The sequence below is a fragment of the Blastopirellula marina genome, assembly GCF_002967765.1.
Lineage (GTDB): Bacteria > Planctomycetota > Planctomycetia > Pirellulales > Pirellulaceae > Bremerella > Bremerella marina_A.
The window spans coordinates 173,015-230,685 of sequence record NZ_PUHY01000016.1 but is presented as its reverse complement, the minus strand read 5'-3'; the positions used below and the strand labels follow the sequence as shown (position 1 = coordinate 230,685).

Here is a 57,671-nt window from a genome sequence, read left to right as displayed (position 1 = left end):
AGTGCTGCCGCAGCGCGCTTCATGGTGTCGTCGTAAGGATGCGTCTTAGTAGCTTTATCGAAAGCTCCTGGTTCCCAGCTTGCGATGGGTGAGCCTCCTACGGCACATGGAATCAGGCCGATGGTGATTTCTGGATTGTCTTTGGCGATTTCCAGTCCGAATGTGCGTCCTAAGCCGACGCCCGCGATCTTGGGCTTATCAAAGTGAAGCGGATCGACGGCGGGAACCCATTGGCCTTCTTGATCGAACATTAGCACATGCGGGTTCTTGGTTTGGTCTTCCGGTGTCACCTTCCCGCGGCCAGCCATGTTCGATTGGCCGACTAAAAGGTAGAGATGGAATTTCTCTTTAGGGGGGAGGGAAGGGGAGGAAGAATTCTCACGATCGGTCTGACCAAACGTCAGACTAACGCAAGCCATCCACACGGTCAGACAGCCCATTACAGTGGGGAATTTCATGCAGGCAGATCTCGCTGGGAAAGGAGGGCGAAAACGAGGTTGTCTGCATTATAAAGAGATTGCGGCAGCTTTTAACTACTATTTTGATACCGCGAAATATCTAGGGCAAAAATTGCTTTCCTGTGATGATATCGGCCGCATTTTCGGAAAGGACCTTCAACCGCTGGCGTAGCTCGGAAAGTAACGCCGGGGCCTCGTCGAGTGTGCCGGAAGTCGCGGCCTGTTCTAGCTTTCGGACAACCTCGTTGGCAGGTGTGGGCCCTAAAATGCGTAGCGAGCCGGTGATCGTATGGGCGGTCCGATACGTCGCATCGCAATCCTCGATCGCGATAGTTTCGTCTAGGCGGTTCAGCAAAAGGGGGGTCTCGTCGAGAAAAATCTGCAGTAGATCTTTGAGCAAGTCGGTGTCCCCATCACAAGATTGAAGGGCGTGAGTCCAATCAACACGACCATCTTCGGAGATAATGGACTCTTGTGCTTCAGCCGGGGCAGGCGGCTTTTCCCCGAAGAAACCTGCAATGGTGTCGTAAAGCTCGTGGATTCGTAGTGGCTTGGAAGTGTAGCCGTCCATGCCTGCTTCAAGGCATTTCTCACGGTCGCCGGTCAGAGCATGTGCCGTCATCGCCACGATAGGAATGTGCCCGCCACGAATTCGTTCCAGATTACGAATCCGACGCGTTGCCTCAAGACCATCCATCTCGGGCATTTGTACATCCATGATCACCAAGTCGAACGCGCCGTTCCGCCAAGTTTCGACGCCTTCTTTCCCATTCACTGCCAAGGTAACACTGTGTCCCCACTTTTGCAGCAGGGCGATCGCCAGACGTTGATTGGCCAGGTTGTCTTCGGCAAGAAGGATTTTAAGAGGACGGATCTTCTCGTGGTCTTCGAGATGCCGATCATGCGCTTCATGCTCCGGAATTTCGACGCCCAAGGCAACGACGATTGCGTCGAACAATTCCGACTGTTTAACCGGCTTCATCAGGAAACCGCTTACATCGAGGGCATCGCACTGCGAACGGGTCGTGGGACGCTCGGACGAACTGAGCACCGTGATCAGTGTATCGCGAAGATCTGGGATGTCTCGGATTGCCTGGATCAGTTCTAAGCCGTTCTTGCCCGGCATCTCAAAATCAGTGAGAAGCAAGGTGAATGGGTCACCTGCCGCTTGAGCTTCTTGCATCAACATCAACCCTTCGTCGGCATCGGCCGCCAACAAAGGACGCATGCCCCAACTGCGGACGATCTCGTCGAGAATGATGCGATTGGTGGCGTTATCATCCACAATCAGCACGCGTGTTCCTTGAACCCGATTGGTCCCCTCCGGCCGAGCCGATAAGTTGCTTTCCTTGATCGGGAAGCGACCGGTGAAATGGAACGTGCTGCCTTGGCCGAGCGTGCTTTCGACCCAGATGTGGCCATCCATTAGGTCAACTAAGCGAGCGCAAATGGCGAGTCCAAGGCCGGTGCCGCCGTACTGCCGCGTTGAACCGCTATCAGCTTGCTCGAATGCCTCAAAGATCTTTTGCAGCTTGCCTTCAGGGATCCCGATACCGGTGTCGCGAACCTGAAAGTGGAGAATCGCTTCGTTGTCGGGCGTGATTGAATCAACGGAGACATCAAAGTCGATTTCCCCGACTTCGGTAAACTTGATCGCGTTGCCTACCAGGTTAACCACAATTTGTCGGAGTCGATGTGCGTCACCTTCGACGACAGCTGGAACGGCCGAGTCGAAGTGGCATGTAAGCTCCAGATGATTGGTCCCAGCACGCACACCGAGCGGCTTCATCATGTCCCCCACCGTTTCGCGAATGTCGAACGGTTTGGCGATGAGATCAAGCTTGCCCGCTTCGATCTTGGAGAAGTCGAGGATGTCGTTAATGACCGAGAGAAGTGATTCGCCTGACTCGAGGATCATCTTCAGATAATCACGCTGCGTCGAAGTGAGCTTGGTATCGAGCAGCAGTTCGGCCATTCCAATCACGGCATTTAGCGGAGTGCGGATCTCGTGGCTCATATTGGCCAGAAATTCGCTCTTGGCCCGACTGGCATCTTCCGCGGCTTCCTTGGCTCGGGTCAGCGCCTCGACGGCCATCTGACGCTCGGTCACGTCCCAGAAAATTGCTTGGGTGCCAACGATGTTGCCATGGGCATCCCGGATGGGCGATTTGATCACTTCGACCCACGCGGTCTTGCCGTCAGTCGTGTTGACTTCGACGGTGCGAAAAAGCTTGCCGGACTTGACCACACGATGGTCGTCGTCCCGAAACTTCTGGGCGACATCGTTCGGGGAAAGATCGAAGTCGGTCTTGCCGAGAATGTCGTCGACGTTGTGCCCAGTGAAATCGCTATACGCTTGATTAGCGAAGATGAAGCGTCCGTCCATATCTTTCTGAAGGACGCAAACGGGCAATGAGTTTACCAAGCCGCGGTATCGAGCTTCCGAGTTTTCGAGAGTCGATTCGACACGCTGTCGATGCGTTCGTTCGATGGCATAACGGACGCTGCGATTCAGCGAATCGGCATCGATATTAGCCTTCGGAAGGCAATCCTGGGCTCCTTCTTGAATCACATTCGCAGCGAGCTCGCGACTGGAAACACTTGTGAGCACAACCAGCGGAAGAAGGGGAAAGTCGGCGTGGATTGCCATGATCGTGCCTAGCCCCTCGCTATCGGGGAGATCCAGATCAAGCAGCACAACGTCTGCCGAAGTGGCACGCAGCTTCTCTAGTCCGTCCGACAGAGTCTCGGCATGTTCGACCGTGAAGGCCTCTTCGGTTTCGGTCAAATAATGACGAACCAAGTCAGCATCTTCCAGCGTGTCTTCAATCAGCAGGATGCGAATCGACTGGGGCATAGGTGTTCGCGTCCTTTTCGACGACACGCGTGACCTACGATGGATGGGAAAGCGTTATCCTCATCCTACACCCTTTCCGAATCGGCTGCGAGGTTCGTGCCGATGGTTCGATATGGGAAATCGCGTATCACGGGGCAACCCCTGCCGATTATGCAAGCCACATCGATCATCACGAGAAACCGACGCAGACAAGGGCCGGTACAGCGCTAATCGAGCATTCCAACGAGGGAATTCTCGATCTGCGGCGCACCGGACCTGTGAGAGCTGGTTAGATTAGCCCGACGAAGCGGGTGTTGGGCTGGCGTCCGGCTGATTGTGCCCCGGCGAGTTCCCATTGCGACGCGTCGCCAGGGAATCAAGAATCGGCGAGATCAACGCGGTCCAGCCTGTTTGGTGGCTTGCTCCGAGTCCCTTGCCGGTTTCGGCATCGAAATACTCGTAGAACAAGACCAAGTCAGACCAATTCGGGTCGTTCAAAAGCACATCCGAGCGGCAGTAACTGGGGCGACCACCCTCGGCCTTGGTCAAGAACAACTTCGACAAGCGTTTCCGAATCTCGTCCGCCACTTGCTGAAGGTCCATGTACTTGCCAGAGCGGGTCGGGCATTCGACACGCAGCGACTTGCCGTAGAACAAGTGGTAGCGTTCGAGGGCCTCGATGATCAGGTAATTCAAGGGGAACCAGATCGGGCCGCGCCAGTTCGAGTTGCCCCCGAACAAGCCGCTGTCCGACTCGGCCGGTAGATACTTCACGCACAAGCGTTCGCCGTTGAGTTCGTACTCGAATGGATGCTCTTCGTGATACTTCGAGAGCGAACGAATCCCGTAATCCGATAAGAATTCGTCTTCGTCCAATAAGTAGCGCAGTAACCGCAACAATCGATCACGTGTCGGAATCGACAACAGCCGGTTACCAGCATCTTCGCCGTCAGCATCCCCCTCCATGTAGGTCATGAAGTTGGTCAACTCAGGGCGGAACTTGAGGAACCAATCCATGCGTTTGCGGAACGCCGGAAGCTTCGCGATCGTACGATCGAACAGCACATCGACGGTAAGCAGCGGGATCAGGCCTACAATTGAACGAATCCGCAATGGAATACTTTGCCCATTGAGGTGCAGATGGTCGTAATAGAAACCGTCGGTTTCGTCCCACAAACCGGTCCCATCCAGCGAATTCATCGCTTCGGCGATGGAGACGTAGTGTTCGAAGAACTTTGAGGCCATGTCTTCGTAGGCAGGGTTGCCATCGGCTAACTCGAAGGCGATCGAAAGCATACTGGAACAGAAGAACGCCATCCAAGCGGTTCCGTCAGCTTGCTCTAAGTGCCCGCCGGTTGGCAGTGGCTTCGAGCGATCGAAAACCCCGATATTGTCGAGGCCAAGGAAGCCACCACTGAAGACGTGTTTGCCTCGAATATCCTTGCGGTTGACCCACCAGGTGAAGTTCAACAACAGCTTCTGGAAGACCCGCTCGAGAAAGACGCGATCACGGTTCCCGTTGGCGGCGGTCATCTGGTAAACGCGCCAGCAAGCCCACGCATGTACCGGTGGGTTCACATCACTGAAGTTCCACTCGTAGGCTGGCAACTGGCCATTGGGATGCATGTACCATTCTCTTAAGAAGAGAATGGCCTGATCTTTGGCGAAGTGTGGGTCGATCTTAGAAAACGGGATCAAATGGAATGCCGAATCCCACGCTGCGTACCAGGGGTACTCCCACTTATCAGGCATCGAAATGATGTTGCGATTGTAGAGATGTCCCCAGTCGCGATTACGCGTTCCCGCTTCGCCTGGCTGTGGCTCGCCTTCTTTCTTGCCAGAAGTACCGTTATTCTCGAGCCAGCGCGGAATCACGTAATGATAGAACTGCTTAGTCCAAAGTAGCCCCGCATCGGCTTGGCGCAGGATCATCTGCTCTTCGGTCGACAACCCTGGTGCGACAAGTGAATTGGCATACTGATCGGCTTCGTCGATCCGCTGTTCGAACACATCTTGGAAAGAGGCACCGAACGTCTCAACCGGAAGCTCCTCTTTCGACGACATGCGGAAGCGAAGTTCGATCGATTCGCCTGCCGGCACGACACATTGATAATGCGCTGCCGACTTGGTTCCAGATTGGCTTGGATTGGTGACACCTGAGACCTTCTCAACAACGGCTAAGTGGAAGGCGTCTTTGCACGATGGACGTCGGCTGCTGGGGTCTTCAAATCGCCACGTGTTGGTTTCGTTGTCAGTGAACATCCACTGAGGCAACTTGCCATCGGGACCCTTGTCGACGGTGATCTGATACTTGCCGAGCGTTTCGTGCATGGCTACCGTCGTTTCGTCGTCGACCTGGCTGAGCGACGGCTTCTTGTCCGGCTTCTCCATGGTCGGCCCCCAGGCCCATGTATTGCGATACCACCAAGTAGGTAGGATATGAATCGGAGCGTCTTCGGGACCGCGGTTGAAGATCGTGATACGGATCAGAATGTCTTCCGGTGACGCCTTGGCGTATTCGGCTTGGACATCGAAGTACCGCTTTTCATCGAAAACGCCGGTATCCGTGAGTTCAAATTCCGGATCATGGCGCGTTCGCGCGGCGTTTTCGCTACGCAGCTGCTCGTAGGGGAAGCGGGCCTGAGGATACTTGTACAGCGCTTTCAGGTACGAGTGCGTGGGGGTTGAATCAAGATAGTAATACGCCTCTTTAACGTCTTCCCCATGGTTGCCTTCCGGTCCTGTGAGCCCGAAGAGACGTTCTTTGAGGATGGGATCTTGCTCGTTCCAAAGCGCCAAACCGAAGCACAACCGGCACTGGCGGTCGCAAATACCCAGCAGACCGTCTTCGCCCCAGCGGTAGGTTCGCCAGATGGCCTCTTCATGGGTGAAATGAAGCCACGGATCACCCTCGGCGGTACTTTCTCGCACGGTTCCCCATTGGCGCTCTGCCAGATAAGGCCCCCAGCGTTTCCAGTTTGCCCCAGTTTCCTGACGAGACTCCGCTGTTAACCGATCCCATTCCGCTTCTGGCATAAATCCCTATTCTCTTCCAAGATTCGGCAGACTCCGCTGCCTACAAAAGATGCGAATCATGCGCGCAAACCGAGCGTCTTACCGCACTGCGTACCGTAAAAAACTGACTTAGATTCGTTTTCTGACCTATGCGAATCGTAGACCATTTGAAGACTCAGATACGGCCAGCCGCATGGTATGGTTTGCTGCATGGGCAAATTTAGCCCACGCTACGTGCAACTGGCGAAAAAATCAGAAACCATCTGGGGGTGAGATCCCTTCAAAATGGTATCCCATTGAGTGCCTGGATGCTGGCATAGATCGAAAGGCATCGGCTAACCGCAGGCGACGCACTATACACGGTGCGTGTTCTGACGACTAGTCAACGTAAAGGAACTCGTTGGCGTTGAAGAGCGCCAAGCCCAAATGGGTGAGTGGATCGGATAGATTCGCGTCGTTGGCATGTGCTTGCCAAAATTCGCGAACCTGATCGAGTTCGTCGGACGTCGGTGCACGGCCAAGTGTGCGAAGAAATGCCAGTTCGATCTGGGCGTCTTGGTCTTTCGCTACTTCCCGAATGTGATCCGCCATTTTCGTCGCCATATCGAGCGAGAATCGCGAGTTCAACAACTGAAGCGACTGCGGTGCGGTGGTCGACTGATTTCGGGATGGGCAACTGACATTCGCGCTGGGGCGATCCAGGGCCGCAAATGTCGGGAAGATCAGATTTCGTCGGGCAAACACATAAATACTGCGCCGCGAATGTTCAGCCGTGTCTTCGGTGACATTCCATTGATTCTTCAGCAGCGTGCCGACCAGTTCCTGTGGAAGCGGTGGGCGAATCCCGGGGCCACCCTGTTTGAGGTTCAGAGTGCCGCTCGCCGACAGCAGGGCGTCCCGAACCGCTTCTCCTTCGAGACGCTGCCTGGGAAATCGCGAGAGAAGACGTGCATTCGGATCTTGCTGCAACGCCGATTCCCAATTCGATCGCTCCGTTTCGCTCGCATCTGCGGGCAGGAAGCTTTGCTGACGATAGGTCGCTGACATCACGATTTGGCGATGAAGTGTCTTGAGGCTCCATCCTTGCTCGATGAACGATTTGGCCAGCCAGTCGAGCAGGGCCTGGTTGGTCGGCGCCGCCCCCATGACACCGAAGTCACTGGGCGACTTCACCAGACCGCGACCGAAATGGTGTTGCCAGACACGGTTCACCATTACCCGCGCCGTCAAGGGATTGTTCGGATCAACCATCCACTCTGCTAAAGCAGTTCGAATGCCGGCTGTGTTAGAAGTTGCTTCCGGTTCAAACGAAAAATCCTCAGACGAAGCGACGCGCAAGACTCCCGGGGATAGATCGAGCCCCTCGCGGCGGAAGTCGCCACGGATCATCAAGTGACTTGTTCGCTCGTAGGGAAGTTGCTCCTGCAAGGTGGTCAGGGAAAAGTTTTTCTTTAATTGCAGCGAAGGCTCGAAGATCGCTCGCAGGCGATAAAAATCGGCTTGGCTAATCGCGTCGTACTTGTGATCGTGGCACTGGGCACATCCAATCTGCAGGCCGAGGAATACCTCACCCACAGTCGACGTCATTTCATTGAGAACCGTATGGCGTCGTTCGTCCAACAGGTTGATATCAGGCATATCGGGGCCTGAGGTGCAGAAACCGGTAGCGATACGGGCCGACTCTTCACCAGGGTAGATTTCGTCCCCGGCAATTTGCTGGCGGACAAATTCATCGTATGGCATATCGTCGTTCAAAGCTTCGATTACCCAATCGCGATACTGCCAAGCATTGGCCCGCAGTTTGTCATGCTCGAAGCCGTCTGTTTCGGCGAACCGCGCCAGGTCGAGCCAATGTTGCGCCCAGCGCTGTCCATAGTGGGGCGAGGCCAGCAACCGTTCGACTAACGCTTCATACGCGGAATCACTCGGATCGTTTACGAACGCATCAATCTCTGCGGGGGCTGGCGGTAAGCCCGTCAAGTTGAAACTCAAGCGGCGGATCAGGGTAACTCGCGATGCCGACGATTGGGGCAAGAGGCCGTCACGTGAAAGCCGATCCGCGATAAACGCATCGATCTCATTGTTGCCCCATTTCGAATCTGGTACCGCAACCGGCACCAGCGGCCGGTAGGCCCAGTGCGCGCGATCCGAATCTGAAATGGCTGGTTCTTCGTAAGTCGAACTATGTTCTTCTTCTGCCAAAACGGAGGCCAGGGGCACAATGCCCAGCAGAATTATCAGCAGCGTGGGAAGAACTCGAGAAATCACCCAACTCACAAAATTCATGCGTCGCTCCTTCATCCGATTAAATCGTGAACGACGTTGGCCTCGTCTGGCCCGGTCAGCCGTTTGTCGAGTCCATTGTGGTAGTAGGTCAATTGATAATGATCGAGCCCGAGTAAGTGGAGAAGGGTGGCATGAAAATCATGGACATGAACTTTGTCAGTTGCCGCACGCAGACCGATTTCGTCGGTCGAACCGTAAGCTCGGCCACCTTGGATGCCGGCACCTGCCAGCCAAACGCTATAGCCCCAAGGATTATGATCCCGTCCTTTACCTTGCTCGCTCATCGGCATGCGGCCAAACTCACCACCCCAAATCACCAAGGTATCGTCGAGTAGACCGCGTTGTTTCAAATCTTTGAGGAGGCCAGCGATTGGCTTGTCGGTCTTCTGGCAGTATTCCGAATGATTTTGATTTACGTCGGCATGGGCATCCCAGCCGTTGGTATCGCCGGAGTAAAGCTGCACGAAGCGGACATCGCGTTCAATCATCCGCCGCGCCAGCAAGCAGCGCTGTCCGAATTCGCGCGTTTCCTTTTGATCGATGCCGTACATCGAAAGCGTGTGGGGTGTCTCATCCTTCAAGTCCACTAGCTCCGGCGCTTCGGTCTGCATTCGGAACGCCATTTCGTAGGCCCGAATCCTGGCAGAAAGTTGGTCGTCGCCGTCGCGTATTTCGAGGTGACGTTGATTCAATTGATCGATCAAAGCCAGATCGCGCTTCTGCTGCGCGATGGTCACGCCGGGTTGGGGTTTCAGGTTGAGGATTGGCGAACTGCCCGATCGCATCGTCACCCCTTGGTAAGCAGCGGAAAGGTAACCACTGCCCCAAGCTGGCGGACCTCCCTTCAAGCCACCACCAGGATCAGGAAGAACGACAAACGCAGGCATGTTGTCGTTTAGCGACCCCAGCCCATAAGCGACCCAGCTTCCCACACTGGGGTTGCCCATCAGGATGCTGCCGGTATTCATCTGATAAACGGACTGCGGATGATTGACGCTATCTCCGTGCATCGAACGAATAACGCACAAGTCGTCGGCATGTTCGGCCGTGTGAGGAAGGAAGTCGCTGATCTCGAGACCAGACTCGCCGCGGGGCTTAAACGGGCGAAGGGGAGCCAAAAGCGGATTCTTCTTCACATTGCGGCGCGTCATGACGTTGCCGAAACTATCCGGCAGTGGCTGTCCCGCGTACTTTGTGAGCGTCGGCTTGGGGTCGAACAAGTCAACGTGACTTGGCCCGCCGTGCATGAACAGCCAGATCACCCGTTTAGCACGAGGCCTGAAGTGCGTGGTACTGCCAGCTTGAACAGAATCTAGCGAAGCCATCGCAAGCATTCCGGCACCCGCCCCAGCTTGAACCAGGAAATCGCGTCGTGAAGTGATGCTTCGACTGGGCATGGACTGCTCGCTTGGACGGAACGAGGAATCGTCGGCGGAAGTGCTGTGGGGGCAGGAAGGAGCGAACCCGCGCGGTTGTGGTGTTCACGGACGAGGGGAGCGTTGCAGGCTCGATTGTCCCCCATGTCAAAAGAATTATCAATAGAATTTTGATTTTGCCGACTCAGGGATTCCAACCGCGCATAAAAAATCCGCGGCCCCACACGACGAGGAGCCGCGGACTGGGCACACACTCCCTCACATTCGCGCGTCTCGCGCTGTGGCTAATCGCTGGCGAATTTCTGCCAGTTGCGGTTCGACCTCGTCTTCTTGCTGGCCCAGACGCTGAGCAATCTCGCGGCTGACGCAGCCTTCGAGACGTAGAAACAAGACATTTCGCAGACGATCGTCCAAGCTCAAGCGAATTGTTTGCTCCAATTCTTGGGCGAAACGAATGCAAAGTTGAGCCGATGGGGCTTCGCCGAGAACTTCGGTTAGGGAAAGTTGAACGGTTTCCGACTGCTCGCTCTGCTGAATCTCGCGTGCTGCCCTAGCGAGGAGAATCTTCCACAAGTCGCTCGATCGTTCACCCGGATCGAGTTCCTGCTTCTCGGTGGCATCGAACATTGCATTGGCGGTTCGAAAGGCGAGATTATCTTGGTCACGTCCCCCCATGCTTTGACTAATCAAATAGGCCCGTGCTTTTACACGGAGCCGACGAACATACCGTCCCCAAATAACATGGGACGATTCGTGTTGTGCGAGCTGGCGCTCTTGGATCCAAGCCTCGAGTTCCGCTTCGGCTGCCTTAACCTCCGCCGGTGAAGGCGAAGTGTACGAGGTTCGCGATATCGAATCGAAAAGTTTTGCGCACATAGCCTCTGCCTGCTTCTAGTGATCCTTACGACTGGATGCATGCCCCTGCCAGAGTTGCGTTGTGCCTAGCGAATCGTTCGAGCTAACCACCTGCAATTGAAATGGCGTTGATAACAACGCGGAATACTCTGGCGGACAGGACAATGTATTAGTCGCGGATGTCTGTCACGGTTGTTTGCTGTCACTGAATGCGTCGCGTTTCTCGCGCGCAGCGTCGAGGGCTCCTCTTGGTAAGACGAAGTCGTGGGGAAATAGCTTTGAAGATTTAGGATTTGCCGTTCTATCGAGTCGAGGCCAAACCGCGCGAGGCGATCGATCGATAGGCAGGAAAACGTTAGGAGGGTAGTGACTCCATCGAGTTCCCATGTGCTGGGAGTCGATCCGAGGGAATCTTCTGAACAGGGGTTCGTCGGGGTGAGCGCAAGCTTGGAAAGAAACTCCTACAAAAGAGGAAGAAATTAAATCGCGGAAGGTGTCCCCCCGTGGGCAGGGAAATCGTGACTCGAAAAAGACCGCCGATGCCTATCTATATCTACTAAGCGTTTTTCGGTCGACTTGTGCGTCAAAAAATTTGTTGGAGATCGTAAATCTCGACATTTACTCCTGGGGAGTAGTGAGCAAACGACGGAGTTTGCGCGTAATCGTCTATTCCTGCCGCTGCTAGAAGCGAGTCCTCGATTTCCAATAACTCTGCGGTGTGGGCAGGGTAAGGGGTGTGATGGACCTGGCCTGAGAAGAGTTTTCCTTTTCGTTCGACGAACAGGAGGTAACGCTCGAGGAAAAAGAACTCCAGCGAGTCTGGATCAGACGGCGGAAGCGCTTCGCCGATCCGATATCGAACACGATGCTTGGCCCCACCTTGCCGACGAACCGTTTGATAGCGAACTTCGTCGGAAGACGCTTCGAGGCTCATCTTGGCATGGAAGTACGGCAAACCCCAGAACTGGCGAGCGGCCCATACGGCTAACCCGTTTGCCGCGTCGAGCGAAAAGAAATAGACCCCCGGTTTCCCGTCTCGCACGACATAAGTTCGGACATTGGTTTCCAGGAAGTTGAACGCCCAGGCCTCCGGCCACCAGCCGGGGCGAACGCCAAACATCGAGAAGGGAACCACTCCGATGTAGGCCACACCGTCGTAAGTATCGATCTCGAGCGAGTCGGGAACCAAACGGCGAAGCGTAGCGACCGGTACTGGCCAGTGCAAAAACAAGAGGGAACGCCACTGCTGGTAGCCACGAATGCGGCCGGACGGCCGTCTTGTCGGTACGATGCGGTCAATCATGTAAGGCAGTTCAGCAGTTTCGTAGCGAGCGAATAGATTCCGACTTCGCTACGATAACCGCTTGTTGCTAGTTCATGTAACCGCAATCTGGCTCGGCCGCTCTCGAAGAACTACTCGTACGTTAGCTGGCCGGTCATCTTGCCGGGCGCAGACGAAGTAAGACGGACCCAATAAGCTTGAAAGTCATCAGCGAATGCAATCTTCTGATTCTTGCCGGCCGAGAGATCGACCACGTCGTATGTTTGCCAGTTGCCTGTGCCGGTGATGTCGACTTCAATGGTGATCTTGGTATCAGCATCGCTGGCAAGCATGAGCGTCTTGGAATCGAAGCCGGTCATCAAGTACGGATCGGACGGTACGTTGGCTGCGACGGTGGTTGCTTTCCAAGGGCCACCAACGCCGGTCGGCTTGCCTAGTTTCCACAGGTCGTCGATTACCCCGGCCCAGACGGCGACGCGACCATCGTCCGAACGGATGATGTGTTCACCCTTCGCGTCGGCATCGATCCCGCTTACGATCATTAACCCGCGATAGCTACAGTAATCGTGAATCGCAAACGGGTGACTGGCAATCGGACGTACTTTGGCCATGCCCCCAGCATTACCCGCTGGCAGTTCGTAGAATATGCCTCCACAGTTGAACAAGTCGCGCTCCGTCGCGACTTCGCGTGAGATTCGCAACGGACCAAATTGATCTTCCATCATCTTCGCACCACGTGTGCGTGGCAGACGCCAGCGGTTGCCGTCGTCGTCGATGTACAGAATTGAAGCGTCATCCGAGTCCATTACTCCTTCCGGAATCGCGGCGTGATCGTTCGTCCATTGGAAAGCGGCTTGGTCCTGTTTGTCGGTTAGGCGAAGATCACCATCCAATTCGTAGAACGCCTGATGCACGACCTTGCCATCTTCGATTTGCACGGCCGAAAATGCCATCGTTTGAAGTTTGTCGCCTCGGACTCGGACGATACCTTGCGAGTAATCGGTCGATTTCTCCGTGCGAATGCCTGCGAACATCTTGTTCGGTTCATCGCTACGTTCATCTCGATTGGCGTATTGAAACTGTGCGGTTACCTTCTCGCAGGTCTGGTCGAGCGAAACGCGAATCCAGGCACCTTGTTCCGATTCCGCAAACGCGTGCCAGACTGCCTTGCCGGCCGGAACCGTGACTTCCCCCAGCGATGTCCATTGGTCGTTCCCTTGGCGATCGACCTCGAAGGTGAAAGTGATCGGGGTCTTTCCGCCGTGCGTTAGGCAGACATTTCGCTTTGTGAAGCCAGAAAATAAATAAGGTTCCGACGGCTGATTGGCGGCGACTTGATCTTCGATCCATAAAGCTCCACGACCAATCGGCGTGCCCAGTTCATCGAGAATCTCAGGCGAAGTGAACCACAAGTTCGAATGCGACTGACCCGGCCCGGCGACTTCCCCCTTCGCTTTACGTTTGTTGAGGAATTCGCTTTGTGCGGCGTCGTCGCAACCGAAAACGAGTTGATCGTTCCAGCGGCAGTAGTCGCCAATCACTTTCAAGTAAGTTGAACGGGGAGCGATGCCGGCGGAGTTGGCTCGCGTGAATGTTTGCGGGAAGTGCCAGAACATGCCATGCATGGTCATGTTGAAATCGGCGAGTCCGATGTCGTGAATTCGGGGCCACTCGGTATTCCAGCCGTGCGCGCCATCGTAACAGTGCGAAGCCTTCGGTAGGCGATAGCTGGTCCACTCACCTTCGTCCAATAACATCAAGATGAGCGAGCGATGGTCCCAGCCGATCGCCCAGATCGGATCAGTGTCGGGGTTCGGATTTCCCAGCAAGTCGCCAGGTCCGCGAACATCGCAAAACTGGTTACGACGGATGATGTTCCACGTTTCGCTTTTTCCATCCCACTCGGCCAAACAACCGGAAGGGACGTCGGGACGAACGAGCGCTTCGCGAGCGTTGTCACCGTTGTTTGCGTAGATCAAACGACCTTGACCGGAATAAAGCCCTTTGCCGTGGTAGCCTGGCAAATTGGCCAAGGGAGCTGTGCCTTCGTCGGGCTTCTTCCCGCGGAGCTGTCCTTGGCTATCTTGAAACAACGTGGTGACATCCAGCGAGTTCAAGTCGACCTCGTAGAAACCTTCTTCCATTGTCGCGTAGTACGCCTTATTGGCAGGGTCGAACAAATGGCGCGCGTTGCCGGTCAAGCGGCCAGGCATAGCATCAGGGGTGATCACGCGAACGTTACCTTCGTGATTGACCACGTAAGGGCCGATGAGCAGTTGGTTGGATTCCTTGTGGATCATTCGGTTCGCCGGAGTTCCCCCGACGCTGCCAGCGAACGGCGTGATGGCGAGGTCAGTGCTGATCGAGTAGAGCTTGTCGGTCGAACCGTTGGGAAAGTGCGGACCGTACGTGATCACCCACAGCTTGTTCGCCCACGGTACAACCGCCCCGGTGCCACATTCACCGTGATTGTTCCAGTACGCCAAATGGGGATAGATACCGCTAATCTGGCGTGGTGAATCGTGCTCGGCAGCTGAGAGCGGGTTGGCCGCGAACGCCACAAACATGAGGCAAATTACAACGAGCGACGATTGTGAGTGGCGATGCATAGAGTGACCGAGTAGTAAGGGGAAGGGGGAAGAGAACGTGGCTGGGGCAACCATTACTCTTGATGAATGAGGCGTAACGTCGGGGCAGGGAGCGTGGCGTGACTGCCGCTGGCAAAACCGTGCACCAGGGCACCCGCTTGGACTTCACGTGTCTCGGGAACGACAACGAGAGTCAACAATTGGTTGGCGTCGGAACGAATCGCGTCGACGAGTGCGTCCGACGAAACCGAGAACAATCCTTGCTTTTGACCATGGGGAATCTGAAACGTACCGATCGGCTTGGAAAGTGATGTATCCAACTGATCGCCCGCGGTAGTGTTCGCAGGGGCAGTTTCCCAAGATAAGAAATCAGGCTGCCAATTGTCGAGTTGATCGTCGGTCAAAGCGTAAACGGTAAACATTGTATCAGGCATGCGTGAGGAATAGCCCAAATCAGTCGGGCTGGCGGTTAGCGTTAACTTTGCTTCGGTGAGCGAGTCTAGATCAACTTCACGCAGATCGAACTTCAAATAGATTTTGCGATCGTAGCCGGAGAAGCGTTCGTCCGACAGCTTAATCATCAATAAATCGGCTGGGCCGTCGCGAAACTGCGGATCGCGAATGACGTAATGATCGGCCCCGACACCCATGGCGGTGGTGATTTGACTTTGCCGTCGCGCGCCTGGCGATGTTCGATTCGACGAACTGCCGGATGGCTCGTTCGGCTGCATCAGCTTGGTGATGCGAGTGGGAGAAATCTCGACCGCTTGCGACTCTTCGACCGCAAGCTCTTCGCCCGTCTGGTGATGAGTTACCTCGACCAGACCATCGAAAACCTGCAACGTCGATCGGCCGTCCGGGGCAACGCTTACACCGAAGCTGGTTCCTTGATCAACCAACAATGCCTCTGGTGTTTGCACGGCGAATCCCTTCGAGTTGGGGCTCATCGTGGCAACCAGCTTGCCGGAATGAAGACGGCAGTGCAGGGGATCGGTAATCTCGAAATCAGCCGGCCCTTCCAGTTCAACGGTGGCTCCGTTGTCGAATGTCAGCGTGGCGATGCCTTCGGCCAGACGAATTCGGCCAGCGCCAAAGCGAGCTTGGTCGACGGTCGGGATAGTCGACGACTCCCATTTCGTGCCGGGCAGGGAAGTGATCTTCGCGAAGTGGTTAGGGTGCGAGTCGCCGTTAACCAGCAGAAAAGCGACCAACAGCGACAATGCCAAACCCAGCGTGACAAGGCTTCCCCACATAACAACCGTCCGTGAGCTTGGCTTGTGCGCGGAGAGTTCGCTTGTGGGAGCCGGGATCGTCGAGGCTTCCTGCTCGGCAATCGTTTGCCAACCAGAGTGACGACCGATGGTCGCGAGCGAGGCGTTGAGGTGGGCCAATACGATGTATTGCTGACGCAGTTCGGCCGATGAGAAGAATAACGCTTCCAAACGGGCAACTTGCTCGGGCGTGGCCTGTTGTTCGACGACCGCTTCGCACAGCGTTTGGAATTCCGCGTGTTGCTCAGGCGTGGTCATTGGGCATCCTCCGCGGCGAGCTTGCGGCTCACACATTCGTGCAGCGTTTTGCGAATTCGGCTGAGCAAGCGATAAACTGCATCGATGCTGCGCTGGGTCTGCTGAGCAATTTGATCGATCGCATGCCCAGCCGTGTAGCGATACGCTACGAGTTGGCGATGATGCTGCGGCAACTGGGCAAGGCAATCACTGAGTAGCGTATGCCGCTGATCGAGCACGTCGGCCTGGGCATCGAGTTCCTCGGCAACGGCGGCCAGGAATTCATCGGAGAACTGCAAGCGATCGCGTTGTTGTCGCTTCCGCCAGGCGCGCACTTGGTTGAAAGCGACGGTGCAAGCCCAAGCCATAAAGTTCGTTCCAGGTTGGTAGTTATGGAACTCACGCCAGAGGACCAGCATGGTTTCTTGAAAGACGTCGTCGGCAATGTTCGCATCGCTGACCAGGCTCATCAGGTAGAGGTAAATCCGCTGCTGATTCTGGCTGAACAGTCGCACGAATTCCGCATCGAGTTCGGCAGACGCGATGTCCGGAGGGCTGCTTTGGTCGGGCGATTGTTCTGGCTCAGGATTAGGCATGAAGGGTCTCCACCTTAGTAAGAGCCATTAGCGTACGTTTTGGACACGAAATCTGAAAAAGCTTTTTCAATGGCAACTTCGTGGAATAATGCTGCTCGTTCGAAATGCACATGCCCACCGGGTGGGTGGGCATGGCGTCGTTTCGTAACACATTCGCGGACGGTTATCGGCCGCGATAGCGTCGGTCGTTCGGGTTGCCAGACGACATCAGGTAGTTCACCAGATCGCGGATTTCACTAGGGTTCAGCGGGTTGAGCAAATCCTTGGGCATCTGCGAGACAGGCGAAGCTTGGACCTCTTCGATTTCGCCCTTGGTTACCTTGACCGGATCGGCATTGGGTTCAATCGGATAGATGGTGACTTCTTCTTCGTCTCCTTCCACCACAAGGCCGGTAATCACTTTGCCGCTGTCTAGCAGGACGATGGAACTGCCGTACTGATCGGAAATGTGAGCACTTGGATTGACGATCGCATCCACCACGTAACGTTCGTCGAACTTGTGAGGAATGCTGGTCAAGTCAGGCCCGATATTACCGCCCAGCGTACCCAAACGATGGCACTTACCACACGTGGCACTGAAGTAAAGCGAGCGACCTCGTTCGAAGTCAGGCTTCCCGCCACGCAGTGCCGCCATGGCTTGTTCCACGGTATACGCCTTACCGGGACCTTCAATCGCGGCGATCTCGAAGTCTGGTACCGGGTTGAAGTCTTCGCCGGTGATGTCTTGCAGCGCCTTTCGTTCGGCGTCGCTGCAATTGCCAAGGGCTTCGTCACGAATCCGTGTCAGGTAGCCAGGATAGCTTGACCCGCCGGACTTCTTCGCGGCTTCGTTCAGGAAGGTGAAGTAAGCGCGACGTTCTTCGAGCGTCCAGCCGCTGCGCATGTTTCGCAGGATGAATGCGTACCCCAGTTCACGCGTCGGTGGGTGGTTGGTCAGCAGGGCGTTGACCGTGCCACCGTAACGGGCGTTGCGGGAAGCGAGCTCCGACCAATCCGGAATCTCGGGAGTACTACGCTGCTCGATCAGGGCCATCGTCTTCGAGACAACATCCTTCGCTTGCAAGTAGGTCAACACGCGAATCAACTCGGTGTTGATATCGGCATCGTCCGCTGGCAGCAGAGGATCGATCTGAGCGATTACCTCGTTGCGTTCGATTTCAGTCGGCTTGCCAAGGCGAATGAAGATCAACGCGTAAGCACGCAGCAGACCCAACTTTTGCCCCTTGGTCAGCGTCTCGATGTCCATCGCGGTGAGGTTGGCCAACAGCGGTTCGCGATAGTTTTCGGAACCGGTTCGAGCCAAAGCGACTGCCGCGGTGATTTGTGCTTGCGGATTCGTTTCGTCCAAGGCTTTTTGGGCCCACGTTTCGACGGGTTGGCTTTCGATCGCCACACGAGCCGCATTCCGCAGGAAGCGATCTTCACTGGAAAGGTAAGGCCAAGCGGCAGCAACCGCAGCGGCATCCTTCACGCCGTGGAATTTCTCGAGCGAGCGGCGCGTCTCGCGAGCCGCAGCTCCTTTCGGTTCGACTTCGGAAGGGGCATCGAGTGATTCATCACCGATGTAGCGAACCCGGAACATGGCCGATTGGGCGCCGCGACCACCGACGGTGAAGTACAACGCACCATCTTGGCCGACAATCGCATCGGTCACCGGGAGGGGCGAGCCGTACGTGAACGGTTCGGCCTTGCCCACGTAGCTGGAACCTTCCGGCGTCATGTGAATGGCGTAGATCGTGCCGAACGTCCAGTCGAGGGCGTAGATGGCATCCTGGTAGCGCGTTGGGAACTTGGTACCAATGCCGGAAGCAACACCGGTTGGCGAGCCAGGCCCGATGTCGACCACCGGAGGAACACTGTCTTCGTAATAAGCAGGCCACTTGCCCGAACCACTGCGCCAACCGTAGTCAGCACCACTGGCCACGTGGCAAATGCGGGTTGGACGGTACCATGGCGAACCAAGGTCCCATTCCATATCGGCATCGAAGGTGAACATATCGCCGAAACGGTTCAGGGCGATGTCGTACTCGTTACGGAAACCGATCGTGTAGACGGTTTGGTTGTACGTCTCAACGTCGACTTCCGTCACCCAACCGCCAGGCGCGAGCTTGCCTCGGGCGTGACCATTGGCGTCCCACATGCGTGGCAATAGCAAGTCTTCATCCCAGCTGACAACTCGGGAACGCTCGAACTTGCCCAGCGGGGCGTGATTGCCGCCATCAAGGTAAAGGTTCTTGCCATCTTCGGTGACGATCACGGCGTGGTTGCCATGTTCGCCTCCGCCGGTGCCGCCAGGAATTTCTTCGACCTTGTCGAGCATGTCGTCGCCGTTGGTGTCGGTCAGACGATAGAGGTGACCACCGTTACGATGAACCCACAAACTATCGAATGCCCAGACCATTCCTTGAGCGGCGGAAATTTCTTTCAACTCGCCGACGGAAACCTTTTCGACGATTGGTGGCTTGGGATCTTGGACGGTAATACGGTAGAGCCCGGCGCCCCCTTGGTCGCAAGCGTAGAAGCGGCCTTTCGGATCGGTCGTCAGCGAAACCCAGCTTCCTTCCGATTTCGGAACGGTGTAGATGTGGTCGACGGTGAAACCAGGGGCGGTCAGAATATTCTTCGGATCGAGCGGGTCTTTCGCCTCGGAGGCAGCCGGAGCCGACGTGTAGTTAGGAATGCCCCAAGGGCTATCCCCTAGTTTGCCCTTGATGGTCGGCGACTCCCATTTCGCGTCGTCATAGGCAACCGTTTGCCAACCCTTGGTCGGCTTATCGCTGATCTTCCAACTAGGATCGGTCGCGATCGTCAGCTGCGAGCCATCTTCAAGCGTGGCGACAAGCTTCAGCACGAATGCGGCCACGCCACCTTCGTTTTGGCCAGCCACCGCCAAGACGTTTTCACCATTTTGCAAGGCACCAGTCACGTCTAGCTCGGCCGGCTTTTCCCAGGCACCGCTGCCGCCGATCTTCTTGCCGTTAAGAAACAACGTGAACTTATTGTCGCAGGTCGCGTACAAGCGAGCCGATTTGACCTTTTGGTTGATGTTGAATTTGCGGCGCAGCGAAAGCTTGTGCCCATCAGGGGAATCGTTCGACCAGATCCACTGCGGCAGGGGAGCCGAAGTTAACCATTTATCAGAAGAGTCAGGAGCAACGGCGGTGGGCTCGCCGCTGGTCGTCGTTGTTTTAGGCTGGCCATCTTCAATCGCTTGAGTCAAGGTCGCCTTGGCATCTTCGCCGCTCAACTTTCGCAGCAGTACGTTGCGGAACTCGACTTTCATCGGCGGGCCGGCGTGCAATTGCAGACCGAGCTTTCCCTTGGTCAAAGCGTCTGGGCTGTTATCGGTGATATCGACGGTGGTGATGCCGTTCACTTGGTGGATCAAACGATTGCCGACGGCAACAATCCGCACGTCATTCCACTCGTCATCCACCAGTTGGGCACCGTCACCCACTTTGCCATCAACCTTCTTCTTGCCATCGGCGCCGATCACGAGCTTCTGGCCGCGTGTGGCAATGATGCCGCGACCGGTCTTCTCGCCATAGAGCATGCCGAAGTAGTCTTGGTTGGGATGCAGATCGCACTGATAACCTTTCAGCACGACGCCATCTGCGTCGACCGCTTCGCTACGGTACTGAACGCCAGAGTTGTTGCCTTGGAACCGGACTTTGCCACGGAACTCGAAGTCACCAACTTCGCCCCCTTGCCACACCAGGAACGTGTTGCCTTTGGTGGGATTCTCGGTGGTCGTCTCGCCAATGATCGAACCGTTCTCGACGCTCCAGAAACCATCGGCACCTTTCCAACCGGAAAGATCTTGGCCGTTGAACAAGATCTCGAAGCGAGTTTCATCGGCAAAAGCGGGCAAACTGCACGCCAGAATGAGGCACGAGGCCATGAATGTGCGAAGCATATCGGTAAGGGGGAAGGAGGGAAGACTGGGTGGGCCAAATACAGAAACAAGGGCTACTCACGGATTCCCGCGAATAGCCCTTCCAATCTTACCCTAGATTTTGGTCCGTTGCCGATAGGTAGGGAACCGAATTTTTAAGACGACTTAATGTGGTGGAATCGTCCCTTAGTCGAGGATTTCCAACTTCAAGTTGCGGAAGCGAACCTCGGTTGGGCCGCCGGAATGTAGTTGGAGGGCGAAAATACCTCGTTTGGCTCCCTTGTCGTCGTGTAGGTCAACGCAGGGTTGGCCGTTAAGGAACGTTTTGATGTCGGCTCCGTGGGCGACGATTTCGTACTTGTTCCACTCGCCGGGCTTTAAGTGGGCTTCGCCTGATTTGTCCCACAGCAACGCGCGGCCATGTTCTTCGTACAGCTTACCCCACCAACCGGCACCCGCATCAGCCTGGTAACCTTTGACCGAGCCACCTTTTTCGGGCTGGCTGCGGAACTGGATCCCGCTGTTCCCCTTGTTGTCGACCAGCTTGATCTCCAGCGTCAAGCGGAAGTTTTCAGCCGAAAGGTCACTGATCAGGAAGGCGTTCTTACCGATTCCCTTTTCCGTGAAACCAACGATCTCCCCATCTTCCACCGACCATAAGGTCTCGTCCCCGTTCCAGCCCGACAGATCTTTGCCGTTGAACAGTTCGACGGCGTTCTCTTTGGTGGCCAGCATTGGGGTCTGCGATTTGCCTTGCAGGTAAGCGACTAGGCTACGGATGTCATGTTCGCTGAACGGGCGAAGTTGATCGTCGGGCATCATCGATTTTTCGCTGAGCTTGCGATCGTCGATTTCGTCTTGCGGTAGGACCAGCTTCTCTTCGGCGGTTTCCAGGGTGAGTGTTTTCTCGTCTTCCGTCCGCACGATACCGGTCAGCACGCGGCCGCTATCGAGAAGAATGATCGACGGCTGGTACTCTTTGGCCATCACCGCACTTGGATCGACGATGTTGGACAGCAAGTAATCGAGGTTCGCTCGGTTCGAGCCGGTCAAGTCTGGGCCGACATGGGCGCCTGCCCCGTACAGCGAGTGACAACGCTGGCAGGTCTTCGAGAAGATCGCTCGTCCCAACTCCAGGTCGGGCTTGGGCAGATCGGTCCGGCCGACCAGCTTCTTATACTGCTCGATCAGCTTAGCCTTTTCTTCTGGGGTTTCGCGAACCGAGCCCCAGACGTTGGTCAGCTTAGCGTCGATTTGTTTGTCTCCCAGATTCGAGAGCTGACGTACCAAGTCGGCGGTGAGGTCCTTGGTCGGCACGTCTCCCTTTTCAATTGCGGCGAGCAGCGTGCGAGCATATTCTGGACGCGAGCAAAGGGTGGCCATTGCCAGACGCTTACTCCCCGGTGGGAACGCGTTGTATTTGGCCAGGACGATTGTTGGCGTTTGGGCGTCGTCGTACTGAGCCAGGCCTTTCAGGGCCAAATCGCGTAACTCAGCGTTCCCGAGCAGCGACTGCAGTGTAGCAGGCAGCTTCGGATCGTTGGCACCCAGCAAGGCTTCAATTGCGGACGTTCGTGGCCCGGTCGCTACCTGGCCGCTGGTTGCCATCTGACGCATCTTGGCCATGGCGGCTTCGTCGCCGAAGGTCACACCCAGGGCGGTTGCTTCCACCGAGACCGCTTGATTGTTGCTGCCAATCAGCTTGGCACCAACTTTCGGCCAGGCTTCTGGCATGTCGACTTTACGCTGGCCAGCCAAGGCCGTTCGCATGGCTTGCAGGAATGTGAGTTGAGTTTGAGGTTCGTCGATGTTGGACAAGCCGCGGACGAGCGTGGCCAGCGAAGACTTCGGATCGCCACTGCCAATCCGCCGCAGCATGTACTGACCAAGGAGCGGGATCTGTTTGCTGGCCGAGAGTCCCAACGCCAACGCACGTTCGGGCGAGGCATCGGCGAGCGGCTCGGCGGCGTACCAGTACATCAAAGGTAAATTGTGGTCGGTGGCGTCTTCCGCATGCGAGGTGAGTGCCGTCAGCAAGTCCCAACGCGAGTCGAGCGACATTCGCTGGGCGGCCGAAGCGAGGTACAAACGAACGATCGGTGAAGGATCGTTCTTGGCCAGTTTCACCATCGATTGATACAGCGAATCGCTCGGCTGGTGGTTTTGTTCCAGGGCCAGTTGGAATGCCCAGCCGCGGATGTGCGGCTCGGCATCAGCCAGCATCGCGGCGGTCGTTTCGGCTGTGGTTTGACCGATCACGTGCAGTGCCCAGTAAGCCCGCAATCGACGCGTGGCATCGGGGTTCGACTTGGCGATTTCGCTCAGTTTGGAAATCGCCGCGCCAGAGATCTTTCTGGCGGAAGCCCTTTTTTGGAGTTCCTTCCGGGCGTGGCGAACGTACCAATCGTTCTTATGCAGCGTGTACTGGGCGAGTTCTTCGTCGGTCGACTTTGTCAGGTCGACCTGAACGTTGCGGGGCTCGCCATAGCTGATCTTGTAGACGCGGCCATTGCTGCGGTCGTGCACGTTGGCATCGCGTGAATGGCAAGCTTGCATGTCGTACCAATCGATCATATAAGCGTTGCCGTCAGGCAGGTAACGAATGTTAAGGATCTGCGAGGCGCGGTCGCCGGTCAGTAGGAAGTCGGGGCCGTGACTGCCGACGTAGCCAGAACCTTCTTCATGCAAGATGTCGACATTCAACCGCTGACCATGAATGTTGTTCATGAATAGCTGGTCGCGATACGAATCGGGCCAGGCATCTCCCAAGTAAATCATCGCTCCTGCGTGAGCATGACCGCCGCCCGCTTCGTCCGACTTGTTGTTGCCGCTGTGGGGTGTCGAACCGAGGTAGTGCAGGTGATCAGCGATCGTTTTGATATCGTTGTACGTGTACTGATTGAAGTGCGAACCTGCTTGGCGTTGGTAGCGGGCACCTTGAATCATGTGATAGAGGTGAGGAATCACGCACGCTGTGCAGAAAGCCTGGCCGTAGTCGTTGAAGTCGACACCCCAGGGGTTGCTGGTTCCGTGGCAGAAGACTTCAAACTCGTGACGAATCGGGTGATATCGCCAAATGCCGGCGTTGATGCGTTGTCGTTCCGAATCAGGAGCACCCGGCTTACCGACGTTCGAATGGGTGAATACACCATGGCAGCCATACAGCCAACCATCGGGTCCCCAGATGAATGCGTTCAGCGTTTCGTGCGTATCTTGATAGCCCCAACCGTCGAGCAAGATTTGCGGTTCGCCATCGGGGATGTCGTCGCCGTTGGCATCGGGTATGAACTGAAGGTAGGGAGCCGCACCGACCCACACGCCTCCGTAACCCACTTCCAAACCGCTGACGAGGTTCAAGCCTTCGTAGAAGACCTTGCGTTCGTCGAACCTGCCGTCACCGTCTTTGTCGGTGAAGATCAAAATGCGATCTCGGCCTTCTCCCTCTTTGGCCCGCTGGGGGTACTCGAATGCTTCGCAGACCCACAGTCGTCCTTTTTCATCGAGCGCCATCGCAATCGGCTGGGTCACCTCCGGCTCGGTGGCGCTGACCGTTACGCGGAACCCTTCTGGCAGCTGCATGGCGGCGGCGGCTTCTTCGGCCGAGAGACCCGCATGCGGATACTGATCAGGGGTGAGGGCGATGCGGGCTGGCTTCGGCTTGGCGGGGGCTTTGTCGTACAGACGGAAGTTGTCGAAGTTCAAATGTCCCCAGCCACCTTTGTGCATGTCGACCAAACGAATGAAGATCTTTTTGCCTTCGACCTTGCGCAGGTCGACGACGGTCAAGTCCATCCCTTCGTTGTTATTGCCGACCGTGGAATAGAACGGCTTGTCACTGCCGACTTCAATGAGTTCGACGCGGGTTTCTTCGTGCGAGCCACCGTTATGCAGGAAGGCGGCGAAACGTTTGGTGACCTCGAACGGAGCCGATGTGAGCGTGCCCGTTGCTTGATCGAGCACCTTCTCGTAGCCGCCAATCCAGAACTTGCCTTGATGGTTGCTACGCATGTCGCTGCGACGTGCCCGCACTGTGTCCCCTTCGATCGGCTGTTGCTCAAACGCAGGCCCTTGGGGGGTCCAGTCTTCGAGCGTTCCCTTCTCGAAATCGAGATTCAACGGCTGACCATCTTCGCCTAGGGGCAGGATGCCATCCGCGGCGTGAACGGGTACGCAAAACAGGAGCGTGGCAACGCACCAAGAAGCAAACAACAACAGGCGTGGCATGGTCGGGCTCTTTCGAGGGGAGAACGAAAATCGCGACGAGTGGGGGAGGAGGGAGAGTGGGAACAGCATTCCCATCTGGTGTAGGTAAGCAAGAAACCTACCCCAATTGTAGCCGATAGTTCATGTAGATAATGCGCATCGACCAGAGAGATTTAACGAGCGAGACAGAACAAGCTGGCCGACCACGGACCAGCTTGGTGATGCTAAAAGCAAGCCGAAACGCGAAATCGTTAGACCATTGCCGCCTTCATGTTGCCGCACGCTTCGGCGCATTGGCGGCATGCTTCGGCACACTTTTGGCAATGCTGATGATCATGCTTCGCGCACTCGTTAGCACAGGCCTGGCATACCTTCGCACAGACGGCACACAACTCTCCGCTAAACTCCGAATCACGAGCCAAAAGGGCCGAGGTCGTCCAGCACAACTGGGCACAGTCACGATCGGTCCGAATGCACTCGGCCATCATTGCGACGTTATCTTCACTCAGGCACGCATCGGCACAAGCCTCACAAGCTCGGGCACACTCGATACAGGCCTCGAGGCACTTCTGAAAATTAGGGTTCGACATGATACTACTCCTTCAACGACAAAGGTCTGTCCTAGCACGGTCCGGACGTCCCAAGGTGCAAGTTGTATGCCACTGGGCGTGGACATTGCTTTTCCCACGGCTTCCTTTTTTCCAAAAACAAAACATCAGAGACTGCCGCCGCGAGGCGCCTCTCTCTTTGGTTTCTTGTTCTTTTCTCTTCTTAACTCTTCTCTTCTCTTCTCTTCTCTTCTTTAGGTCCGCAAAACGTCCGCTCGCGTGCGGACACTTTGCGGACAAAATGCGCCGCATGTCGTGTGGACACCATTGGAATTTTGCATAAGTCGAGTGCAGCGAGCTGTTTCCGCAGTGGCGACTACGGAAGCAAGATTCGCCCAACGAACGAAGTCCGACTGTGATATTAGATTTGCCTGGGACTTTGGCGAGGTACGACATCGTCTTAAAAGGCGAGTCCGCGCCCAAAGAAGTAAGATGCCGCAACCGCGAGAATCGAGAGCAGAGCGTAAAACGCTTGCAAGACTGATCGAAGAGATGACCCGTAGAATACCATCGTCAGGAAGACACATCCGACCACGAAGCAGAAAGGAACAATTCCAGAAACGATCGTAGCATTAGCTGCAAGAATGACATTGTCGAGATTGGGAATCGAATTCAGGCGACTCGCCAAGCCGAGCAACGAATCGCGTTCCAAGGCTCTAAAGTGATAGTCTACTCGACGGCTGATGAAGACGACGAGACACAACTTCTGTTCCCTGCCTAACCCCAGCTTGGTAAGCTGTGGCGGATAGATTGGCACGTTCCTGAAATGCCCCTGAGGTGGTTTTGACATGTGGTGGAAGCATTCGTTGTTGTGCGTTGGAATGCTGTTGTTGGCGATCGGTTGTTCGCAGCCGGCGAGTGATTCGACCGATGAAGCGGCCCAGACTTCGACGACGCAGGCTGCTCCGAAGAAGCCTCACGCGAAACGGTCGCGGACTTCCGAGCCCCTGGTGAACAGCTCGCCGCAAGAATGTTTCGAGCGGATGACCGAGGCGGCCGACTCGAACGATGTGATCACGTTGCTGGAATGCTTCGCCCAGGAAGATCGCAATCGCCAGGTTGGCATGTTGGCGTATCACGTCGAGCGTTTCATTGTGTTCCAGACCGAGGAAAAGGACCAGGCGTTGGCCTTGTTAGCCAAGTATCACCTGGAGAAGACCGATATCATGGGCATGATGCAGATCTACGATTCGCCAGGGGGACAAGGCGCCGCCAAGGCGGTCGAGGTTGTGGGTCGCCAAATCCAGGACCAGAAGGCGTTCCTGGAAGAAGCGACCGAGTTGATCAATTCGCGGATCGATGGCAAGCAGAACGAAGCCGACAAGACACCTTCGACAGCCAAACTCTCGGGCGTCCAAATCGAGGGGAATCACGCCGAAGGGACGCTGACCAATGCCGAGTTTCCCGAGCCGCAACCGATTTACTTTGTGAAAGAGAACGACTCGTGGGTCGTCACGGCGAATCCGCCTGAGACAAAAGTCGAGACAGAGCCGAATGAAGATCGGCCAGTTGCCGATCCCAACGCTGGTGCCGCTATGCCCGACCAAGAGCATGCGACACCCTTAACGAGCGTTCAGGTCGAGCAGAGGGTACGGGCAATGATCGCCGAGGAGCGGCGGAGCTTTGCGGAGGAACGTAAGATTGCCAACGATCCATACGAACTTGATATCGATGTCGAGAATACCGAGGAAGGCTATTCCGTATTCGTCGTTTTCGGCAGTGGACGCAACCAAGCAGGGGAACTCATCGGAACCTACCCAGGCGGTCACGCGCTCTACGAGCTTGATGGAAGTGGCAAACTAATCAAAAAGATTCCCGGAGCCTGATACGACGAGCGAAAGAGCGACCTAACAGTGTCAGCATGTTAGGTTGACTTCTGCCAGACGTCGCCTGGCATCTCGAACTGATCTGGCTCTTTTTGCGAGCCAGAGAACGGCACGAGCAGCAAGTGTCGGAGACGCCATAGCCCGAAGATGCCAGCCGTTGCGATCGCAGCGCCAATCTTGATTAGCGTTCGAGCGTACCAAGGGAGATCGCGTTTGCCAGCGATCACATTGCCGTTCTCGTCTTCTTCGTACTCGATTAGGACATCGCAGTTCGGGCAATGATCGCCCACCCCGATGCTGGCCGACAGTTCGTGGTCGCAGTTGGTGCAGAAGTAGGCGACTTCTTCCTGACGAACCGGTGGCGTGTAGTTATCGGCCGTGATGACGGTCGACGGTTCCTCGTCCGGCTTGTCGGCGGACGGCTCAGGAGAATCTTCTTTTTCTGCGACTTCCGGTTTCGCGGCAGGCGATGCGGCTTCTGCCTGGGGTGAGGTGGGCTGGTCGGTAGTCGGTTCGGTGGCGGGGTCGGACTCGGCGGCTACGTTCTTCTTCCAGGATTTGAGATGCTTTTGATCATGCTCGGAGAAGATCGAGAACGGAATCGATACCGTCTCGCCGTCGACTCGCAACAATGCATGATGGTTCGACGTGACGTCGAGGAGCTCGCCGTCGATCGTGTTCCCGGTGATATCAGTCCAAGTGCGGGCCTCACCCGCGACGAGTACCGTGCTGAAGCCCAACAAAAGCAAGCCACACGCGACGAGAGAACGGCATACGTTCATGCGATGGTTCCGTCATGAAAAGCGGAAGACGAGGAGGAGGTGCCGGTCACTTCGCTGCGGAGCAACGAAGACACACGCAATAAAACCGTATGCTACAACTGGCCGAGGAGGGGGGAACTTGCCCAAAAAAGGCAGCGATTGGCGAATCGTGATGTATCGACGAAACGTTTTCGCCGATGTCGGTTAATAAAACACACCAACTAGCGAACAACGAGCATGACTACTACAGAACCAATAAAAGAAGGCGGTGTGATGCTGGGCCCAATCGGCAGCATCGTCGTCGGTGTGCTGGCGATTGCCGTCGGGTGTTTTCTGGCAGTTGTCTTCAACTACGCTGCGTTCACGCAAGGTTTTGTGAGCGAGAGTTGGCCGACGGTGGAAGGTAAGATCACGTCGTCCAGCATCTCAGAATCTGGCCCGCGCGATCATCTCACGTTTCGTGCCCATGTGAGCTACCAATATGAAGTCAACGAAACCGTGCATCGCAGCGATCGAGTCGACTTCAATCCGACCGGAATGAGCTCGTCGAAACGGGTCCACGCACAAGAGATTACCCGCAAGTATCCCGCCGGCAAGCAGGTAACGATCGCTTACGATCCCGAAGATCCCAACATCAGCGTGCTGGAGCCAGGTGTGAAGCTGGGAGCGGCGTTCATGATTGGGCTGGTCTGTATTGTGACCGGAGGGCTAATATTATTAAGTGGTATTATCTCAGCCGTCCGTAAGAAGACGAGCCGTTTGGGTGAATCGTCTTAGCCGTAGGGACCGATTGCAAAAGGACGCTATGTTGGAACGGATCTGTCTCGTGGTCGTGGTATTCGTCTTATCGGGCTGCGATAAGTTTGAAAATCGGATGGTAGCAACACCACCGATCGACGTGCCACCCCCGGCTGTTCAGCCGTTGCCGTTGAAACCTGAGACGCAAAAGATCGTGCGCGAGACGATCGCCCTGATCGTGGAAAAGGACCCCAGCGAAATTTCAACCGATTCAACGTTTATCGATCTGGGGTGCGACGATCTCGATTTGATTGAGATCGTCATGATTGTAGAGGAACGCTTGGCAATACAGATTAAGGATGAAGCGATCGCTCGCGAGATGAGCGTTCGTGACTTCATCGAACGTCTCCCGGACGCTACGCCCGCGCGTTAGACGTTCGCGGACAAGCGATGAGGTTGTCTTGTTGTTCAACGCCTGTGGGTTCACCAACGCAAACCAAGAGTCTGCCTAGATGTACTTCGAGAATTCGACCTCGCCGCTTACGAGGTTGTCGTATGCCCACACGAATCTCACATCGCGGTGATGAGCGATCGGCCAGCCGACCATTGGGAATTCGCGATCCGCTACGCCAGAATTGGGCGAACGATGTTTCCATGCACATCGGTCAGGCGGAACTCGCGCCCTTGATAGCGATAGGTGAGACGCTCGTGATCGAGCCCGAGCAGATGCAAGATGGTGGCATTCAAATCGTGCACATGGACGCCATTCTCGACGATATCCATGCCGAAGTCGTCGGTACGTCCGTAGCTGACGCCCCCTTGGATACCCCCGCCAGCCAACCACATGGTGTAGGCATCTTTGTGGTGATCTCGCCCGGCGACTCCCTTGTTCTCGCCATTTCCACCTTGGCAGAGAGGCGTCCGACCGAATTCGGAACCCCAGATGATTAGCGTGTCGTCCAGCATGCCGCGACGTTTCAAGTCAGTGATCAGTGCGGCAATCGGTTGGTCGATGTCGCTGCACTTCTTTGAGAGCCGGTTTTCCAAGTTGTTGTGATGATCCCAGTCGGCATCGTACAGCTCGATCAAACGTACGCCTCGTTCGACCAGACGACGTGCGAGCAGGCAGTTGTTGGCGAACGAAGCCTTGCCGGGTTCGGCTCCGTATAGCTGGAGCGTTTCCCTTGTTTCCCCTTCCAAGTTCATCAGATCGGGCACCGAGGCTTGCATGCGGAACGCCATCTCGTATTGTTCGATCCGCGTTTCGATCTCGGGATCACCAGTTGCGGTGAACTGCTGTTGGTTCAAGCTCGCCACCGCATCCAGCACACGGCGACGATCGCTCATCTCGTGATCTTGGGGGCTGGAAAGGAATAGCACCGGATCCCCTTCCGAGCGAAACTGAATGCCTTGATGAATGCTCGGCAGGAAGCCGCTCGACCACAGACTGGCCCCCGCGCCACCAGCCGGACCACTTAACAGCACGATGTAGCCAGGGAGGTTCTCGTTCTCAGAACCAAGACCATAGGAAACCCAGGAACCAAAACTGGGGCGTCCACCCCGGCCAAAGCCGGAGTGCAAAAACATCTGCGCCGGAGCATGGTTGATCTCCTCGGTATGGACCGAATGGATCACGGCCATCTCGTCGGCGACGGTGGCCATGTGAGGCAAGAGCTCCGAAAATGTTTGGCCGCTGCCACCATGTTTGGCGAACTTGAAGGGCGAGCCTGCCAGGGTAGACGTTTTACCGATGAATGCGAAATCGCGCCCCTTGGTAACTTCCGGCGGACAGGGCTGATTATGATGCTTGACCAGTTCCGGCTTAGGATCGAAAAGGTCCAACTGGGAAGGGGCCCCGATCATGTGCAGGTAGATGACATGCTTCGCCTTGGGCAATTGATGAGGGAGCAGGACGTCGCCACGCGACTCTTCCGCGAGGAGCGAAGCCAACGCGATCCCACCAAAACCAATCCCGCAAGCCTGAAGGAATCCGCGGCGTGGAATCGATTGTTCGGACTTGTGGTAAGGGCTGTCCATCGCGTTAGTCTTTGGTGATCGTTTCGTGCAAGTTTAAGAGAGCCGTCGCAACCGAGTACCAAGCCGCCTCTTTCGCGTCTTCCAGGTTCAAGCTATCGTCGTCTGCTCGCTCGGCTTGAAACTGCGACTCGTACAACTGTTTGATGGTGGCCAGTTCCACCTCGTTCGGCTGACGCGCGGTGCATAGTTGGAAGGCATACGTCAGTTGATCGTCGAGAGGGGCATCGGATTGCTGTTCACGAATTCGCGTGGCAAGGGATTTGGCGGCTTCGACATAAACGGGATCGTTGAGCAGGGTGAGCGCTTGCAGAGGCGTATTGGTTCGCGAACGCTCGACCGTGCAAGCCAGCCGGGCCGTGCCATCGAAATTGAGGAAGCTGGGGTAGGGAGAGCCACGTTTGAGCACAACGTAGATCCCTCGGCGATGCTTCTCACTGCCAGGACTGACCTCGTACTTGTAACGTTGGCCACCCACTTTGGTCCAAATGCCAGGCGGCTGATAAGGGCGAATGGGCGGACCGAATTGTTGCTCACTTAGGAGGCCTGAGGTGGCTAAGGCGTTGTCGCGAACCATCTCGGCACTCATGCGGAATCGAGGCCCGCGGGCGAGCAGCTTGTTCTGATCGTCGATCTGCTGAAGCTGAGGCGTGATGCGGGATGACTGCTGATAGGTGGAGGAAAGAACGATCTCGCGGAGCAGCTTCTTCCGCGACCAGCCGTTGTCCATAAACTCCACGGCCAGCCAGTCGAGAAGCTCGGGATGGGTTGGTGGTTCCCCTTTGATGCCGAAGTCTTCCTCGGTGGTGACCAGGCCTTGGCCAAACAGTTGCGCCCACCAACGGTTCACCACCACACGGGCCACCAGCGGATTCTCGGGCGAGATTAGCCAATTCGCCAACGTCAAGCGATTCGGCGGCCCTTGTGGCATGGCATGCAATCGCTGGGGCGTGCCAGGTTCTACACGATCCCCTTTCGATTTATAGTCACCTCGCAGGTAGATATGCGTCGGGCGAGGCTCTTTCAGTTCGATCATCACTAGCGTGGTGTCAGGCTCGGTCTCTTTCAGCTGCTTATCGAACTGGTTCAGTTGTTTTTGTAGCTTCTGACTCGGCTGGTCCTGTTTCGCGTAGAAATCGAGCAGCGTCGTCTTTTCCTTTTTGGTCCACTTGTCCGCGGGCTTCTTGGCAGCTGCTTTGACTGCCTTGGGGGTTGTCTTGGCGTCCATGTCTTGCGAGTCGGCGATCCACTCGACCAGCGAGGCGTTCAGCTCTTTACGACGAGCTTGTTGTTTCTCGTCGATGGCGGCTCGCTGCTTGGTTAACGCGTCATGCTTGGCGGCTCGTTCTGGATTGGCCAGCGACATCGACGGACCTTGGAATTGAATCGAGCTGGGAGTCTTGGGATCGGTCAGGTCCGCTTCGCGCTCGGTGCTGTTGAAGAAGGCCAAAAGTTGGTAGTAGTCGCGAGCGGAGAATGGATCGTATTTGTGATCGTGGCATTGGCAGCATTCGAGTGTCGTGCCGAGCCAAACCGCCCCGGTGGTGTTGACGCGATCGATGATTTGTTCCGCCCGAGTTTCTTCCGGCAACGAGCCTGCCTCGCAATTGGTCGGGGCACAGCGGTGAAACCCAGTCGCGATGCGCTGTGACTCGGTTGCGTCGGGTAACAGGTCACCAGCGATCTGTTCGATGGTAAACTGATCGAACGGCATGTCGTCGTTCATCGCCCGAATGACCCAGTCGCGATAGGGCCAGATGTCGCGAAAATCGTCGCGCTGAAAGCCGTGCGAATCAGCATAGCGGGCCAGGTCCAACCAAGGACGTGCCCACCGCTCGCCGAACTGCGGCTGCGTGAGCAACTGGTCGACAATTTGAGCGTAATGCTGATCGCTTGGATCTGCCACAAAAGCGTTCACTTCTTCCGGCGTCGGTGGCAAGCCAATCAAGTCGAAGTAAACCCGCCGAATCCGTTTTTCCGGCGAAGCGATCGGGGATGGGGCGAGACCTTCTTGTTCCAAACGACGAAGTACGAACGCATCGATGGGTGAGCGAATCCAGGCGGGATCAGTCACTGTGGGCGTGGCTGGTCGTGTGGGCTTAACGTATGCCCAGTGAGGCGGTGGGGTAAAATCCTCAGGCCAATTGGCGCCTTGTTCAATCCACGCGCGAACGATTGCGACTTCCTTCGGGGCCAGTGGATCGCCCACGGCCGGCATGATTTCGCTATGTCCTTTAGGCAGCATGACTCGCCGCAGCAGTTCGCTTTCGTCAGGCTTGCCAGCGACGACCGAGCCTGAATCGAACAACGCATTACGCTCGTCGAGACGCAGGCCACCTTCTTGTTCTTCTGCACCGTGACATTCAAAACAGGATTTGCGAAGGATCGGGAAGATATGTTCCCCGAAGCGAACTGTGGTATCTTCGGCTTGCGCCAGCGAGGCTTGATCAAGGCAGAACATCCCCCCAATTACTGCCAAAAGCAGCAAACGCCCAATTCGCAACTGAACAGGCAGACATCGCGGGAAGTTCATTCGACCTCCACTTGGCGGTAGGAAGGGAAGTGGGGAAAAGCAGGGAAGGGTAGGGAGAGTGGTCTTGCGAGCATGTTGTCACAAGCCGATTATAAGCGAGCTGGCAGATCATGACGAGCGAGTTTTTAGCAGTTTTCTACGATTGAGCCTGATCCGCTAGTCGGCGAGCGTAGGTGAAGTAGGTCCCGAAGCGGCAAATAGAAAGTAGGAATATCGATGTCGAGCTACCCATTGCGAGCGATGCAGCACGAAGACTGGGATGAAGTCGCCGCGTTGATCTTTCATTCCACCAATGCCTGGTACACGGCGAACGGTAAGCCAGCGATCTTCCAAGGCGAGATCTCCGCCGCGCGATTGTTCTGCGAAGTGTACGAAGCACTCGATCCTGGCTGCTGCGTGGTGGCGGTCTGTGAAGAGTCAGGACAGATTGCTGGCTCCTGCTTTTACCATCCTCGGCCAACGCACATGTCGCTGGGGATCATGAATGTGCATCCTGATCATTTCGGCAAGGGGATCGCACGGAAGTTATTGGCGTTCATCATCGATCAGGCCGAGTCGCAGCAGAAGCCCGTTCGGCTGGTTTCCAGTGCGATCAACCTCGATTCGTTCTCGCTCTATAATCGAGCCGGCTTCGTCCCGCGAGCCATGTTCCAGGACATGATCCTCCAGGTTCCAGAAGAGGGCATTCAAAGAGGAACGCGGCCAGAAGGTGTCGAGCGCGTTCGACCCGCCACGTTAGACGACTTGGACGCGATCGTCACTTTAGAAGCCGAACTGCACATGATCTCGCGGCCAGACGACCATCGCTTCTTCCTGGAGAACAAGCAAGGGATTTGGCATGTCTCGGTGATCGAGTCCGCCGATGGAAACGAAATCGATGGGTTTCTCGCCTCGGTGTGCCATCCAGGCTCGAACATGCTTGGGCCCGGGGTGATGCGAACCGAGGAAGATGCGGCAGCGCTGGTCTACGCTGAGCTGAATCATCATCGTGGCCGTATGCCGGTTTGGCTGGTCCCGGTCGAGGCCAGCCAATTGGTCCAGTACTGTTACGGTTGGGGAGCGAAGAACTGCGAGTTGCATGTTTCGCAAATTCGTGGCGAGTGGACCCCAACCGCAGGAATCATCATGCCGACGTTCATGCCGGAGACCAGTTAGTCTTTCGCCGGGCGTGGCGGGGTGTTGCCGTGGCGATGCACGATCTCGGTGACCGACTGCTCTTTGAGGTAGTTCAACCATTCCAGCCGACCGTTGGCCAGACTGCTAGCGGGGACTAGACGGTTGGCCTGGTTGTGCAGCGGCAGGAATTCGACGCTGGTGTTGTCCCCCACAACACGAACACTACCACCGTTATGCCTGTCCATCCTCTGGACGAATGATGCAGTATCCTCAGCGTACAAGGTCACTTGCTTGAGATTCGCAAGCGACTTGGTCCAAGATGGCAGCGACGTTGCGCTGACCTGCACTGGGATGCCTGCGATGTGACATAGTACGACAGCCCTTAGCACGTCGGCTTGGCCAGTAGCCTCATCCGTCAAACGAATCGCATGAAAATCCAGCGGGCGATAGCGGAAGTGGTTGTCCTCGCCGTGCAAATCAGAAGGATCGTGCTCGCGGTCGAATTCAGTATTCCACCAGTACAGGTAATTCTGAGCCGTGGATCGAAGTGCTTCATCGCCTTCCAATTCGTTTAGGAGGCTGTTGAGGTCGTTGGTGAGTGGCAAGGCCAACACGGGCAACTTGGTTTCTTCCCAGCGGCGGAACGAGGCGACATAGTTCGGTCCACCTGCTTTCGCACCGGTACCAACCGACGAGTGCTTCCAGCCACCGAACGGTTGACGCTGGACGATTGCTCCTGTGGTGGATCGGTTAATGTACGCGTTGCCCACCTCGACGGCGTCTCGCCACTTGGCAATTTCATCGACGTCGAGCGAATAGAGTCCGCCGGTCAAACCGAACTCGCTGTCGTTTTGAATACGAATCGCTTCATCGAGCGTATCGACGGGGATGATACCGAGGACCGGGCCAAAGCATTCGGTGCGGTGATACCAACTACCAGGCTTCACGCCGAGACGAATCCCAGGTCTCCACAGACATGGGTTGTCGTCGATCATCTGAGGCTCGAGAAGCCACGTTTCGCCCGGTTCCAACTGTGTTAGACCACGCAAGAGCTCTGGATGAGGTTCGCGAATGATCGGAGTCACTTCCGCCGTCAGATCCCACGCCGAAGCGACATGCATGCTGGCCGCCGCGTCGCGAAGTTGGTTGCGGAATTGCTCGCTTTCGTAAACGTCTCGCTGCACAATCGCCAGGCTAGTAGCCGAGCACTTTTGGCCGGCGTGGCCAAACGCCCCTTGCACCAAGTCCTTAATCGCCAGATCAAGGTCGGCCGCGGACGAGATGATCATGCTGTTCTTACCGCTCGTTTCGGCGTACAGTCGCATCTCAGGCTTCCAAGACTTAAACAGCTTAGCCGTCGCGTAGGCACCCGTCAGGACAACCGCCCCGACGCGATCGTCGCTAAGCAGCTTCGTTCCGTTCTCGCCGTCGACCAGGGGAAGGAATTGTAGCACGTCACGTGGGACGCCTGCCTTCCACAACTGACAGGCCAAGTACCACGCGGTGAGGACGGTCTCAGGGGCTGGCTTTAAGATCACCGTGTTGCCTGCCATCAGGGCGGCTAAGCAGCCACCGGCTGGGATTGCGTAAGGAAAATTCCAGGGTGGTGTGACGACAACGACGCCAAGAGCTTCGGACGTGGTTCCATCATTCCATCCGTCGGTGTCGAGCGAGCGACTGTAGTATTCGGCGAAGTCGATGGCCTCGCTGATCTCGGCATCACTCTCGACAACGGCCTTGCCGGCGTCTCCCATCATTACGCCAATCATGTCACCCCGTTCGTCTGCGGCAACTGCGGCAAAGCTGCGAAGGATTTCGGCTCGCTTCGCCTTGCCGAGGGCTTCCCAGCCGATCTGAGCCTGTGTCGCAGTCGCCAACGCGAGCTCGACCTGGGTAGCATCGCCACACGAGTACTGATAAAGCGTATGTCCAGGTCGGGAAGGATCATGGCCGTCGACCAACGTACCGGTAGTCACTTCCTGACCACCGACGGCAACGGGAAGCGTGTCGAAGGTTTTCGCCTTCCACTCGCTGGTGACTCGCTTGATCCAATCGCGGTTGGCAGGAATGGCGAAGTCGGTATTCGCGGTGTTCCGGAACGATTCGCTTGCGTGCGTAGGATGAAAGTGTTCGGCGGCACGATTCTGAATGCGATTGGGCGTCGAAGCAAGATGCCCTGACCAAGCCAACTGGCAGGCATCCAGAAACATCTGGCTTTGGGTATCCCAAGCAGGCGAATCAACGGTCAAATTGAACAGCGAGCCGAGGAAGCTGCCTGGCTGGGTGTTTTCGTCGAAGCGACGTACGAGGTAAGCAACGGCTGAATCGAAGTCGGCGTCGTAACAGATCGGAGCATAAACTAGCAGATCGCCCGTTCGGTCACGCACTTCATGAGCTTGAGCATTAGCCATCCCTTCAAGCATCTCGAACTCGACACGCTTTCGGACGTCCCGCTTTTCGGCCAATACAAGTGCAAAGGCGATATCGAACAAGTTGTGACTGGCCAGGCCGATGCGGACACCCTGCATGTTCTCGGGACGAAGAGCGAATTCGACCATGCGTTTGTAGTTCGCGTCGGTTTCGGTCTTGGTGTGATAGGGAGCTTGTGGCCACCCATGGATCGAAGCTTCGACCTGTTCCATGGCCAGGTTCGCACCTTTGACCAAACGGATTTTGATATCAGCGCCACCGTTTGCCACACGCTGGCGCGCCCAAGCCGTGAGTGACTTCTGCACCTCGTGCGAATCAGGCAGATAGGCTTGCAGCACGATGCCAGCGGAAAGATCCTTGAACTCGGGTTCGTCCAGGACGGAACGGAAGACGTCGACGGTTAGGTAGAGATCGCGATACTCCTCCATGTCCAGGTTGATGAAGCGATGCTGACCAGCACCATCTTGTTTGGCAGCCCGGTAGAGAATGCGCAGTCGCTCTTTGATCGTGGCCAAGGTTTGATCGTAGCCGGTGAGACTGATATGGGCGGCCACAGAAGAGAGTTTCACCGAGACGTAGCGAATCTGAGGGTCGGCCAACCGCTGAAGGTATTTCTCCAAGCGACGTTCTGCTTCTCCGTTGCCGAGGACTGCTTCCCCCAACTGATTCAAGTTGACGCGGATCCCTTCACGCTTGCGTTCGGCGAGGTATTTCTCGAACGAATCCTTTTCCGCCGAGATGATCACATGCGACGATTCCGATTGAATCCGCTTGCGAACTAGTGGCATGACCAAGCCAGGAGCAACCTGTGCTGCCCAACTTCCCAGTTGCAGAAGACAGCGATCGAGCGGGCTGAAGTACTTGGGCAGACCATGCTGTTGAATCAACGCTTTCAACTGATTGGCCGAGCGACGCGGGTTCTTGATCCGCAGCACCTGGTCGGCCATCGCGACGGTTAGCTCTTTGCCTGACTTGTCTTCGATCAAGCCAGCCACTTTTGCCAGGTTGGCCTTATCGGCCGAGGTTGCTCGGGCCTGCGATGCCCTAAGGATCTCAGCAGCAAGCTGAATAGCTTCGCCGGGAAGAGCATCGAAGTCGGTACGCGTCAGAGTTGGTTGAGGATAAGTCGCGGTTTGCACGTCACTGCGCCTTCGCAAAAGAGCTTCATGATCAAATTCCATGGGGAATTCTACGAATCTCCGGTCTGCGCAGTATTGAACAAATCGCATGCCGATAGCAGCTGTTTCTGCCTAAAACGGCAAGCTGAAAAATGAGCCGTTTTCCCTAACCCGGCTTCTGGTGGGACTTTCGGTAGGCTAGGGGTGTTTGATTCGCCGCTGCCCCAAAATGACGCGTGAACGCGCTTTGATCGCTGAAACCGCAAGCCAACGCGATTTCCGACAAGGACTGCTGGGTGGTGATCAGCAGTTGCGAGGCAAGTTCGAGCCGATATTTCATCACGAACTTCTTGGTCGAGAGGCGAAAAACACGCCGCATTCGTCGGTCGAGCTGCGTCGGAGAAAGGCCAACGTGCTCGGCAAGTTCCTCTGTTTTCAACGGATGCTCGATGTTAGCCCGAATGAACTCGATCGTGGCGCGGAGATCGGCCAGTTCGAGATCGCTATCGCTCGGTTGTTTTAGATCTTGCGAGACCCCCACCACACCAGTGACTTCCTCCTGATCGTTCATCAGGGGAAACTTGTTGGAAAGATACCACCCACGCGAGCCGTCGCTGTGTGAGATTAACTCAAGCAAGTCGCGCAGCGGTTGCCCTGTGTCGACAACTTGGCGGTCTTGGTCGTCGTACAATTTGGCGAGTTCAGCATCGAAGCACTCGGATGCCGTCTTGCCAATGATCTCGCTTGGATCGTTGGCCCCCAAACGCTCGGCGAAGGCGTGATTGACTTTGGTATAGCGGCCATCCAAGTCCTTCACGCAGTAGACAACGTCTCCCAGGCAATCGAACAGTTGATCGACCAGTCCCTCTGGAAATTCCTGCATCCTAACCGCCTGATTTCTTCCGCTGCGTTCGTATCGGCTGACTGCCGCGAGTTAGTTGAAACTCGCGGCATCCACCTTATTATTGATAACGCCCGGAAGAGAACGACGCTAGGTCGGAACGTTAGCCGATCTTGGCCAAGTCGAGCATGAACTGATTTTGCGACGAGGTATTCGTTAGATCGAGCGTAGGCGAATAATCGGCGATATGCACTTTGTTATCGCTGGTGAACTCGATCAAACGCATCCAGCCGTCGCCACCGTTCGGCTTCATCTGGAAGTTGACCAACATTTGGTGGACATCGCGACCACCTGGCGTGGTACTGGTAACGCGGCCGAGACCATCGTTCAAGACATGTCCATTGAGTGTGAAGATGAAGTTCTCGTGCTTGCTGACGAGGTTATTCCATAGCTCTTCGCCATCCATCACATCGTCGCCGGTCGCTTTGGCCACGCCGTACGAATGCGGATTCCAGTGCTGCTTCGCTCCATACTTCTTCCAATCGTAGCGGGTTTCGTCGAAGTAGATGTATGCGTGGGTAATCAAGATAGCTTCGCGGTCGGAGTACTTCTCAGCGATTTCATTCGCCCAGCGAACGACATCCGCGCGAGGTCCGAACTCGAGCCCGATTACCACGAAATCGCGACCGCCCGAAGAGAACAAATGATAGGTGTTCTCCATGCGGTCGGCTTCCTTGTCGTAAGTGCCGCCGAAAGTTGGTTGATCTTTGAACTTGGCAAGTGGGAAGTACTCGTTGAGATTGGTGGTCCGATCTTTGGCGGAACCGCCGGCGCTGTAATCGTGATTGCCTGGCACCATGAAGTACGGAAGGTGGCCGTCCATCTGCGACATGGCTTTAACTGCGACATCCCACTGCTCGGGCGTGTTGCGATTGGTGATATCGCCCAGGTGCAGCACGGCAGCAATGTTGCGGGCCTCTTTGTTTTCGACCAGCCATTTCGTTTGGGCCATGAAGCCTTCAGGATGAGCCTGGCAGTAGACCTGCGTGTCAGGCAACACTGCGATGGTGAAGCTGTCCTTCTCCTTCAGCTCCGGCGCCCCGGGCTTCTTCTCCGTGTCCCCTTCGGCTGCGAAGCTGGTCGTCGGCATCCAGGTTGGAAGCGACGAGAGGACCGGCAAGGCAAGACCTGATTGCAGCAATTGACGTCGGTTGATCTGAGACATGGAGGAAATCCGCGAGGTTGGAAGGTTAGGTGGGATAAGCGTTGAACTGAGTTCTTCTGTTATAGGAAGATATTGGCGCGATGGAATACCTTCCGAGAGGTCTTTGCAATGTCGTCGGCAGATCTTAACAGACAATAACCACCCAGGTCTAAATTTCCGCCACCCTGGGGGACGTGCTTTTGTTAGCCGCTACGGTATTCAGCTGGCGTGACGCCGGTGTGCTCGCGGAAGGCGCGGATGAAACCGCTCGTGCTGTCGAAGCCGCTACGGACGGCGACATCGACAATACTGAGTGTTGTGCTTGTCAAAAGGTGCTGGGCATGCCGCATGCGAGAAAGACGGATCTCATGAGCAATCGAGTGGCCGACGACCGATTTGAACCGCTTTTCCAACGACTTACGACTCATCGTGGCATTATCGACGATGTCGGTCACCGTAATCGGACGGCTGCAGTGGCTGCGAATGAATTCGATCGCGGTAGAGACTTCCATGTCGTCGAGCGCCAAGAACTCGGACGAGCGACGCACGATCATCTGCCCAGGTGGAACCAGCACTGGCTCCGCAGGCGGCGCTTCGCCGTTCATCATTCGTACGAGATTCTCGGCAGCCAGGTAGCCAAGGCGTTCCGAATTTTGGGCGATGCTTGACAGAGGTGGCATTGTCGTTTCGCAGATCAAACGGTAATTGTTGACGCCAACCACCGACACGCTGAACGGAACACTCCGGCCAAGGTTCTTGCAGCATTCGACGACTTCGTGGGCGAATTCATCGTGGCAAGTCGCTACGCCACAAGGTTCGGGTAACTTAGCGATCTGTTGCTGTAGATGTGCTTGATCGATTCGGCGATGGGTAAAGTCGCCTGGCAAGTCGGACTCGAATGCCACTTCCAGGATCGACGCGTTCTGGCCGCTTGCGGATAGTTGTTGTAGGAACCCATCGCGTCGCTGGCGATTGTGGTACCAGTCGAAATGACCGACGAATGCGAACTGCTTCAGCCCTAAACTTTGCAGATGATCAGCCAGCCGACGGCCGATTTCAAGATTATCGGAATGGACGACCGCGACATCGGGCAGCGGATCGACGTGCATCGTGACGTTGACGAACGGAATCCTGAGCTCACGTAAAAAATTGATTCTGGTCTGAGTTTCGGCAAATGCGATGATGCCATCTGGTTGAAACTCGGCCAATTGATCCCACGGAACGTAAGGGATTGCTGCTTGTTTGATGATTTGAATCTGGCTAGTTTCGGCGGCATACTGCATTACCCCACGGATCATGCGGACAAGGTTGTCCGAACTGGGGAAAACAACCAGAGCGACACGAAACAGTTTAGAAGCCACAACAGCAAGTCCTAACAAAGAGATGTCGGCCGAAGGTGATTAGATCGAGGGATCGACCGCAGCTTGATGGGGTTCGTGCGACGAACTAGGACATAGCGACTCGAGGATCTTCCAACAGGTGAGTTGCATCCGTGGAAAGTGAAACGGACCTTTCCACAGATTTCCCTTCAGCGGCGAACTCACCCGCCCATCACGGTGCAAATAGCCAAACCACTCGCCGTGTGAGGTATCTGGGAAGTGCTTGTAAGCATAGTTATGGATCTGTTGGTGCCACGCTTCGTACTTGGGATCCCCGGTAATTGCAAAAGCCAGAAGTGTGGCGATGATCGTTTCGTTTTGTGGCCACCAGAATTTCATGTCGTGCCAGTACTCTTGTACCGGTAGCCGGTTCACATCGACAAAATAGAGCATGCCGCCATATTCGTTATCCCAGCCGCGCTGCCACATCCAATCAAGCATCTGGCAACCAAGTTGAATTAGCTCTTGATCCTGACGGTATCGGCCTTCCCAGAGAATGAACCAAGCGCCTTCGATTGCGTGCCCAGGGTTGAGTAAACGGCCATCGAAATGATCGAGGCGTTTACCGTCGGGGCTCACCGTTTCCATCACACATTGAATGTCTTCGTGCACATGATATTGCCGAATCGTGTCGATCGCCTGATCGATCCATTGGTTCGCTTCCGGCAAGTCAATTGAATCTCGCAACTGCTGCGCCGTGTTGATCGTGATCATCGGCACGCCAATTCCACGTGTTGGGCGGACGTCGGTGAATTTCGGTTCTGGTTTGTGCTGCACAAAGCGAAGGAATAGTTCTCTGGCTATTTCGGCATATCTCTGGCCGCCTGTTGCCTGGGCCAGCTCACCGTAAGCAATTGCCGCGAATGATTCGGAGAAGGCATAACGGCGTTTGCGGATTGGCTGCCCGTCCCGTGTGACGTGAAACCACATCCGTCCGTCGGATCGATCGAAACCATGCTGGTCAAGGAAGGCGATTGTGCGTTCAGCTTCTCCTAGCCAATCACTACGTTTTTCCACGTTGTTGAAGATTTCGCCCATTAGCCAGGCGAAGCGACCTTGCTGCCAGATTCCTTTGTCGGTGTCGACGATGGAACCATCTTGGTGGACCGACGTCATGATGCCGCCATGTTCACGATCCACCGCATGCGTGAGCCAGAACGGAAGCGTGTCATTTAACAAGCCGTCGCGATAAGTTGTCAGCAATTTGTCCCGCCGCGTTTCGTTCATACCGCTTCCTTCACGATCGAATTCTCCCCCGATGGCAGGTCATAGATGGTTAGCCCGGCTAGATCACCCGGCGCCTTGCCGGCGATCCAACTGGCCAAATACCCAGTGGCGAAACAGACGGAAAGTCCGGCGGCTGGATAAAAGTAGCTGTTGATCTTCGAGTACTTCCACAATAGCAACATGACCACGGAACCGACTAAAGCACCGGCCATGGCACCGAACTGATTGGCGCGACGAGTGAACGCCCCCAACAAAAACAGGCCACCTAAGATACCCATGAAGATTCCTAGGATCACAATGAAAGCATCGAACAGTGAGCGAATGTTGGGATTGACGAACAAGATGCCCAACAGTGTACCGACGGTTCCAATCGCAAACGTGCAGTATCTTGCTGCCGTGAGGTAGCTTCTGTCGGTCGTGCAAAGTTCGAGCGGCCGCAGAAAGTCGACAATGATGGCCGTTGCCGAAGAGTTCATGCTAGTTGAAACGGTCGATTGAGCCGCGGCAAAAATGCCAGCTACGATCAAGCCAGCAAGACCAACAGGTATTTCACGAGCAATAAACAATGGAAAGATCTGATCCGTCGTTGTCATCGCATCGAGCTTGGCCGGATGGCTATGGTAGTAGGCGAAAAGTGATGTACCGATCGTGAAGAAGATGAGCGTGGCTGGGATCGTCAGCAAGGCACTAATCCAAATGGATTTGGTCGCTTCCTGCTGAGTGGGCGTGGTAACGTATCGCTGCACAACGGCTTGATCTGCCGTGTAAGACGATATATTCTGGGCGACGCCGCCAACCAGGATCACCCACAAAGCAACCTGGGCGTTGGTGATGTCCCAGTGGATGTTCGCCAGGTTGAACTTATGCGACTGATTGGCAATCTGCCAAAAGCCCTCCAATCCACCGTCGACGCCTGAGAGCAGCAGACCGACCGCCAGCAAGGCGCCTCCCAGCAGCACGAACGTTTGAATTGTATCGGTCCAGATAACCGCCTCGATGCCACCCATCGTGCAGTAGGCAATGCTGAGCACGCCCATCAGCATGACCGATTGAACGGGCGTAAGTGGTGTTGCGACGGCAAGCGCCAGAGCGGTCAGCGACATCACAATTGCCATGCGAAATAAATGGAACAGCACGAAGCTACCACTGGCAAACACCCTAGCCGATCGACCAAATCGCATCTCGAGATATTGGTAGGCACTGGTCGCGTCGATTCTCCGATAGAAGGGCATCGCGACGTAAATTGCCAGGATCGCCACAACGGGAATCGTGAAGTTGCCCATGGCGTAGACCCAGTCCTGGGCGAATGACTTTGAGGGGAATCCCATGAACGTCAGCGAACTGAGCATTGTGGCAAAAATGCTACAACCGGCTGCCCACCATGGGATCTGCTTTCCGCCCCGAAAGTAGTCGTCGGTGCTCTTATTCTTGCGAGAAAAGTAAACCCCGACGCCGACCATTCCCAGCAAGTAGCCGAATAAAACGATGTAGTTCAGTACGCCGAAGCTCTTGTTAGATGACGAAGGAGTAACCTTCCAAATATGCGGCGAGCGAACACGCGGTCGCACTTCACCGCTGGGGATAATGATGCTTTCTCCCCAACGAACCGCGGTGGTCGTTACGAGGTTTTCCTCTGTTTCACCTACTTTAATCCAGGTGTCGGTAATTGTGTGGTAAGCGAACGCTTCCTTGGGAAAACCAGGATGGTCGTCTTTCAGGTCATCTGCCTGAAAGAAGTTGCTTTCATCGGCGCTTCCCAGGACAAAAATATGACTTTGACCAATACCAATTGCCTCACCGGCCATGATGGTCCGCGGTGCCGATTGTCTTTTTTTCCAACTGTCAGTCTTGGGGACGTATTGCCAAACATCCTGAAGGAACTGTGTTTCGCCGTTTTCCTCACGCCGACCACCAATCACGTAGATAGAGTCATTGAAACCGTCGTGCTGTTGAGCGATAAGATTGAACGCACGCGTCGGGCCAGGTAACGGCTTGAGCGTCTTCCATTCGAGATTTGTCGGGTCTCCGTGAGCCGAAAGATCGAGCGACCAGATGACATTGGTGGCACTATTTAGTCCCGTCTCTTTCTGGCCACCGACAACGTAGACCGTCTGCCCAATCATCGCGGCCTGACCATACGCCATCGGTTGTGGTAGAGGAGCACAAGGGACCGTTGTAACGGATTCGCCATCCCATCGCAGGAAGTAAGTGTCGGCGTAGACCTTGTCGGCATCGCAGCCCCCCAGACATAGCACGCCGACTCGCGTCGTCACACAGGCACCGTAGGCGATCGGACGGGGCAGTTGGCCACCCTCCTTCCATTGATAGCCTTCGTCCTGGCGAACTAACACATGGATCGCATCGGTCCACTGCTTGTCCGATTCCCAAACCGGTCGGGGAAAGTTTGCTCCACCCGCGACAATCAGTGCATCGTCGTCGATGCCAGCGAACGGCCCAGCCACTCCCAGATCATTTGGGAGATCGGGCAGTCGCTCCCAGTCGAGAACGGTCTCAGCGCACGCATGCCCAGGGATTGCCCCAGCAACGAGCAGCAGCGCGACGACGAAGTTTTTTAGCAGAGGACGTAAGTGAGGCATGATGAGGCTTTCTTCGGCGGGGCAAGCGAGCAGATGACAGGTTGTCCTAAGTGGCAGGGGTGAGGACCGGAGCGAAGTATTGGGACGCTGCCAATTGAATTCGCAGCGATTCGATCTCTTCACCGGTCAACCCACGCTGAGGGAGGCGACAGGTTCCCAGGTCGTGCCCCAGCATCTTTAGGAGTTCCTTCATGGCACTGTGAAACGGATAGCGTCCCATGATGCGGATGAACTCGATCGATTGGAGTTGTAGCTTGCGAGCTGTTGGCAGGTCGTTTGATTCAAAGGCAGCGATCAATTTACCGTATAGGGGTGCCGCCACGTTGTAGGTACTACCAATTGCTCCCTTCGCCCCACTGGCGAGCGCCCCCAGCAGCATCTCGTCGGCACCCCAAACGATGTCGTACTTCCCGCCCTCGATTGCCTGACATTCTTGAAACTCGAAGACCTTGGTGTCGGTGTATTTCAAGCCCACCAGATTCGGAATGTGGTTGTCAGCCATTCGCATGAACTGAGCGATGTCGATTGCCGATCCGGTCAGGGACGGGATGTGGTAGTAGTAGAAAGGTAGCTGAGGTGCAGCACCGGCGATTTGTGCCATCGTCGATACAAGTGTGGCCACGGAGTCGATTTTGAAATAGGAGGGGCAGGTCGCAGAAATCGCCGCGACGCCGATTTCCTGGGCGTGGGCGGCCAGCGCTTTAGCATCTTCGACGCTGTTATGGCCAACTTGAACCAAGACCGGCACGCGCCCATCGGCGGCAGCCATGTAAGCAGCGGCAACCTCTTGGCGTTCGGTGGTGGTCAGCGACATCCCTTCGCCGGTGCTGCCACACACATACAATCCTTGAACACCGGAGCTGAGCAGGTACTCGACCATCGGTCCGATCTGGGACAAAGCCAGTTGTCCGCTGGCATCGAATGGTGTGTAGGTGGCGGCAATCAGGCCAGTAAGGGGCTGCGTGTTCACGGTGAGTTTCCTGAAGGAGGGCTTAAAGCAAATGCGTGCTTGAGCCTAAACGAAACGGCAAAGGTGGGTTGCCGAAAAGTGGCATAGTGATGTGCGCGAATGTCCAGGGCAGCCTAACGGATGGAATTCCCTTTGGCGAGAGAATTCCGGCACTCCGCGCACGAAAAAGGCCGCTAACCTTGGGAAAGCGGCCTTTGATGGACTTAGGTGTGGAGGTGCTGACTATTCGTAGTCCCACTTCATGATCCAAGGATCGTCTAGCTCTTTTTGCTTGGCTTTGAGCTTCTTCTTGTATTCTTCCAAGACCTTTGCGTAGGCTGGGTCTTCGGCCAAGTTGAGTTCCTCGTGAGGATCGGTCTCGACGTTGTACAGTTCGAATTTGGGTCGATGAATGTACTCGCCCACGGTCTTCTTCCCGTAGGGTGCGTCTTCCCCTTGTTGGAACTGCGCTTGCCAACTGGAAGCGGCCCATAGATCGGAAGCAAACGGGTAGTCGAGCTTGTGGGCAATGTTCCAAATCAACTTAAATCGCTGATCACGATAAACCCGCATGGGGTAGTACATCTGGATTTCGTGGAAAGTGTGCGAAGCGAAGATAGAATCGTGCGTCGTTGCTTCCGGATCGCCCAACAAGTCGATCCACGATCGACCGTGGTAGTGATCGAACTTGTTGCCACCGCTACGATTCTCTTGCAACGCTTCGCCGCGATCTTTCCAGAACTTGTTGGCGTTGATTGGTTGCTTTGGAGCGTTGGCTTGTTTATCGAGGGCACCAGCAAAGTCGAGCAGCGACGGCGTGATGTCGACGTGGCTAATCATCGCGTACGTTTCGACGCCACGATTTTTCACATAGGGATCGCGGACCACGAAGGGAACGCGAAGGCCTCCTTCGTAGACCGTTGTTTTGCCCCCTGAGAAAGCCATGCCATGGTCGGCCGTGAAGACGATCAGCGTTTTATCGTAGACGCCAGCTTCCTTTAAAATCTCGACCAGGCGACCTAACCCTTGGTCGATGCGCGAGCACGCCTGGTAGTACTGAGAAAGTTCTTCGCGTGTGTCAGGCGTATCGGGTAAGAACTCTGGAATCGGGACCTCAGCTGGATCGTAGAAGACTTCTTCCACACCGGGGTACGCGCCCTTGTTCGGCTTATTGCCAAACAGGTCTGGCTTCAGCTCGCGTTTCGAGGTTTTGTCGACGCCGCCACCGCGATGTGGGTCGCTGGTCGCAAAGTACAAGAAGAATGGGCGATCATCTTGTTCCTTGATGAATGACTCGCAGTTGTTCGCCATTTGCACGGTCGAGCGCGAGTTGCCTGGAATCGTTTCTTGGAAGTGAAATACGGCCTCGGGGGCGACATGATATTTTCCACAACGGGCCGTCCGATAGCCCGCGTTCTCTAAAAGTCGCGGTAGGGCCAAGCTAACCACATCGTGATATGACGAGAACTTATGGAAGTGATGCGTATGACCATACTGACCGTTCATGTGGTTATGCAAACCGGTCAACACAACGCTACGACTGGCACTGCAACTGGCCGTCGTGGCGAACGCGTTACGAAAGATGGTCCCATCCTTGGCGATCGCATCGATGTTAGGCGTCACCGCGACCGGATCGCCATAACAACCGAGCGTGGGGCTTTCGTCATCGGTGATAAAGAAAACGATATTTCGTTCAGGCCGTTTAGCGTCATCGGCGGCAAACGAAACGACCGGCACCGCGCACAGCAAGAGGAACGCCAGAATGGCATTGGGGGAAAGCTTCATGGTCAAGAACACCTTGGGTAGGAATTTCGGGGTGTGATCTCGATAAGAGTCTCCACAATTCTAACCTAAAAAGGGATGCGAGCGAAACGGAACGATTCGCCGCAGCATTCCTCAGGAGGCGAATCGCGTAGGTGAATAAGGTTCGGCATCAATGTGAAGGGGAGCGGCCGAAATCATTTCGGCAATCAGTTTGCCGGTTGCCGTTGCCATGCTGACGCCTAACATGTTGTGCCCTGTCGCTAGAAAAGCGTTATGGAGACGGGGCACTGGTCCGATAATCGGCAGGCTGTCCCAGGTCATGGGACGCCAACCATACCATGTTTGCTGTGTTTCTTCGGTTGTGGGGGTTACCAAGTACGGTGCGGCTGAGCGGCGAAGTTGCTCGATCCTACGAGGCGGGATTGTCGTGTCGTAGCCACTAAATTCCATCATCGAACCCAAGCGATAACCACCTGCGAACGGCGACACGCCGACTTTGTGTTCCGGAAAAAGCATCGGATGACTCGGGCAGGGATCGGGGCGCGACATCGTTACGGAATATCCTTTGCCGGGTTCAATCGGAATTCGGCAACCCAACATGGTCGCTAGTTGGGTACTCCAGGCACCCGTCGCGATCACAATTCGATCGGCGGAAAGCTTGCCTTGCGTGGTCTGAAGCGAAGTGATGCGGCCGTTGTCGGTCTCGATTCCCAGTAGCATACAGTTCTCAATGAACTGCACACCTTGCTCGAGGAGTCGTGCCGCCCACTGACTGTTGAGGCGATCAGGGCGGACCGAGGTATCCCCTTCGTAATGATATGCCCCTGCCAGATTCGCTTTTAAGGCGTTATCGAACGTTGGCAATTCAGCGCCTTCGATTCGTCGAGCGGAAACGCCAAAGTGTTCGCTCAGCAGTCGGTCGGTCTCGGCGAACGCTTCCATGCCCCGTTCGGTTTGCAGGACGTAAAGCAGACCGCGCGTCGACCACTCACAATCGAGCGATTCCTCGGCGATCAACTGGTGATACTCGTTCATCGATGAATCGAGAATCGCCTTGAGGCCAATACCCGCCCGTAGCATTTGTTGATGATTACAACGGCGAGCAAATTGCCACATCCAGTTCCAAAGTGCTGGGCTGAAGCGTGGTTTCACGCGGAATGGCGCATTGGGCTGAAAAAGAGATTTGACGGCCGCACGGATTGCTTCCGGTTCGGTAAGCGGCAAAACATGGCTCGGACAAATATAACCGCAGTTACCGTGCGAACAGGCACCGGCAATGGCGCTTCGGTCGATCACGGTGACTTGGAGGCCAAGCTTGGTGAGGTAGTGCGCGCATGCAATCCCCACAATGCCGCCTCCGACAACGATTACGCTGTCGGGCTTGCTGGAAGTAATCATGGTTGAGCCTGGTTGTTACGCGTCTTTGCCGTTCCAGCTATCCCACCAAGCGCGGAACAATTCCCACTGCGCTTTGAGATAGTCGCGTTGGCTCGGGCTAAGCTTGTCCGAGTCGTTGAAGTGGTGTTCATACTCAGGGCTACCTTCGAGCACCATCAGGTATTTGTAGAACAACACCAAGTCGGGCCCTTCATCGAAGGTGGAAAGAACCGTCAGTGCTTCGTTCAATTCCCAGGCCAGCTTGCGTGACTGGGCACACCCAGCGGCTCCCTTTTCGCACAGCTCGATTAACTTCAGCACTTCCTTAGGAAGTGCATTGCCAACGCCTGTGATTGCCCCTTTGGCATTGCATCGCATGAAGCCATGGTAGACCTGGGTATCAACACCGACCATCAAGACCAGATCAGGATTGGTACCGGTGATATGTTCGACTGCATAGCTGAGAGAAGCGGACCCACCAAATTCTTTGAAGCCGACCAGATTCGAGAACTCACGTCGCAGATCAAAGAACAGATCGGCCTTTGTTTCGAAACCGTAATAGGGGCTGTTGTAAATCACACTCGGCAAGTCGCCCCCAGCGGAAAGAATGCCGGCGAAGTGATGTCGCTGAGCGGCCGCGGAAGTCCCACGCGACAACACGCGAGGAATCACCATCAAGCCAGCTGCACCGACTTCCTTGGCGTGTGCTGCATGGGCTGCAGCGATCTTGGGATTTTGAGCCCCGGTACCCACCACAACCGGTACGCCCGCTTCGGTGAGCTGACGAACCCCTTCCTGACGCTGCTGGTCGGTAAGCAGCGGCCAATCTCCCATCGATCCACAGTAGACTACGGCGGTCATTCCTGCGTCGATCAACTCCTTACCCTTGGCAACCAAGGCTTCGAAGTTGGGTTTGCCATCGGCCGAACAAGGCGTCATTAGGGCCGGAATGCAACCGCGGAAGATTTTCGATTTGTCGTTCACGCGAGGTCTCGTAAGGGAATAAGGGAGAGAAAAATCGACTTGTTGAAACTAGATGATAACGTCCAAACCAAGAAGATGTCTTGACAATCCGCAGATAGCAGACTTGAATTTGCGCACAATTGAGGATTTTCAACCATGCTACCAATTCATGAAATGCTGACTCAGCTTGACCCTCCTTTTACGGGGGAAGAACTGTTCGATCACTTGCCCGACATTGTCTTTTTCATCAAAAACACCCAGGGCCAATACTTGGTGGTCAACAACACCTTGGTACAGCGTTGTGGTGCGCGAAGCAAGGAGGATTTAATTGGGCACACCCCGTTCGAGGTGCTTCGCCTGCCGCTCGGTCAAAGTTTTGAAGATCAAGACAAGAAGGTACTCGAAACGGGTCAGCCACTTGTTGGGCAGCTCGAGCTCCATTTTTACGCCACCCGCGATGTCGGTTGGTGCTTGACCAGCAAGCTGCCACTGCGGTCGAAATCAGGGGAAGTCGTGGGGTTGGTCGGAGTATCGCAAGACCTGCGACTTCCCGACTTCGCGACGGAAGAGTATTCGCACGTGATCGATGCCATCCAGCATGCCGAGGCCCATCTGACCGATCCACCGAGCGTGAAACGATTGGCAGAGATCGCCAAGATGTCGTCGTATCAGCTCGATCGTCGCATGCGACGCGTCTTTGGGCTAACGACCGGGCAGTGGCTGTTAAAGTTGCGGATCGATTTAGCTCAACGACTCTTGAGAACTTCGGAGGAGCCGATTGCATCAATCGCCCTTGAAGCGGGCTACGCCGATCAAAGTGCCTTCACGCGGCAGTTTCGCCGCGCGACAGGGATGTCGCCGCGAGACTATCGGAACGCACGGCGAACTTCTTAATGAAATCATTTCAGCGAAAATGCTATTCCGCGCCGCCTACTTCTTCCAGACGCTTCATAACCCGCTTCCAGCCGAGGCTCTTCGCAAGTTGGTAGGGTGTGAGTCCGTTGTTCCCTTTCTCGCGGGGATCGGCACCATTTTTCAAGCAGACGTCCACGCCGTCGAGCGACCCGCCGAGGGCCAACTGATGCAGAAAGGTGAATCCGTTTCGGTCGTCTCGTTGGTTTAACATTTCCGGGTTTTCTTTAATCGCTTCTTCAAACGACGAACGCATGTTAGCGGACATGGGATGCTCGTTGGCACCTACGGCGGCGTAATCTTGCGGCTCGGCCTTCTTGCCAAATAGTCCTGCGAAGAAGCCTTTCTTTCTCGGAGCTTCACCGATGTAGGTGGGAGGGACGAGATCGACCATGCCGACGTCGCCAAAATCAAAGCCCCAAGCTTGATCGTGTTGGCGTCTTTCACCGCCACTCATTCGTGAACGCATTAAGTCAATAGTGAATCCGCCGTAGACTTCACCGGCGATCACGTACATCCAGTCGGTAATCTGCTTCCCGGGGATGCTGACTTCGTCTCCTTCGTTGAAGGTCTTCAGTGAGATCGGCGTATTGATCAAGGTTCCTTTGAGAAGACGACCGTCGAAATCTACGTCGATAAGCCACATCTGTTCGACTTCGAGCCCATCGGGGTTTTGCGCTTGTACCTCCGGTGGATCGGAGAATGCTGCTTTCACCGCTGCCAGTTCCAGGCCGGGGATGATACGTCGGCGTTCCCACGACATTTCTCGCCAAAAATAGCGAAACGTCTGACGTGCTTTCTCGGACGCTTGAACCATTTCGGGGTCATCGCCGGGCGTAAGGTAGGCGCCACCTTCAGTGTCGGCCATGGGGAGTGTCCTTGTTGGTGGTGATGAGATGAGGAGTTGAGAAGGGAGGAGGCGCCGGTCATTGAGCGGCGCCCATCATTTTTTTAGCGGAGCTTCGCGGAAGTGGGACTAGTTCAGCCCCGCCTTGCTGAAGCGAGAACTTCCCATACCGCCTTGATACTCAGGCTTGAGGAGATGAGGAGGGACCTTCATCGTTTGGAACGACTTGCCGTTAGGCTTTACGATGCGATTGACGGCAGATTGTGCCGATTCGTTCTCTTTCAACTGGAGGTTGTGAGGAGCACTGCTCGTATAACCGGTGCTAAAGATTTGCTTTCCACCGACCTTAACCACTAGCGAATGCTTCCATGGAGTGAAGGTCACCGTTTCTTTCGGTCCCGTCGGCGCACCGAATCCTGGCGGAGCGAAGAAAGGGCCATAACCCTGACGGACGTAATAGTCTTGCGAGTCTTGTTTTCCTTGCTGGACGGTGACTTCCATCACGGTGACGGCGTTATCGAGGCGAACCCACCCAAGCTCGTCGATCTTCGCTTGAACTGCCGTCTGGGCATCTTGCTGTACTTGTTGTGGGGCACCGCTCATGTTGAAGACAACCTTGACGCCGTCCCCTGGTCGCATGGCAAATACAGCGGTCGGGTCGACATTTTGCGCTGCGGCAAGTGCTCCAGCATGGGGAAGTTCAAAGATCGTAAGGGTCGATTGTTCTTTCTCGCCGTAACCTGCAATGTAGAAATCACCATAGACCAAGTCGCATCCTGACAAGCCTTGATAATTCCAAATTGCCAACTCACGTTCCGTGTCATACATCACGTTTCCGACCATCAAGTATTTTCCAACCCAACGAAATCCGTGACCTACCGTGCTCTCGGAGACTGCAAATTGCTTTAGCTCGGCACCCGTCTCCATGCTGTAGAGCGTCACGGTGTAGGGGTGAAACGCAGCCAAGGTACGTCCGTCTGGGGACAGGGCGATGCCGTCGGCTTCAGTGTCACGTTCCAACCAGCCGACCAACTTAGCACTCGTCGTGTCGACCACGGCAATGCTCTTGCCAGCAGGGAAGATCATTAACTCGCCTGCAGGCGACATGGTCGCGGTCAAAGGACCACCGGTCGATCCGCGATATAGCGCTTTGGGACCGACGGGATTGCTTAAGTCCCAGATCGTGACAAACTGTTTCTGGCTAATGGTGACTAGTCGGTTGCCAGGCAAAAAGCTGGCCCAACGCAATTCGTCCCAGTCGCCTCCGCCTGCCGTAAACCAATACATCGGCTTAAGCTCGTTGTCTTCAATCTTAAACAAAGCAAGATCGCTTCCCTTGTCGAAGCCAACCACACGAACCGCAGCCATCATGCTGCCGTTCGGCGAGACGGCCATCAATCGCCAGGGAAGGTCATACTTGATGACCGACGACATCTGTTCTGTCGACGCATCATAGACGACGAATTGGCTCTGGTTTTCTTCAGCGCGACGGCTCTCGCGATAGTTGTTGAGGATAATCTTCGGGCCTCGTCCACCCGCACCAATCACAAGTTTCGAGGCAAACGGGTTGGTAATATTGAGGGGAACGATCGAATCGTGCAAATTCAATTCAGGAAGCGGGTAAGGTGGCTTCACGTCCCACAAACCTGGTGTGGGTGAGGCAGAGATCGGACGAACACCACCCACGACGGCCTGTTTTTGCGGAATTCCACTGGCTGTACCCGGGGCGCCATTGGCCGGCATCCCTGCTGCCGGTTCACCGCCAGCAAATGGATTAGCTTGCTCGCCTCCGGCAAACGGATTCGCCGGATCATTCATCTTGGCTTCCGCGGCTAGAAACTCGTTGACGAACTGCTGATCCTTGGCACTTAATTTGTCCAAGGGAACCTTAATGACCCGGCCGTCCGATTTCGCAATCGAAACCAGGTTGTCTTCTGCCGATTGCATCTTGCCGTCGATACGAAATTGACCGGTATCGTTGGACCATGATCGGTTCTCGCCATACTTCGCCAACGTGCCAGTTGGCGAGCCGGCATTAACACCAAGAGAACAACTGGCTAATACAGCCGTGGCAAGGCAGAATCGGGTGAGTTGCTTGAAAAAGCTCATGGAAGCAGCCCCTCGGATTGAGCAGAATCTGTGTCAGATAAAAATGAAGATTAAATCGAATAGCTGGTTGTTGTCATTCTAACGATTCGTTCCTCGGGCGAGAATCTTAGAGGCAGCGCGACATTTTTTTTGAAATTGCCATTCGCCTCAGCAAAAGCCCTGCTTGTGGGTGGATGGATAGTAGGTTTGTCGATATTGTAATCCGAGCAAGTAACCACGTTAACGGAAACTGCATCCAAACCAGAAGTTTCGACTTGCAAAAAGTGGACGAAGCGTCCAAAATGAAGGGGCAATGACAACACTCAGCCGTAAACAACGTGAGATTCAAGAGCGAGAGACAAAGATCCTGCAGGTCGCTCGCGAGATGCTGCTCCGTGACGGATATCTCGGACTAAGCATGGATCGAATCGCCGAGGCCGTGGAATATGGGAAGGGGACCGTTTACCGGCACTTTCCCAACAAAGAAGATATCATTTTGGCCCTGGCGGTTGAAACCCAGAAGAAACGAACTTCGTTATTCCAAAGGGCGTCCCTCTTTCACGGAAAGTCACGCGAGCGCTTAACAGCCGTTGCGGTGGCAGGCGAGTTGTTCGTGCGATTATATCCCGAGCACTTTTGCGTGGAGCAAGTGGTGCGATTGTCGTCGATCTGGGAAAAAACGTCGGAGAAGCGGCAGGATGTCATGCGAACATGCGAGCACGCATGTATTGGGATTGTCTCAGGAATTGTGCGAGATGCCGTCGCTCAAGGCGACCTTGTGTTGCCAGGAGAGATGACGCCAGAGGGGATGGTTTTTGGTTTGTGGTCGATCTCATTCGGATCGTACACATTGATGTCGACCAGCGCTCCGCTGCTAGATATCGGCATTCAAGACCCAACGCTGGCAATCCGCGGTTGCATCAACCAGATGCTCGACGGTTTTGGATGGAAAGCATTGTCGACGGAACATGATTACGAAGCGGTCTTTCAAAAGGCTCTGACGGAGACTTTTGCCGATGAATATGAACAGCTACTCGCCCTCCGGTGAGTCTTTTTTTGCTAAAAAGTGGACGAAGCGTCAACAATGGACGGCACGTCTTATCGCCGGGGCGGTTCTCATTTCGGGAGTCGTCGCAGCGGTCGCGTTTGCTTCTGGAAATAGCACGCCATCAGCCGAGCCAGTGGTTAGCACGGCGGATCCAATTCCGGTCGCCGTGGCGACGATTGAGCCGAAGTCCGAATATGCGGCTCATAGAAATTATACCGGCACCTTAGTCGCCGCCAAAACAAGCACGCTCAGCTTTGAGCTCGCCGGTAAGGTGATCGAGATCCGGGTCGATCAAGGCGATATGGTGACTCAGGGGCAAGTACTCGCCCGGCTGGACGATCGCCATCTGTCGGCTCGGATCCGGCAGACCGAAGCCCAGCGAGCTCAACAAGCGGCGATTCTCGACGAACTGATTGCCGGTCCACGGAAAGAACAAATCGCGGCCGCTGAGGCCGAGGTTCGTCAACTAACCGCACAACTCAAGCTACAACAAGCAACGAAACAACGACGTCAAAAACTCATCGAACAGAACGCGATCAGCCAGGAATCGCTTGATGATGCCGTCTTTGGAACGGAAGCAGCCCAAGGCCAGTTGGATGCTGCAAAAAGTCGGCTGGATGAATTGAAAGAAGGAACACGTATCGAGCAAATCGAAGCCCAGAAAGCTCAGGTCGCTCAGCTCGATGCCCAACTGGCTGACTTAAAACTGGAACAAGAGGACACACGGTTAGTCGCGCCCTACAACGGAACGATTTCTCAGCGAAGCGTTGATGAAGGAACCGTTATCACCCCTGGCACAGAAATCTTTCGCTTAGTGCAAAACGAGCCCATTGAAGCTTGGTTCGGCTTGCCTCCCGAAGTTGCCAGTCAATTAAAGGTCGGTGACACGTTGTCGATTGACGTCGAGAAGAGTTCGTTTCTTGGTACGGTGACCGGCATTGTCCCAGAACTGGACACCACGACACGCACGCAAACGGTCGTGCTGACGATCGAGGCGGAATCGTCAGCTGGCCTCGTACCAGCCCAGGTCGCTCGGTTGGTCTTGGAGACCTCGCGGGAAGCAGATGGCTTTTGGCTACCAAATTCTGCGCTACTTCAAGGCCTGCGTGGATTGTGGTCGGTTTACGTGGTGGAAGAGGACGACACGGTCGCTCGTCGCGAAGTCGAGATCCTATACAGCGAAAGTGAGAGTTCTTTTGTGCGGGGGACTTTGCTGCCTGGCGAACAAGTTGTGGCTTCGGGCATCAATCGTCTCGTTCCCGGTGTCAAAGTTCAAGTCACATCGACTCCTGAAGATCGGTAACAAGAGGAAGCAATGTTTAACGCGTTTTATCGTGACAAGCGGCTGCTGGTCCTTTCGATTGCCGTCATCATCGTGGCGGGACTATCGTCGTACTTCGTGTTGCCGCGGCTGGAAGATCCCACGCTGACCCCGCGTTTTGCGATTGTGACAACTCTTTTTCCAGGTGCCAGGGCCGATCGTGTTGAAGTCTTAGTCAGCGATCGAATGGAGGAAGAACTCCAAGAGATCGAAGAGATCAAGGAGATTCGTTCGACCAGCCGGGCGGGTGCCTCGGCGATGGTAATCGAACTGCGGGACGATGTTTACGAGGTCGGTGAAATTTGGTCTCGTATCCGCGATAAGATCGATGACGCGAAAGCCCTCTTCCCCGAAGGTGTCGGCGAGCCGGACATCGAGATGATCACGACTAAGGCCTATGCGTCGATCCTAGGGCTGAAGTGGACGCTAGATGACAAGCCGAATTATGCGATCTTATTGCGACTTTCCGAGCAATTGGAAGATCGGATGCGGGCGATTCCCGGTACGGAAGATGTCGAAGCTTTTGGTGATCCAGAAGAAGAAATCGCCGTAGAAGTTCGTCAAGCCCAACTCGCGAGTGTCGGCTTGAACGCAGCCGACGTTGCCCAGCAATTAGCGGCCAGCGATGCGAAGCTTTCGGCGGGCCAAGTCCGTTCGACCGAATCGGACTTCTTGATGGAAGTTGATAGCGAACTTGATTCGATCGATCGGATTGCCAGCACGCCTATTCGATACGGAAGCAACGGAAGGTTTGTCCGACTCGGGGATGTGGCAACGGTTCAGAAAGGTATTGTCCAGCCTCCCAGTAGCATGGCGATCGTCAATGGTGCGCATGCGGTGATCTTAGGAACGCTAGTTCGCAGTGATTTTCGACTCGACCTGTGGAATGCAGAAGCTCAACAGGTCGTCGCCGACTTCGAAGCCCACCTGCCGCGCGGTGTCGAGGTGGTTCACATGTTCGAGCAAAGCCCCTATGTCGAAGCCCGATTGGTGAACCTCTTGTGGAATTTGCTGATGGGCGGGGCGGCCGTTGTCTTCGTGATCTTCTTTCTTATGGGATGGCGCAGTGCGATTGTGGTCGGGGCAGCGTTA

General features: G+C 55.5%; 36 protein-coding genes (2 of these 36 running past the window's edge). 8 read left to right on the top strand and 28 right to left on the bottom strand.

What is annotated here, in order from left to right:
* From C5Y83_RS28635 to C5Y83_RS28570, 13 genes are all read right to left on the bottom strand, one after another.
* Positions 1-458 carry the 5' portion of a sialate O-acetylesterase gene (locus C5Y83_RS28635; protein ID WP_233207395.1) on the bottom strand. Its footprint begins 376 nt before the window's first position, so the window shows 458 of its 834 coding nt (coding positions 1-458); its start codon is at positions 456-458; its stop codon lies beyond the left edge, outside the window.
* A 100-nt stretch (positions 459-558) separates the two neighbouring features.
* The gene (locus tag C5Y83_RS28630; RefSeq protein ID WP_105333240.1) at positions 559-3,315 is read right to left on the bottom strand and encodes a response regulator; all 2,757 of its coding nucleotides are present in this window, start codon (positions 3,313-3,315) and stop codon (positions 559-561) included.
* A 273-nt stretch (positions 3,316-3,588) separates the two neighbouring features.
* Entirely contained in the window at positions 3,589-6,330 is a 2,742-nt protein-coding gene (locus C5Y83_RS28620; protein WP_114304714.1) for an MGH1-like glycoside hydrolase domain-containing protein, read from the bottom strand.
* A 357-nt stretch (positions 6,331-6,687) separates the two neighbouring features.
* Positions 6,688-8,595, bottom strand: coding sequence for a DUF1549 and DUF1553 domain-containing protein (locus C5Y83_RS28615; protein ID WP_105333327.1), 1,908 nt, complete (start codon positions 8,593-8,595; stop codon positions 6,688-6,690).
* Positions 8,596-8,606: 11 nt separating this feature from the next.
* Entirely contained in the window at positions 8,607-9,992 is a 1,386-nt protein-coding gene (locus tag C5Y83_RS28610; protein WP_105333238.1) for a DUF1501 domain-containing protein, read from the bottom strand.
* Between the two features lie 237 nt (positions 9,993-10,229).
* On the bottom strand, positions 10,230-10,847 hold the full coding sequence (locus C5Y83_RS28605) for an ECF-type sigma factor (RefSeq protein WP_105333237.1): 618 nt from the start codon (positions 10,845-10,847) through the stop codon (positions 10,230-10,232).
* Positions 10,848-11,409: 562 nt separating this feature from the next.
* On the bottom strand, positions 11,410-12,129 hold the full coding sequence (locus C5Y83_RS28600; protein ID WP_105333236.1) for a YqjF family protein: 720 nt from the start codon (positions 12,127-12,129) through the stop codon (positions 11,410-11,412).
* A 110-nt stretch (positions 12,130-12,239) separates the two neighbouring features.
* A complete protein-coding gene (locus tag C5Y83_RS28595) occupies positions 12,240-14,675 on the bottom strand; it encodes a hypothetical protein (protein ID WP_199195174.1) in 2,436 nt (811 codons plus the stop codon).
* Between the two features lie 95 nt (positions 14,676-14,770).
* Complete coding sequence (locus C5Y83_RS28590; protein ID WP_158262579.1) at positions 14,771-16,225, bottom strand: FecR domain-containing protein; 1,455 nt, start codon at positions 16,223-16,225, stop codon at positions 14,771-14,773.
* The gene (locus C5Y83_RS28585) at positions 16,222-16,800 is read right to left on the bottom strand and encodes a sigma-70 family RNA polymerase sigma factor (protein WP_105333325.1); all 579 of its coding nucleotides are present in this window, start codon (positions 16,798-16,800) and stop codon (positions 16,222-16,224) included. Before C5Y83_RS28585 ends, C5Y83_RS28590 begins: the two co-directional genes overlap by 4 nt.
* A 163-nt stretch (positions 16,801-16,963) precedes the next feature.
* A complete protein-coding gene (locus C5Y83_RS28580) occupies positions 16,964-20,716 on the bottom strand; it encodes a family 16 glycoside hydrolase (RefSeq protein WP_105333234.1) in 3,753 nt (1,250 codons plus the stop codon).
* A gap of 165 nt (positions 20,717-20,881) precedes the next feature.
* Positions 20,882-24,919, bottom strand: coding sequence for a PVC-type heme-binding CxxCH protein (locus tag C5Y83_RS28575; protein WP_105333233.1), 4,038 nt, complete (start codon positions 24,917-24,919; stop codon positions 20,882-20,884).
* Between the two features lie 230 nt (positions 24,920-25,149).
* Positions 25,150-25,488, bottom strand: coding sequence for a four-helix bundle copper-binding protein (locus tag C5Y83_RS28570; RefSeq protein WP_105333232.1), 339 nt, complete (start codon positions 25,486-25,488; stop codon positions 25,150-25,152).
* An 806-nt stretch (positions 25,489-26,294) separates the two neighbouring features.
* Here C5Y83_RS28570 and C5Y83_RS28560 point away from each other — a divergent pair.
* A complete protein-coding gene (locus C5Y83_RS28560) occupies positions 26,295-27,332 on the top strand; it encodes a hypothetical protein (protein WP_105333230.1) in 1,038 nt (345 codons plus the stop codon).
* 38 nt (positions 27,333-27,370) lie between these two features.
* Here C5Y83_RS28560 and C5Y83_RS28555 read toward each other — a convergent pair whose 3' ends face one another.
* Positions 27,371-28,114, bottom strand: coding sequence for a hypothetical protein (locus C5Y83_RS28555; RefSeq protein WP_105333229.1), 744 nt, complete (start codon positions 28,112-28,114; stop codon positions 27,371-27,373).
* 216 nt (positions 28,115-28,330) lie between these two features.
* On the opposite strand from C5Y83_RS28555, the gene C5Y83_RS28550 reads away from it, so the two are divergent.
* Entirely contained in the window at positions 28,331-28,870 is a 540-nt protein-coding gene (locus C5Y83_RS28550; protein ID WP_105333228.1) for a DUF3592 domain-containing protein, read from the top strand.
* Between the two features lie 28 nt (positions 28,871-28,898).
* Positions 28,899-29,264 carry a phosphopantetheine-binding protein gene (locus C5Y83_RS28545; RefSeq protein ID WP_105333227.1) on the top strand — a complete coding sequence of 122 codons (366 nt, stop codon included), beginning with the start codon at positions 28,899-28,901 and terminating at the stop codon, positions 29,262-29,264.
* A gap of 191 nt (positions 29,265-29,455) precedes the next feature.
* Here the strand turns inward: C5Y83_RS28545 and C5Y83_RS28540 are convergent, their stop codons facing one another.
* Entirely contained in the window at positions 29,456-30,868 is a 1,413-nt protein-coding gene (locus C5Y83_RS28540; protein WP_105333226.1) for a DUF1501 domain-containing protein, read from the bottom strand.
* Between the two features lie 4 nt (positions 30,869-30,872).
* The gene (locus C5Y83_RS28535; protein WP_105333225.1) at positions 30,873-33,398 is read right to left on the bottom strand and encodes a DUF1553 domain-containing protein; all 2,526 of its coding nucleotides are present in this window, start codon (positions 33,396-33,398) and stop codon (positions 30,873-30,875) included.
* A 216-nt stretch (positions 33,399-33,614) separates the two neighbouring features.
* On the opposite strand from C5Y83_RS28535, the gene C5Y83_RS28530 reads away from it, so the two are divergent.
* Entirely contained in the window at positions 33,615-34,553 is a 939-nt protein-coding gene (locus tag C5Y83_RS28530; protein ID WP_199195172.1) for a GNAT family N-acetyltransferase, read from the top strand.
* Here the strand turns inward: C5Y83_RS28530 and C5Y83_RS28525 are convergent.
* From C5Y83_RS28525 to C5Y83_RS28480, 10 genes are all read right to left on the bottom strand, one after another.
* Positions 34,550-38,083, bottom strand: coding sequence for a bifunctional proline dehydrogenase/L-glutamate gamma-semialdehyde dehydrogenase (locus C5Y83_RS28525; protein WP_158262578.1), 3,534 nt, complete (start codon positions 38,081-38,083; stop codon positions 34,550-34,552). The genes C5Y83_RS28530 and C5Y83_RS28525 overlap by 4 nt on opposite strands.
* A gap of 145 nt (positions 38,084-38,228) precedes the next feature.
* Positions 38,229-38,945, bottom strand: coding sequence for an AraC family transcriptional regulator (locus tag C5Y83_RS28520; RefSeq protein ID WP_105333223.1), 717 nt, complete (start codon positions 38,943-38,945; stop codon positions 38,229-38,231).
* A gap of 121 nt (positions 38,946-39,066) precedes the next feature.
* Complete coding sequence (locus C5Y83_RS28515) at positions 39,067-40,128, bottom strand: metallophosphoesterase (protein WP_105333222.1); 1,062 nt, start codon at positions 40,126-40,128, stop codon at positions 39,067-39,069.
* 182 nt (positions 40,129-40,310) lie between these two features.
* Positions 40,311-41,468 carry a xylose operon transcription regulator XylR gene (locus C5Y83_RS28510; RefSeq protein ID WP_105333221.1) on the bottom strand — a complete coding sequence of 386 codons (1,158 nt, stop codon included), beginning with the start codon at positions 41,466-41,468 and terminating at the stop codon, positions 40,311-40,313.
* A gap of 39 nt (positions 41,469-41,507) precedes the next feature.
* Positions 41,508-42,713, bottom strand: coding sequence for an AGE family epimerase/isomerase (locus tag C5Y83_RS28505; RefSeq protein WP_105333220.1), 1,206 nt, complete (start codon positions 42,711-42,713; stop codon positions 41,508-41,510).
* Positions 42,710-45,310 (bottom strand): sodium:solute symporter family transporter, encoded by a 2,601-nt coding sequence (locus C5Y83_RS28500; protein ID WP_105333219.1) that lies wholly within the window; start codon positions 45,308-45,310, stop codon positions 42,710-42,712. The genes C5Y83_RS28505 and C5Y83_RS28500 overlap by 4 nt, the downstream gene beginning before the upstream one ends.
* A 46-nt stretch (positions 45,311-45,356) precedes the next feature.
* Positions 45,357-46,280 carry a dihydrodipicolinate synthase family protein gene (locus tag C5Y83_RS28495; RefSeq protein ID WP_105333218.1) on the bottom strand — a complete coding sequence of 308 codons (924 nt, stop codon included), beginning with the start codon at positions 46,278-46,280 and terminating at the stop codon, positions 45,357-45,359.
* A gap of 222 nt (positions 46,281-46,502) precedes the next feature.
* Entirely contained in the window at positions 46,503-48,044 is a 1,542-nt protein-coding gene (locus tag C5Y83_RS28490; RefSeq protein WP_105333323.1) for a sulfatase, read from the bottom strand.
* A gap of 111 nt (positions 48,045-48,155) precedes the next feature.
* Entirely contained in the window at positions 48,156-49,421 is a 1,266-nt protein-coding gene (locus C5Y83_RS28485) for an NAD(P)/FAD-dependent oxidoreductase (protein ID WP_105333217.1), read from the bottom strand.
* A 15-nt stretch (positions 49,422-49,436) separates the two neighbouring features.
* Complete coding sequence (locus C5Y83_RS28480) at positions 49,437-50,384, bottom strand: dihydrodipicolinate synthase family protein (protein ID WP_233207394.1); 948 nt, start codon at positions 50,382-50,384, stop codon at positions 49,437-49,439.
* Positions 50,385-50,519: 135 nt separating this feature from the next.
* On the opposite strand from C5Y83_RS28480, the gene C5Y83_RS28475 reads away from it, so the two are divergent.
* Entirely contained in the window at positions 50,520-51,257 is a 738-nt protein-coding gene (locus tag C5Y83_RS28475; RefSeq protein ID WP_105333216.1) for an AraC family transcriptional regulator, read from the top strand.
* Between the two features lie 22 nt (positions 51,258-51,279).
* Here the strand turns inward: C5Y83_RS28475 and C5Y83_RS28470 are convergent, their stop codons facing one another.
* Positions 51,280-52,143 carry a DUF2314 domain-containing protein gene (locus C5Y83_RS28470; protein ID WP_233207393.1) on the bottom strand — a complete coding sequence of 288 codons (864 nt, stop codon included), beginning with the start codon at positions 52,141-52,143 and terminating at the stop codon, positions 51,280-51,282.
* A 108-nt stretch (positions 52,144-52,251) separates the two neighbouring features.
* On the bottom strand, positions 52,252-54,231 hold the full coding sequence (locus tag C5Y83_RS28465) for an SHD1 domain-containing protein (RefSeq protein WP_105333215.1): 1,980 nt from the start codon (positions 54,229-54,231) through the stop codon (positions 52,252-52,254).
* Positions 54,232-54,523: 292 nt separating this feature from the next.
* Here C5Y83_RS28465 and C5Y83_RS28460 point away from each other — a divergent pair, with 292 nt between their 5' ends.
* The 3 genes in view from C5Y83_RS28460 to C5Y83_RS28450 are tightly spaced (at most 12 nt apart) and all read left to right on the top strand, a layout consistent with a single transcriptional unit that may run on beyond the window.
* A complete protein-coding gene (locus C5Y83_RS28460) occupies positions 54,524-55,258 on the top strand; it encodes a TetR/AcrR family transcriptional regulator (protein ID WP_105333214.1) in 735 nt (244 codons plus the stop codon).
* The gene (locus C5Y83_RS28455; RefSeq protein ID WP_105333213.1) at positions 55,227-56,561 is read left to right on the top strand and encodes an efflux RND transporter periplasmic adaptor subunit; all 1,335 of its coding nucleotides are present in this window, start codon (positions 55,227-55,229) and stop codon (positions 56,559-56,561) included. The genes C5Y83_RS28460 and C5Y83_RS28455 overlap by 32 nt, the downstream gene beginning before the upstream one ends.
* A gap of 12 nt (positions 56,562-56,573) precedes the next feature.
* Positions 56,574-57,671, top strand: partial view of an efflux RND transporter permease subunit gene (locus tag C5Y83_RS28450; protein ID WP_105333212.1) — the beginning only. Its footprint extends 2,070 nt past the window's final position; only the first 1,098 of its 3,168 coding nucleotides appear in the window; the start codon lies at positions 56,574-56,576; its stop codon lies off the right edge, out of view.

Coding starts and splice junctions, on each gene's coding strand:
- C5Y83_RS28630 (WP_105333240.1), bottom strand. CDS start 3,315: ATGCCCCAGTCGATTCGCATCCTGCTGATTGAAGACACGCTGGAAGAT.
- C5Y83_RS28620 (WP_114304714.1), bottom strand. CDS start 6,330: ATGCCAGAAGCGGAATGGGATCGGTTAACAGCGGAGTCTCGTCAGGAA.
- C5Y83_RS28615 (WP_105333327.1), bottom strand. CDS start 8,595: ATGAATTTTGTGAGTTGGGTGATTTCTCGAGTTCTTCCCACGCTGCTG.
- C5Y83_RS28610 (WP_105333238.1), bottom strand. CDS start 9,992: ATGCCCAGTCGAAGCATCACTTCACGACGCGATTTCCTGGTTCAAGCT.
- C5Y83_RS28605 (WP_105333237.1), bottom strand. CDS start 10,847: ATGTGCGCAAAACTTTTCGATTCGATATCGCGAACCTCGTACACTTCG.
- C5Y83_RS28600 (WP_105333236.1), bottom strand. CDS start 12,129: ATGATTGACCGCATCGTACCGACAAGACGGCCGTCCGGCCGCATTCGT.
- C5Y83_RS28595 (WP_199195174.1), bottom strand. CDS start 14,675: ATGTTTGTGGCGTTCGCGGCCAACCCGCTCTCAGCTGCCGAGCACGAT.
- C5Y83_RS28590 (WP_158262579.1), bottom strand. CDS start 16,225: ATGACCACGCCTGAGCAACACGCGGAATTCCAAACGCTGTGCGAAGCG.
- C5Y83_RS28585 (WP_105333325.1), bottom strand. CDS start 16,800: ATGCCTAATCCTGAGCCAGAACAATCGCCCGACCAAAGCAGCCCTCCG.
- C5Y83_RS28580 (WP_105333234.1), bottom strand. CDS start 20,716: ATGCTTCGCACATTCATGGCCTCGTGCCTCATTCTGGCGTGCAGTTTG.
- C5Y83_RS28575 (WP_105333233.1), bottom strand. CDS start 24,919: ATGCCACGCCTGTTGTTGTTTGCTTCTTGGTGCGTTGCCACGCTCCTG.
- C5Y83_RS28570 (WP_105333232.1), bottom strand. CDS start 25,488: ATGTCGAACCCTAATTTTCAGAAGTGCCTCGAGGCCTGTATCGAGTGT.
- C5Y83_RS28560 (WP_105333230.1), top strand. CDS start 26,295: ATGTGGTGGAAGCATTCGTTGTTGTGCGTTGGAATGCTGTTGTTGGCG.
- C5Y83_RS28555 (WP_105333229.1), bottom strand. CDS start 28,114: ATGAACGTATGCCGTTCTCTCGTCGCGTGTGGCTTGCTTTTGTTGGGC.
- C5Y83_RS28550 (WP_105333228.1), top strand. CDS start 28,331: ATGACTACTACAGAACCAATAAAAGAAGGCGGTGTGATGCTGGGCCCA.
- C5Y83_RS28545 (WP_105333227.1), top strand. CDS start 28,899: ATGTTGGAACGGATCTGTCTCGTGGTCGTGGTATTCGTCTTATCGGGC.
- C5Y83_RS28540 (WP_105333226.1), bottom strand. CDS start 30,868: ATGGACAGCCCTTACCACAAGTCCGAACAATCGATTCCACGCCGCGGA.
- C5Y83_RS28535 (WP_105333225.1), bottom strand. CDS start 33,398: ATGAACTTCCCGCGATGTCTGCCTGTTCAGTTGCGAATTGGGCGTTTG.
- C5Y83_RS28530 (WP_199195172.1), top strand. CDS start 33,615: ATGTCGAGCTACCCATTGCGAGCGATGCAGCACGAAGACTGGGATGAA.
- C5Y83_RS28520 (WP_105333223.1), bottom strand. CDS start 38,945: ATGCAGGAATTTCCAGAGGGACTGGTCGATCAACTGTTCGATTGCCTG.
- C5Y83_RS28515 (WP_105333222.1), bottom strand. CDS start 40,128: ATGTCTCAGATCAACCGACGTCAATTGCTGCAATCAGGTCTTGCCTTG.
- C5Y83_RS28505 (WP_105333220.1), bottom strand. CDS start 42,713: ATGAACGAAACGCGGCGGGACAAATTGCTGACAACTTATCGCGACGGC.
- C5Y83_RS28500 (WP_105333219.1), bottom strand. CDS start 45,310: ATGCCTCACTTACGTCCTCTGCTAAAAAACTTCGTCGTCGCGCTGCTG.
- C5Y83_RS28490 (WP_105333323.1), bottom strand. CDS start 48,044: ATGAAGCTTTCCCCCAATGCCATTCTGGCGTTCCTCTTGCTGTGCGCG.
- C5Y83_RS28485 (WP_105333217.1), bottom strand. CDS start 49,421: ATGATTACTTCCAGCAAGCCCGACAGCGTAATCGTTGTCGGAGGCGGC.
- C5Y83_RS28475 (WP_105333216.1), top strand. CDS start 50,520: ATGCTACCAATTCATGAAATGCTGACTCAGCTTGACCCTCCTTTTACG.
- C5Y83_RS28470 (WP_233207393.1), bottom strand. CDS start 52,143: ATGGCCGACACTGAAGGTGGCGCCTACCTTACGCCCGGCGATGACCCC.
- C5Y83_RS28465 (WP_105333215.1), bottom strand. CDS start 54,231: ATGAGCTTTTTCAAGCAACTCACCCGATTCTGCCTTGCCACGGCTGTA.
- C5Y83_RS28460 (WP_105333214.1), top strand. CDS start 54,524: ATGACAACACTCAGCCGTAAACAACGTGAGATTCAAGAGCGAGAGACA.
- C5Y83_RS28455 (WP_105333213.1), top strand. CDS start 55,227: ATGAATATGAACAGCTACTCGCCCTCCGGTGAGTCTTTTTTTGCTAAA.